This window comes from Luteimonas composti (assembly GCF_042678665.1).
GTDB classification, from domain to species: domain Bacteria; phylum Pseudomonadota; class Gammaproteobacteria; order Xanthomonadales; family Xanthomonadaceae; genus Luteimonas; species Luteimonas composti.
Map to the genome: position 1 here is coordinate 1 of NZ_JBHTKU010000005.1, position 57671 is coordinate 57671.

The 57671-nt window shown below is 70.6% G+C and carries 46 protein-coding genes and 2 tRNA genes (1 of these 48 running past the window's edge); 15 read left to right on the forward strand and 33 right to left on the reverse strand.

The features are described from left to right. Positions 1–930: 930 nt before the first annotated feature. The 5 genes from ACFQ2D_RS14735 to ACFQ2D_RS14755 form a co-directional block, all read right to left on the reverse strand. Positions 931–2175, reverse strand: a complete 1245-nt coding sequence (locus tag ACFQ2D_RS14735) for a PQQ-dependent sugar dehydrogenase (protein ID WP_280943503.1) — start codon at positions 2173–2175, stop codon at positions 931–933. Between the two features lie 63 nt (positions 2176–2238). Continuing rightward, positions 2239–3273: a hypothetical protein gene (locus ACFQ2D_RS14740; protein ID WP_280943502.1), complete on the reverse strand. Its 1035-nt coding sequence runs from the start codon at positions 3271–3273 to the stop codon at positions 2239–2241. A 4-nt stretch (positions 3274–3277) separates the two neighbouring features. Continuing rightward, on the reverse strand, positions 3278–4264 hold the full coding sequence (nadE, locus tag ACFQ2D_RS14745) for an NAD(+) synthase (protein ID WP_280943501.1): 987 nt from the start codon (positions 4262–4264) through the stop codon (positions 3278–3280). After that, positions 4261–5748 carry a class I adenylate-forming enzyme family protein gene (locus ACFQ2D_RS14750; RefSeq protein ID WP_280943500.1) on the reverse strand — a complete coding sequence of 496 codons (1488 nt, stop codon included), beginning with the start codon at positions 5746–5748 and terminating at the stop codon, positions 4261–4263. The genes nadE and ACFQ2D_RS14750 overlap by 4 nt, the downstream gene beginning before the upstream one ends. Positions 5749–5761: 13 nt before the next feature. Continuing rightward, positions 5762–6010 (reverse strand): acyl carrier protein, encoded by a 249-nt coding sequence (locus tag ACFQ2D_RS14755; protein ID WP_280943499.1) that lies wholly within the window; start codon positions 6008–6010, stop codon positions 5762–5764. Between the two features lie 168 nt (positions 6011–6178). Between ACFQ2D_RS14755 and ACFQ2D_RS14760 the strand changes: the two genes are divergently transcribed. Continuing rightward, on the forward strand, positions 6179–7492 hold the full coding sequence (locus tag ACFQ2D_RS14760; protein ID WP_280943498.1) for a PQQ-dependent sugar dehydrogenase: 1314 nt from the start codon (positions 6179–6181) through the stop codon (positions 7490–7492). Between the two features lie 445 nt (positions 7493–7937). Here ACFQ2D_RS14760 and asnB read toward each other — a convergent pair whose 3' ends face one another. Genes asnB through ACFQ2D_RS14775 form a run of 3 tightly spaced genes read right to left on the reverse strand, consistent with a single transcriptional unit; the run spans position 7938 to position 11329 of the window. Next, positions 7938–9875 (reverse strand): asparagine synthase (glutamine-hydrolyzing), encoded by a 1938-nt coding sequence (gene asnB / locus ACFQ2D_RS14765; RefSeq protein ID WP_280943497.1) that lies wholly within the window; start codon positions 9873–9875, stop codon positions 7938–7940. 44 nt (positions 9876–9919) lie between these two features. Continuing rightward, positions 9920–10531 carry a class I SAM-dependent methyltransferase gene (locus tag ACFQ2D_RS14770; RefSeq protein WP_280943496.1) on the reverse strand — a complete coding sequence of 204 codons (612 nt, stop codon included), beginning with the start codon at positions 10529–10531 and terminating at the stop codon, positions 9920–9922. Between the two features lie 15 nt (positions 10532–10546). After that, on the reverse strand, positions 10547–11329 hold the full coding sequence (locus ACFQ2D_RS14775; protein WP_280943495.1) for a J domain-containing protein: 783 nt from the start codon (positions 11327–11329) through the stop codon (positions 10547–10549). Between the two features lie 199 nt (positions 11330–11528). On the opposite strand from ACFQ2D_RS14775, the gene ACFQ2D_RS14780 reads away from it, so the two are divergent. Genes ACFQ2D_RS14780 through ACFQ2D_RS14830 form a run of 11 tightly spaced genes read left to right on the forward strand, consistent with a single transcriptional unit; the run spans position 11529 to position 23865 of the window. Then, entirely contained in the window at positions 11529–12620 is a 1092-nt protein-coding gene (locus ACFQ2D_RS14780; protein WP_280943494.1) for a polysaccharide deacetylase family protein, read from the forward strand. Next, positions 12620–13891 (forward strand): O-antigen ligase family protein, encoded by a 1272-nt coding sequence (locus ACFQ2D_RS14785; RefSeq protein WP_280943493.1) that lies wholly within the window; start codon positions 12620–12622, stop codon positions 13889–13891. Before ACFQ2D_RS14780 ends, ACFQ2D_RS14785 begins: the two co-directional genes overlap by 1 nt. After that, positions 13891–15447: an oligosaccharide flippase family protein gene (locus ACFQ2D_RS14790; RefSeq protein WP_280943492.1), complete on the forward strand. Its 1557-nt coding sequence runs from the start codon at positions 13891–13893 to the stop codon at positions 15445–15447. The genes ACFQ2D_RS14785 and ACFQ2D_RS14790 overlap by 1 nt, the downstream gene beginning before the upstream one ends. Beyond that, positions 15444–16799 (forward strand): phenylacetate--CoA ligase family protein, encoded by a 1356-nt coding sequence (locus ACFQ2D_RS14795; protein ID WP_280943491.1) that lies wholly within the window; start codon positions 15444–15446, stop codon positions 16797–16799. The genes ACFQ2D_RS14790 and ACFQ2D_RS14795 overlap by 4 nt, the downstream gene beginning before the upstream one ends. Beyond that, positions 16796–17905: a glycosyltransferase gene (locus ACFQ2D_RS14800; protein WP_280943490.1), complete on the forward strand. Its 1110-nt coding sequence runs from the start codon at positions 16796–16798 to the stop codon at positions 17903–17905. Before ACFQ2D_RS14795 ends, ACFQ2D_RS14800 begins: the two co-directional genes overlap by 4 nt. Next, the gene (locus tag ACFQ2D_RS14805; RefSeq protein WP_280943489.1) at positions 17902–19056 is read left to right on the forward strand and encodes a glycosyltransferase family 4 protein; all 1155 of its coding nucleotides are present in this window, start codon (positions 17902–17904) and stop codon (positions 19054–19056) included. Before ACFQ2D_RS14800 ends, ACFQ2D_RS14805 begins: the two co-directional genes overlap by 4 nt. Continuing rightward, positions 19053–19706, forward strand: a complete 654-nt coding sequence (locus ACFQ2D_RS14810; protein ID WP_280943488.1) for a polysaccharide deacetylase family protein — start codon at positions 19053–19055, stop codon at positions 19704–19706. The genes ACFQ2D_RS14805 and ACFQ2D_RS14810 overlap by 4 nt, the downstream gene beginning before the upstream one ends. Next, complete coding sequence (locus tag ACFQ2D_RS14815) at positions 19703–20875, forward strand: glycosyltransferase (RefSeq protein WP_280943487.1); 1173 nt, start codon at positions 19703–19705, stop codon at positions 20873–20875. Before ACFQ2D_RS14810 ends, ACFQ2D_RS14815 begins: the two co-directional genes overlap by 4 nt. Beyond that, the gene (locus tag ACFQ2D_RS14820) at positions 20872–22062 is read left to right on the forward strand and encodes a hypothetical protein (protein WP_280943486.1); all 1191 of its coding nucleotides are present in this window, start codon (positions 20872–20874) and stop codon (positions 22060–22062) included. Before ACFQ2D_RS14815 ends, ACFQ2D_RS14820 begins: the two co-directional genes overlap by 4 nt. Next, a complete protein-coding gene (locus ACFQ2D_RS14825; RefSeq protein WP_280943485.1) occupies positions 22059–22838 on the forward strand; it encodes a polysaccharide deacetylase family protein in 780 nt (259 codons plus the stop codon). The genes ACFQ2D_RS14820 and ACFQ2D_RS14825 overlap by 4 nt, the downstream gene beginning before the upstream one ends. A 25-nt stretch (positions 22839–22863) precedes the next feature. Beyond that, entirely contained in the window at positions 22864–23865 is a 1002-nt protein-coding gene (locus ACFQ2D_RS14830) for a glycosyltransferase family 2 protein (protein ID WP_280943484.1), read from the forward strand. 33 nt (positions 23866–23898) lie between these two features. Here the strand turns inward: ACFQ2D_RS14830 and ACFQ2D_RS14835 are convergent, their stop codons facing one another. The 3 genes from ACFQ2D_RS14835 to ACFQ2D_RS14845 all read right to left on the reverse strand — a co-directional run bounded on the left by ACFQ2D_RS14835 (position 23899) and on the right by ACFQ2D_RS14845 (position 28760). After that, positions 23899–25023 carry a glycosyltransferase family 2 protein gene (locus ACFQ2D_RS14835; protein ID WP_280943483.1) on the reverse strand — a complete coding sequence of 375 codons (1125 nt, stop codon included), beginning with the start codon at positions 25021–25023 and terminating at the stop codon, positions 23899–23901. A gap of 360 nt (positions 25024–25383) precedes the next feature. Further along, positions 25384–27219, reverse strand: coding sequence for an FG-GAP repeat domain-containing protein (locus ACFQ2D_RS14840; RefSeq protein ID WP_386795700.1), 1836 nt, complete (start codon positions 27217–27219; stop codon positions 25384–25386). Continuing rightward, positions 27201–28760: a hypothetical protein gene (locus tag ACFQ2D_RS14845; protein WP_386795701.1), complete on the reverse strand. Its 1560-nt coding sequence runs from the start codon at positions 28758–28760 to the stop codon at positions 27201–27203. Before ACFQ2D_RS14845 ends, ACFQ2D_RS14840 begins: the two co-directional genes overlap by 19 nt. 346 nt (positions 28761–29106) lie before the next feature. Here ACFQ2D_RS14845 and ACFQ2D_RS14850 point away from each other — a divergent pair, with 346 nt between their 5' ends. Then, a complete protein-coding gene (locus ACFQ2D_RS14850; protein ID WP_280943480.1) occupies positions 29107–30366 on the forward strand; it encodes a pyridoxal-dependent decarboxylase, exosortase A system-associated in 1260 nt (419 codons plus the stop codon). A gap of 12 nt (positions 30367–30378) precedes the next feature. Here the strand turns inward: ACFQ2D_RS14850 and ACFQ2D_RS14855 are convergent, their stop codons facing one another. After that, entirely contained in the window at positions 30379–31491 is a 1113-nt protein-coding gene (locus tag ACFQ2D_RS14855) for a glycosyltransferase family 4 protein (protein WP_280943479.1), read from the reverse strand. A 524-nt stretch (positions 31492–32015) separates the two neighbouring features. Between ACFQ2D_RS14855 and ACFQ2D_RS14860 the strand changes: the two genes are divergently transcribed. Next, a complete protein-coding gene (locus ACFQ2D_RS14860) occupies positions 32016–32717 on the forward strand; it encodes a class I SAM-dependent methyltransferase (protein ID WP_386795702.1) in 702 nt (233 codons plus the stop codon). Positions 32718–32732: 15 nt separating this feature from the next. Here the strand turns inward: ACFQ2D_RS14860 and ACFQ2D_RS14865 are convergent, their stop codons facing one another. The 15 genes from ACFQ2D_RS14865 to ACFQ2D_RS14935 all read right to left on the reverse strand — a co-directional run bounded on the left by ACFQ2D_RS14865 (position 32733) and on the right by ACFQ2D_RS14935 (position 51564). Next, positions 32733–34388, reverse strand: coding sequence for a hypothetical protein (locus tag ACFQ2D_RS14865; RefSeq protein ID WP_280943477.1), 1656 nt, complete (start codon positions 34386–34388; stop codon positions 32733–32735). A 247-nt stretch (positions 34389–34635) separates the two neighbouring features. Next, positions 34636–34712 (reverse strand) — tRNA-Arg (locus tag ACFQ2D_RS14870). 60 nt (positions 34713–34772) lie between these two features. Beyond that, a tRNA-Ser gene (locus ACFQ2D_RS14875) sits at positions 34773–34865 on the reverse strand. Positions 34866–34940: 75 nt separating this feature from the next. After that, the gene (csrA, locus tag ACFQ2D_RS14880) at positions 34941–35147 is read right to left on the reverse strand and encodes a carbon storage regulator CsrA (RefSeq protein ID WP_280943476.1); all 207 of its coding nucleotides are present in this window, start codon (positions 35145–35147) and stop codon (positions 34941–34943) included. A gap of 162 nt (positions 35148–35309) precedes the next feature. Continuing rightward, positions 35310–37961 carry an alanine--tRNA ligase gene (gene alaS / locus ACFQ2D_RS14885; RefSeq protein ID WP_280943475.1) on the reverse strand — a complete coding sequence of 884 codons (2652 nt, stop codon included), beginning with the start codon at positions 37959–37961 and terminating at the stop codon, positions 35310–35312. Positions 37962–38163: 202 nt separating this feature from the next. Further along, a complete protein-coding gene (gene recX, locus ACFQ2D_RS14890) occupies positions 38164–38652 on the reverse strand; it encodes a recombination regulator RecX (RefSeq protein WP_280943474.1) in 489 nt (162 codons plus the stop codon). 217 nt (positions 38653–38869) lie between these two features. Then, positions 38870–39910, reverse strand: a complete 1041-nt coding sequence (gene recA, locus ACFQ2D_RS14895; protein WP_280943512.1) for a recombinase RecA — start codon at positions 39908–39910, stop codon at positions 38870–38872. A 161-nt stretch (positions 39911–40071) separates the two neighbouring features. Further along, positions 40072–40713, reverse strand: a complete 642-nt coding sequence (lexA, locus tag ACFQ2D_RS14900) for a transcriptional repressor LexA (RefSeq protein ID WP_280943473.1) — start codon at positions 40711–40713, stop codon at positions 40072–40074. A gap of 53 nt (positions 40714–40766) precedes the next feature. Then, the gene (locus ACFQ2D_RS14905; RefSeq protein ID WP_280943511.1) at positions 40767–42446 is read right to left on the reverse strand and encodes an ABC1 kinase family protein; all 1680 of its coding nucleotides are present in this window, start codon (positions 42444–42446) and stop codon (positions 40767–40769) included. Between the two features lie 31 nt (positions 42447–42477). After that, on the reverse strand, positions 42478–42981 hold the full coding sequence (locus ACFQ2D_RS14910; RefSeq protein ID WP_280943472.1) for a CinA family protein: 504 nt from the start codon (positions 42979–42981) through the stop codon (positions 42478–42480). A 138-nt stretch (positions 42982–43119) separates the two neighbouring features. Continuing rightward, positions 43120–45336: a catalase/peroxidase HPI gene (gene katG, locus ACFQ2D_RS14915; RefSeq protein ID WP_280943471.1), complete on the reverse strand. Its 2217-nt coding sequence runs from the start codon at positions 45334–45336 to the stop codon at positions 43120–43122. A 139-nt stretch (positions 45337–45475) separates the two neighbouring features. Continuing rightward, entirely contained in the window at positions 45476–46681 is a 1206-nt protein-coding gene (locus ACFQ2D_RS14920) for a BaiN/RdsA family NAD(P)/FAD-dependent oxidoreductase (RefSeq protein WP_280943470.1), read from the reverse strand. Positions 46682–46774: 93 nt separating this feature from the next. Further along, positions 46775–47410 (reverse strand): DUF937 domain-containing protein, encoded by a 636-nt coding sequence (locus ACFQ2D_RS14925; RefSeq protein ID WP_280943469.1) that lies wholly within the window; start codon positions 47408–47410, stop codon positions 46775–46777. Between the two features lie 32 nt (positions 47411–47442). Further along, complete coding sequence (gene mutS / locus ACFQ2D_RS14930; RefSeq protein WP_280943468.1) at positions 47443–50049, reverse strand: DNA mismatch repair protein MutS; 2607 nt, start codon at positions 50047–50049, stop codon at positions 47443–47445. 63 nt (positions 50050–50112) lie between these two features. Beyond that, positions 50113–51564, reverse strand: coding sequence for a GGDEF domain-containing protein (locus ACFQ2D_RS14935; protein ID WP_280943467.1), 1452 nt, complete (start codon positions 51562–51564; stop codon positions 50113–50115). 330 nt (positions 51565–51894) lie between these two features. On the opposite strand from ACFQ2D_RS14935, the gene ACFQ2D_RS14940 reads away from it, so the two are divergent. Continuing rightward, a complete protein-coding gene (locus ACFQ2D_RS14940; RefSeq protein ID WP_280943466.1) occupies positions 51895–54552 on the forward strand; it encodes a TonB-dependent receptor in 2658 nt (885 codons plus the stop codon). A gap of 85 nt (positions 54553–54637) precedes the next feature. Here the strand turns inward: ACFQ2D_RS14940 and ACFQ2D_RS14945 are convergent, their stop codons facing one another. The 6 genes from ACFQ2D_RS14945 to ACFQ2D_RS14970 all read right to left on the reverse strand — a co-directional run. Next, the gene (locus ACFQ2D_RS14945; RefSeq protein ID WP_280943465.1) at positions 54638–55045 is read right to left on the reverse strand and encodes an RNA-binding S4 domain-containing protein; all 408 of its coding nucleotides are present in this window, start codon (positions 55043–55045) and stop codon (positions 54638–54640) included. 214 nt (positions 55046–55259) lie between these two features. Next, positions 55260–55667, reverse strand: a complete 408-nt coding sequence (gene rplS, locus ACFQ2D_RS14950; RefSeq protein ID WP_280943464.1) for a 50S ribosomal protein L19 — start codon at positions 55665–55667, stop codon at positions 55260–55262. A 134-nt stretch (positions 55668–55801) separates the two neighbouring features. Beyond that, the gene (trmD, locus tag ACFQ2D_RS14955) at positions 55802–56536 is read right to left on the reverse strand and encodes a tRNA (guanosine(37)-N1)-methyltransferase TrmD (RefSeq protein WP_280943463.1); all 735 of its coding nucleotides are present in this window, start codon (positions 56534–56536) and stop codon (positions 55802–55804) included. Between the two features lie 109 nt (positions 56537–56645). Next, a complete protein-coding gene (rimM, locus tag ACFQ2D_RS14960) occupies positions 56646–57158 on the reverse strand; it encodes a ribosome maturation factor RimM (protein ID WP_280943462.1) in 513 nt (170 codons plus the stop codon). A 37-nt stretch (positions 57159–57195) separates the two neighbouring features. After that, entirely contained in the window at positions 57196–57453 is a 258-nt protein-coding gene (gene rpsP / locus ACFQ2D_RS14965; RefSeq protein ID WP_280943461.1) for a 30S ribosomal protein S16, read from the reverse strand. 92 nt (positions 57454–57545) lie between these two features. Continuing rightward, on the reverse strand, positions 57546–57671 hold the end of the coding sequence (locus ACFQ2D_RS14970) for an aminotransferase class IV family protein (RefSeq protein WP_280943460.1). The gene runs 678 nt beyond the window's last position; only the last 126 of its 804 coding nucleotides appear in the window; its start codon lies off the right edge, out of view — the gene reads right to left on this strand; it ends in the stop codon at positions 57546–57548.

Below are 57671 nucleotides of genomic sequence, written 5' to 3' on the forward strand. Positions count from 1 at the left end.
GTTGCGTCGGCTGTCGATCCGGCTGGCAGGCAGCCAAGAATGGAGCGATCAATGCAAACCTGAGGCTTGCGGGAATCTTCATTGCGCCCCCTAACGCCTGAATTAAGCCGCGCCGCGAAGTGGCGTCGGCTTGAATGAATTGTTAGCCACGAGCCAGCATAGCTACACTTGCTATCACTATTGCAGTGTGAACGAGCAGGAAAAATAGTGAGCTCTTCGCCCCATAGGCTGGCGGCGAGTGCAGGTATTTCGGTACGAAGCTTTCCCCCCAATGTGCCCACTTATCGCAGTAGCACCCAGAGAACGATGCCATCTGCTCATCAGGAACATGCATCCAAAAATATCGCTCGTACGCGACGATGCGGCAGATGGCGCGCCTGTACTCCTTGCTCAGGTAGTTTGTAGTTACGAGACCTAGGATGCCAATGCAGAGTGCGAGCCCGTATAGCAGCAGGTTGTTTTTGCCATCCATGTTGTACTTACCGCCGAAAAGCGCTGCGCACACGGTAAGGAGAACTGTATTTGACCCGATTATCAAAGTCTCGTTGTGGCGGGCCCAGCTTTGAGTTTCCGCGTAGATTGTACGGATGAACTCCGCGCGTACAGGCGGTGATGCGAGAGCCAGACGCAGTTCCCGCGCTTTAGGCTCAACATGCATAGTCAATTCCCTCGTGGCTAACGCCTATTAGCCCCCGGATCAGGGGTGTAGCAAGGAGGATGTGGCTTCTTCTGCGTGCCGTCAATCTCGGAGTTCCTGCATAGAATCAGATACTTGGTTGGCGAGCCGGGGGCCCATGGGCTGGGGAAAAGCGTCTGTTTTGAGGCGATAACTGATATCAGCCAGGAAGTGAGGTGATATCCGGCGCTAGAAGTCGCCGCAGAGACAGCCTTCGTCCTGGCCCAACGACCGCTTTGGTCGAGATCCGCTCCTCACCTCACCCGGTAAACCCCACCACTCAAGTGGTTGACGAACCACAGCTCGTTCTCCTCGTCCTCACCGAACGACGCAATCGTCCCGTACCCAGGCGCCACCCCGCTGGTCAGCGAGGCCACTTCCAGCCTGCCGGTGCTCGACATCCGCCCCACCAGCAGCTCGCTGGAACACGAATCGGAAAACACGTACGCACCCTTGAGCGCGACGTTGCCGCCGCGATAGACGATGCCGCCGGTCACCGCGCAGCGGCCCTTTTCGCGGCCGGCGTACTCGAACACGGGACCGGCGGTGCCGGTGCGGGCCGGGCAGTCGGTGGCGCCGGTGGAGGGATAGTCGTGGCTGCCCTGGCAGCGTGGGTAGCCCAGGTCGCGCGGCATGCCGTCGCGCCACACGCTGACCTCCTCGCGGTCCTTGCCCACGTCGCCGATCCACACCGCGCCGTCGGCATCGACGCTGAAGCGCCAGGGGTTGCGCAGGCCGTGCAGCCAGATCTCGCCGCACTGGCCGCGCTGGCCGGCGAAGGGGTTGCCGTCCGGGATGGCATAGGCGGCGCGGCCGGTCTCGCCGCAGCGGTTCTTCGCGCCCCTGGCGCCGTCGCGCACGTCGATACGCAGGATCTTGCCGAGCAGGTTGTCGGTCGCCGTGGCGTGGGGATGGTCCTGCGGCTCGCCGGTGCCGGCGCCGATGCTCCAGTACAGCATGCCGTCCGGGCCGAAGCGGATGTCCCCGCCGTTGTGGTTGGCGACCAGGCCCTTCACCCGCATCAGCAGCTCGTCCTTGCCGCCGAAGCGGTTGGCGGACGGGTCACTGGCCTGCAGGCGGCGCAGCACCAGGCCATGGCGCTCGCCTTCGGCCGCGCCGCTGTAGGCGATGTACAGCCGGCCGTTCTCGCGGAACGCCGGGTCGAAGGCCAAGCCCAGCAGGCCCTGCTCGGTGTCGGCGGTGGTGACGTCGCGGCTGTAGTACGGCTCGGGCAGCAGCTTGCCGTCGCGGTCGAGCACGCGGATGCGGCCTTCGCGCTCGATCACGAACATGCGGCCGCTGCCGTCGCGCGGGCTGGCGATGGCAGTGGGCGAGGTCAGCCCGTCCTGCACCACCTGTTCGACATGGATGCCGGGCGCGCGCGCGGCGCTGCCCTGCCCCGCCAGCGCGACGGTTTCGCCCGCTTCGGGCGATGCCGCCGCCACGCCATCAGACGCCAGCAGCCAGGCCAGCGCCAGCGCACTCCACTTCCTGTCCATGCAGCCTCCTTCGCGGCCATGGAAGGGGCCGCCCCCGCCTCGCGCGCGCGGAAGGCGCGTGCGCTATTCGTCCTCGTCCGCGGCGGTGAGCCAGAGGTCGGCGGGCGCCACCGCCTCCAGGGTCTCGCCGCAGGGATGCCAGAACACCGGGCGCGGCTCGCGCGGCACGAAGCCGTTGCCCAGCAGCCCCTCGCCCGCCGCCGCCGCGCCCAGTTCGATCGAGACCGCGGTGTGGCCGCCATCGCGCGCGCAGCGCAGCAGGGTGGCCACTTCCGCCCGGGAGGGGCCGGCCACGCCGCGCGCAGCCCAGAAATCGTGCACGTACAGCACGCCCTCGCGCGACTCGCAGGCGAACCAGGCCAGCGGCGTGCCGTCGCGCCCGCGCACCAGCAGGTAGCGCACGTCCACCAGCGGCGACTGGTCGAAGCGCCAGCGCAGGAAGGTCAGGTCGCGGATCGACACCGGCCCGTCGCCGGCGCGATCGGGTGACCACAGCGACGACAGCGTCTCGTCGGCGTGCTCCAGCCACTCGCCGCGCGTGCCTGCGCTGCGCCCCGCCAGTCGCACCTGGTCGACCGCGTCGAGCAGCAGGCCTGCCGGCCAGGCCAGTGGCGCGGGCAGGCGTCGACGCACGTAGCCCACGTGCCGCACCACGCGCGCGTGGCGCACCAGCTTGCACAGCGGCACGTAGCCGACGCGCTTGAACACCGCGGCGGCCTTGGGATTGGGGAAGCCGTACATCAGCTCGAAGCGCTTCGCTCCGGCCTCCATCAGCGCCATCTGCAGCGACAGCGCCGGGAACAGCGAACGGTGCGCGGGCAGCACCGCCAGGTCCACCAGCACGCCGGCCTGCACCAGCTTGCCACCCAGCATCATCTGCCGCGGGCCGGCGGTGGCCACGCCCACCCAGGCGCCGCTTTCCTCGTGTCGCAGCAGCAGGGTGAGCGGCGCGCCGTAGGGGCATTCGCGGTAGAACCAGTCGTACTTGCGCGCCATGCGCGACTCGTCGCCGAGGTTGCCGCGCCACAGGCCGAGGATCAGCTCGCGATCGCGCTCCACGTCGGCGACATGGACGGTATAGGCCGGATTGGCAGCCATCGGCTCAGTGCCCGGGCAGTTCGGTCACCGGCTCGACCAGCACCGGCGGGCGATGCAGGTAGGCCGTGGTGCGGCGCTTGGCCTGGATGTCGTCGTACACCGCCTGCGCCTGCGCCTCGGATACGCCCAGCGCACCCGCAAGTTCGGACGCGGGCAGGCCGTGGTTGAGCGCCCACAGCGCCAGGTCCATCTGCGCGTACGGCAGCGCGAAGTAGAACTCGTCCTGGCCCTGCGCCAGCGAATAGGTGTCGGTGGTGGGCGTGGCCGAGGTCACGCGCTCGGGCACGCCGAGATGGCGCGCCATCGCATAGACCTGGCTCTTGTACAGGTGCGCGATCGGCTTGACGTCGGCCGAGCCGTCGCCGTTCTTGACGAAGAAACCCTGGTCGTACTCCAGCCGGTTGGGCGTGCCGGTCACCGCGTAGTTGAGGCGGTCGGCGTGGAAGTATTCCAGCGTCTTGCGGATGCGCTGCTTGAAGTTGGTGGCCGCGACGATGGTGAGGTAGGCCTCGAGCGGCAGGTCCTTCTCGTGGCGTTCGCCCGCCGGATCCTCGGCGACGATGCGGAAGCGGTTGATCAGCCCCTGCGCGCCGCCGGCGATGACGATCTTGAACTTCCAGCCCTCTCCATAGCCCGGCAGCACGGTGCGCACGGCGTTGTCGCGCGCCTCGTAGCAGCCGATGGCGGCCAGCGCCGGGGCGATGTCGTGGGTGTGCACGCGCACGCCCAGGTGCTCGGCCAGGATGTTGGCGCGCACCGCGCTGTCGTCGCTGGAATCGCGCTCGGGCAGGATCAGGCAGAACACGCGCTCCGGGCCCAGCGCGCGCACGGCCAGCGCGGCGCAGGTGGTGGAATCGATGCCGCCGGAGATCGCGACCACGAGGCCGCGGCGGTGCAGGTCGCGGGCGACGATCTGCCGCAGGCGCGCGGCGATCCGGTCGGCTTCGGCGGCGTAGTCGAGGTCAAGCACGGACGGATCGAGACGGCTCATGGGTTCCCCTGGGTCAATGCGGCGCGGCGGATCTTGCCCGACGCGGTCTTGGGCAGTTCGCTCACGAAGGCGACCTGCTTTGGAATCTTGTACGTTGCCAGGCGCTGGCGGCAATGCGCCTTGACCGCCATCTCGGTCGGCGCATCGTCGCCGGGCACGAGGAAGGCGGCCACGACCTGCCCGAGCAGGCCGTCATCGAGGCCGGCCACGGCCACCTCGCGCACGCCGGGCAGCTCGGCGATCACCTCTTCCACGTCCTGCGGATGCACGCGGTGGGCGCCGGTTTTGATCATGTCGCTGCGGCGCCCGGACAGCCACAGGAAGCCGTCGGCATCCAGCTGGCCCTCGTCGCCGGTGCGCAGCCAGCCGTCGACCAGGGTGGCGGCGGTGGCCTCGGGCGCCTGCCAGTAGCCGGCCATGACGTTGGGGCCGCGCGCCCAGACCTCGCCAGGTTTGCCGGTTGCCGCCGGGCTGCCGTCCTCGCGGCGCACCTGGATCTCGACATTGGCGATCGGCAGGCCGACCGAGCCGGCCTTGTCCTCGAACCGCTCGGGCGGCAGGCAGGTCAGGCGGGCGCTGGCCTCGGTCTGGCCGTACATCACGAACAGCCGCGCCTGCGGGAAGGCGGCGCGCACGCGCCGCGCCATCGCCGGCGCCATCGCGCCGCCGGCCTGGGTGAGGTAGCGCAGCGCCGACAGGTCGTGGCGGTCGAGCTGGCCGCGATCGAGCAACAGGGCGAAGGTGGACGGCACGCCCGAGAATCCCGTCGCACGCTCGCGAGCCAGCGCCTCGGTGATCAGGTGCGGGAAGACCAGGTTCTCCTCGAGCACGATGCGCGCGCCCACGGCCAGGTGGGTGTGCAGCACCGAGGCACCGTAGGCGTAGTAGAACGGCAGGGTGCTGACCGTGCTGTCGTCGGCGCGCAGGCCCAGCGAATCGAGGATCGAGGCGGTGTTGGCGGCCAGGTTGCGATGGCGCAGCGCCACGCCCTTGGGCGCGCCGGTGGTGCCGGAGGTGTAGAGGATGGCGGCCAAGGCGTCGGGATCGGGCTGCGACAGGTCCGCCGCCGCATCGCGCAGGCCATGGCCCTCGCCCGCGAGGCACTGCTGCGCCGCCAGCACCGGCACATCGGCCGCGGCTGCGGCACGCGCGGCGTCCTCGTTGCCGTCATGCACCAGCAGGCGGGCGCCGCTGTGCTGCAGCCAGGGCAGGAAGTCTCGTTCGCGCGCCTGGGCGTTGAGCGGCACCACCACGGCGCCGGCGCGCCAGCAGCCGTACCAGGCCACCACGGCCTCGATGCAGTTGGGCAGGATGAGGGCGACCCGGTCGCCGGGTGCGATGCCGCGCGCGCGCAGGCCGCGCGCGAAGTCCAGCGCCGCCGCGTGCAGGCCCCGGTAGTCCAGGCGGCGCCCCTCCTGCTGCAGCGCGGTGCGCTCGGGCATCGCCGCGGCGGTGCGTTCCAGCCGCGCGACCAGGGTCTCCATCGTGCAGGGTCCGTCAGGCCGCGAGCCGGACGTCGAGGTAGCGGTCGATCGATTCGAGGCTGTCGAAGTTGGCCGGGGTCATGTCCTCGGGCGGGACGTTGACCGGCCAGGTTTCCTCGATGAAGCCGATCAGTTCCAGGATCCCCGTGGAGTCGACGATGCCCTGCTTGATCAGCGACGTATCATCGGCGATGGCGGACTCGTCGTCGGTAAACAGGAAATTGCCGAGGATGAACTGCCTGATCTGCTGACGCCGGCTCATGTCGCTCCGATGCTCCCACGGTGGAAAATGATGGTGACCGATGACGCGCGCGCCCCGTGGCGCCCATTGAATCCGAGGACCGCGCTGTTCGCGGCGGGATGCCTCTCCATTGCCGCTGCGTTGTCGGCCTGTGGGTTAGAACGCGATCCGGACAGCGGGCAGGACATCGTGTCCACGCCGCGCAGCCTCGAAGGCGCGCAGCCGGAGGTGCTGGAAACCGAGTACGGCCGCCTGGCCGTGCGGGTTCTGGCCGAGGGTTTCGTCCATCCCTGGTCGCTGGCGTTCCTGCCCGACGGCACGATGCTGGTGACCGAACGGCCGGGACGGCTGCGCCGCATCGCGGCGGATGGCGCGATCTCGGAGCCGCTGGACGGCGTGCCGGACGTGTTCGTGCAGGGACAGAGCGGATTGCTGGACGTGGCGCCCTCGCCCACCTTCATCGAGGACCGCCTGGTCTACATCGCCTATGGCGAGCCGAACTGGCGCGGCAACAAGGCCGGCACCGCGGTGGCGCGCGGGCGGCTGGGCGCGCGCGGGCTGGAGCACGTGGAGGTGGTGTTCCGCCAGGAGCCGAAGCTGTCCAGCGGCACCCACGTCGGCGCGCGCATCGTGTTCGACGATGCCGGCATGCTGTACGTGGGCACCGGCGACAACCGCGACGCCGGCAAGGCGCAGCTGCTCGACCACCTGCAGGGCAAGCTGGTGCGCCTGCGTCCGGATGGCCGCGTGCCCGAGGACAATCCCTTCGTCGGCCAGGAAGGCGCGCGCCCGGAAATCTGGAGCTACGGCCACCGCAATATCCAGGGCATGGCCCTGCATCCGCTCACGCGCGTGCCGTGGACTCACGAGCATGGGCCGATGGGCGGCGACGAGATCAACCTGCCGCAGGCCGGGCGCAACTACGGCTGGCCGCTGGTCACGCACGGGCTGGACTACTCGGGGCAGCCGGTGCCCGGCGCGGTCGGCGACAGCGCCGAAGGCATGGAAGCGCCGCTCCACTACTGGCCGAAATCTCCGGCGGTGAGCGGCATGGCCTTCTACGACGGCGACGCCATCGCGCCGTGGCGCGGCAACCTGCTGGTCGGCGCGCTTGCGGGGCAGGCGCTGATCCGGCTGGAACTGGACGGGACGCGCGTGGTGCACGAGGAGCGGCTGCTGCAGGGACGCGATCGCATCCGCGACGTACGCGTCGGGCCGGATGGACTGGTCTACCTGCTGACCGACGGGAAGGACGGGAAGCTGTTGCGGCTGGAGCCGGCAGGAGGACATGGAAGGCAGTCGGAGACGGAGGCAACAACGGAGCCAGCATCGACGTCCGCAGCGCAGCCGACAACAGAGCAGCCACCGGCAGCGGCACCGGGGCCGGTAACAGAGCAGCCACCGGCAGCGGCAGCGGGGCCGGTAACAGAGCAGGCAACAACTCCAGCATCGGGGCCGGCAAGGGAGCCTGCCGGGACGCCCGTGGGAGAGCAGGCGCGGTAGAGGTTTATCGTCGCGGCTGCGTGTGGGGTGCGTGGCGCCGGAGCCGCCCCCCATCCCGGCCTTCCCCCGCAAGCGGGGGAAGGAGAAGAGCGACCGCCGGCCGGCGGGTGTCGATTCCTGCACGCTCGCAGAGAAGCAGAAGAGCGGCCGCCAGCGACCTTTCCCCCTCCCCCGCTCGCGGGGGAGGGCTGGGGTGGGGGCCACCGAAGCGACGCCCGAGACGCGCGACCGCCGCCCGCCCAAAGCAGCCCCACCTCACCCCGCTCCCGTCCCGTCCGCTCGCGATGGAAGCAGACAAGCGGCCGCCAGCAGCCTTCAGCCCCCCTCCCCCGCTCGCGGGGGAGGGCCGGGGTGGGGGCCACCGGAGCGACGCCCGAGACGACCGACTGCGTAACCGAAGCAGCCCCACTCACCCACCGACCGCCGCCCCCGCAGCGGCCCCACCTCACCCCGCCAGCGGCCGCTCCCGCAGCAGCAGCAGCGTCGACAGCAGCCCGACGAATGCCTGGTTGTCGGCGAAGCCGATCACCTTCCCCGCCCTGGCCTTGGCGAACAGCCGCGAGGCCGCGTCCACGTCGAACACGCCGCCGGCGCGCAGGTTCTCCGGCGAGAACAGCTCGGCCACGTAGTCCAGCGGCTTGCCGTCGACGAAGAAACTGGCGCTGTCCGGCGCGCGGTAGGGCTGCTTGGTGCGGTGCGCGATATCCGGCGGCAGCAGGTCCGCCAGCGCCATGCGCAGGATGTGCTTCTCGGTGAGGCCTCGGATCTTCCACGACGGCGGCAGCCGGTTGGCGAACTCGACCAGGGTGTGGTCCAGGTAGGGATAGCGGCCCTCGATCGAGGCGGCCATCGCCACCCGGTCGCCCTGCGCGGCCAGCAGGTAGCCCGCCAGCAGGGTCTTGGCCTCCACGTACTGGTCGCGCGCCAGTGGCGACCAGTCGCCGATGCCGGTGGGCAGGCCCGCCTCGACATGGGCCAGCGCGTCCCAGCGCGCGGCGTCGGCGCGCATTTCCGGTGCAAGGAAGGCGAACGCCCGCTGCGAGGTGGTCCAGCGCGGCACATGCGCGAACACCGCGCGGTCGAGGTGCTCGCGGCCCTGGCCGAAGAACGAGGCCGCGAACGCGGGATTGGCCGCCGGCGAATTCTCCAGGTAGCCGTACAGCCGCGACAGCAGCTTCGGGCGCAGGGTCGAATCCGGCTGCCTCGCCCAGAAGCGCCGCACCTTGGCTTCCTTGAACAGGTCGTAGCCACCGAACACTTCGTCGGCGCCCTCGCCCGTGAGCACCACGGTGTAGCCGTGCGCGCGCACCGAATCGGCCAGCAGCATCATCGGCACCGCCGCGGTGCGCAGCACCGGGGTCTCGGTGTGCGCGACCAGCCGGGGGAACGCCGCGCCGATGTCGGCCGGCGCGATGCGCAGGGTCGAATGGTCGGTGCCCAGGTGCCGCACCATCGCCATCTGGTGCGCGCTCTCGTCGAACTCGGCCTGGTCGAAGGCCACCGAGAACGTCCGCACCGGCGTGTCGGTGAAGCCGCGGATCAGCGCCACGATGCCGGACGAATCCAGCCCGCCGCTGAGGTAGGCGCCGACCGGCACGTCGGCGCGCAGCTGCAGGCGCACCGCGTCGATCAGGCGCTCGCGCAGTTCGCCGGCGGCCTGGTCGATGCTGCCGAAGCGCGTCGTGCGCGTCAGCGCCGCTTCGGGGAACGTCCAGTCCCAGTACTGCGTGAGCGCCTGCCGGCCATCGGCTTCGATGCTGAGCAGGTGCCCCGGCGGCAGGCTGTGCACGCCCTCGTACACGGTATCCGGATCCAGCGGGGCCCAGTAGCTGAAGGTCTGCAGCAGGCCGGGCAGCGCCAGCCGCGCACGCTCGGGCACCGCCGCGAACAAGGCCTTGGGTTCGGAGGCGAACCACAGCGCGTCGCGCGCCTGCGTCCAGTACAGCGGGCGGATCCCTGCGCGGTCGCGGGCCAGCACCAGCCGCCGGCGCGCGCCGTCCCACAGCGCGATCGCGAACTGGCCGTTGAGGCGCTCGACGAAGCGGTCGCCGTAGCGGTCGTACAGGTGCACGATCACTTCGGTATCCGAGCGCGTGTAGAACACGTGCCCCTGCGCCTCGAGTTCGGCGCGCAACTCGACGAAGTTGAAGATTTCGCCGTTGAACACCGTCCACACGCTGCGCGATGGATTGTGGATCGGCTGGTCGCCGGTGCTCAGGTCGATGATCGACAGGCGTGCATGCGCCAGGCCCACGCCCGGTTCGACATGGAAGCCATAGCCGTCCGGGCCGCGGTGCGCGAGCGCCCCGATCATCCGCTCCAGCAGCGGGCGCGCACCCGCCTGTTCGACGGGGTGGCCGAGGTAGCCGGCGAGTCCGCACATCGTTCAGGCCCGCCCGGATGCGGACGCGGCGTGCGCTGCGCCGCTCATTCCGGGTTGCGCCACCAGCACACCAGCCATGTTTCCCCCTGGTGCTGCATCCAGTCCTTCTGCAGGCCCTCGATCCGCTCCAGGTGCGGCCCCACCCGCACCAGCGCGGGCGCGAAGAAGGTCACCATGCAGGCGCGGCCGAGATGGCGCATGCGCTCGATCGTGGCCGGAATGTCCTTGATGTAGTAGAGCACCTCGCAGGCCAGCACCAGGTCGAAGCGGCCGCGCTGTTCGCCCCAGGGCTGCTGGTGGATGTCGGTGGCGGCGAACTGCGCGTCGGGCACGCGCACCCGCGCGCGCTCGATCGCGGTCGGGCTGACGTCGATGCCGTAGACCTCGTCGGCCAGCCTGCGCAGGGCCTGCGTCTGGTGGCCCTCGCCGCAGCCGACCTCCAGCAGCGAGCCGACATGGCCGAAGTGGCGTTCCACCAGCGCATTGGTGGCGGCGAAGCGCGCCTGCTCCAGGCCCGATTCCATGTTCCAGGGATCGCCCAGCTTGTAGGCCAGGTCGAGGCGTTCGTAGTTGTCCGCGCCGCCGACCCCGCGCATGGCGTACTTCATCCACGTGCGACGGATGGCCTTCCTGAGCTTGGCGTTGATGCGCTGCATGGATGGTCTGGTCTCTCAGTACTTCGAGGTCGTCGGCGGGCACGGGCGGGCGTCGGCGCGCGCGAGCACGGCGGCGGACTCTCCGGCCGGACGCGGGGGCGATGCGCGCAGGGGTTGCAGCGGCGAACTGTACCAGTCGATCACCTTCGAGCATTCGAAGCGCACCCACGATGGCCCGTACACCCAGTGGGTGCCGCCCAGCTCGCGGCTGCCCGGTTCGCCAAGCATCGCCACCACGTCGCGCGCCTCCATGCCCTGGCGCAGCGCAATGGCCGCAGCGCGCGCCGTTCCACGTTTGTTACCGGCAATCCCACTACCGAATCCGGCCGAGCCGTCGGTGCGCGACAGCCACCACACCAGCAGCGCCGCGAGCAGCAACATGCCATACACGACCATTCGCGACGACCGGCGCGGAGATGCTGCCTCCACCTCCTCCACGATCGGCAAAGCCGCGTCCATGCGCGGCGCGGCCGCGGCCGCTGGTTGCGCGCGGCGCTGCGACGTGGCGGGCGCGCCGGGCAGCCGGCCGTAATGGCGATGGAATTCCAGCGCCGCCGCGTAGCGCAGGTTCAGGGCCTTGAGCTCGTCCTCGCCCGAATCCCCGACGCGGTCCGGATGCAGGTCCGCCACCCGGCGCCGGTACGCCATGCGCAGTCCGTCGAGCGAGCAGTCAGGTTCGATGCCGAGCTCGCTGTACAGGGCGACGAAGTCGGTCTGGGCGGACATGGAGTCTTCGGGCAGGCGGTCGATTCGAGACAGCGTACGCGAAACGGCGCCTGTCCCGGCCAAGCGCGCCACGCCGCTCCGGGCGCGATGGCGGGTCGGCCGTCGACACCCTATGCTTGCGCGCAGGGGATGCAGAACGCCCGCGGGGATACCGGCGCACGCGCGCCCACGAAGGGCGCCGCCGGCGTCGCCTGCGCCACCAGGGGGAATCAGATGCACCGTTCGAGCCGGAAACGTCCGTCCGTGCGCGCCGTGCGGAGCCTGTCGACCGATGTCGCGTGATTCCGTTGTCGTCTACGGCCATCGATCGGCCGCCGGCAGCCGCCGGCACCGCCTGGCCCAGCGCGCCCATGCCTGGGGGATGCTGCCGATCATGCGCACCGTGCGCGGGCTGCTGCGCCGCGACCTGCGGGTGCTCGCCTACCACCGGGTGCGCGAGATCCCGGCGGATTTCGCTTTCGACTCCGCGCTTGTCAGCGCGACCCCGGAAGGCTTCCGCGCGCAGATGCGGCACGTGGGCGAACGCTTCCACCCGGTGACCTGTCGCGAGGTGGTGGACGCGCTCGACGGGGGCGCGGCGCTGCCGCGCAACGCGGTCCTGGTCACCTTCGACGACGGCTACGACGACAACCACGCCGTCGCCTTCCCGATCCTGCGCGACCTCGGCGTGCCCGCGACGTTCTTCGTGTCCACCGGCCACATCGACAGCGGCATGCCCTACGCCTACGACTGGCTGGCCCACCTGATCGTCACCATGGCCGGAACGCGCCTGCACATTCCCGAACTGGAGATCGACCTGCCCTTGCCCGCGGACCACGCGGCGCGCCAGGCGATCACCGGCATGGTGCTCGACCGGCTCAAGTACCTCGACGATGCGGGCCAGCAGGCGGTGATCGACGCGCTGCAGTCGCGCTGCGGCCGGCCGCGCAGGGCGGCGCATGCGGACTGCCGGCCCATGACCTGGGCGCAGCTGCGCGAAATGCGCGACGGCGGCATGGAAATCGGTGGCCATGGCGTGCACCACCGCATGCTCGCCAAGCTGCCCGACGAGGCGCTGGCCGCCGAGGTCGCCGAGTGCCAGGCGCGGTTGACCGCCGAACTGGGGACGCCGGCCATCGCCCTGTCCTATCCGGTCGGCGGACCCGACGCCTACGACGCGCGGGTGATCGAGGCGGTGCGCGCGCAGGGCTTCCGGGTGGCCTTCAGCTATGTCAGCGGGGTCAGCACGCCCGACCAGGACAACCGCTACCACCTGCTGCGGGTGCCGGTGGAAGCGGACGTGGACGAACGCTGGTTCCAGGGCATCGTCGCCGCGCCGGAAGTGTTCTCGCACGCCTCGACACTGCGGGTGTATCCATCGTGATGTTGTTCCTGCTTGTCTGGCTGGCGCTCGTACTGATCCGTCCCCAGGAATACCCCGCCCTCGCCGACATGGGCATCCCGATCCTGCCGATCGCGCTGCTGGGCGCGCTGGGCGCGTGGACGATCAGCCCGCAACGCAGGCCGTTCCGCCAGCCGACCTACCTGCTGCTGGTGGTGTTCATCGCGATCGGCATGTTCACCATGGTGGTCAACGGCTGGGCCGGCGGCGCGATCTCGCGCTTCATGCACTTCCTGCCCGCGCTGATCGCGCTGGTGCTCATCGCCCAGGCGGGTCACTCGCCGAAGAACCTGCTGCGGATGATGTGGGTGATCGCGCTGTGCGCGCTGGTGCTCACCATCCACGGCATCGAACAGGTGAAGCTGGGCCAGGGCTGGACCGGCATGCCGACCGTGCAGGACGGCCGTATCCAGTACGTGGGCATCTTCAGCGATCCCAACGACCTGGCGATGCTGTTCATCATGGCGATCCCGATGACCCTGCTGATGGGCCATCGCGGCGGCGCGATGGGCTTGCGCCGCCTGTTCTGGTGGTCGGTGGCGCTGGCGCTGCTGTATGGCGTGTACCTCACCGACTCGCGCGGTTCGTTCCTGGCGGTGATGACGATGGCCGGCATGTGGCTGTGGCTGCGCCGCGGCCTGGTCGTGGCCGGCACCCTCGGCGCGGCGGGCCTGGCGGTGCTGATGGCGCTGCCCACGCGCATGCAGGAACTCGACGCCGGCGAGGCGTCCGCCTACGGCCGCATCGAAACCTGGTACGACGGCATCCAGATGTTCCTGGCCAATCCCCTGTTCGGCGTGGGCGTGGGCAACTTCACCGAGCACACCTGGCTGACCGCGCACAACTCCTTCGTGCTGGTGCTGGCCGAGACCGGCATCGTCGGCTACACGGTCTGGCTGGCGATGGTCGGCTACTGCGCGCTGATGCCGGTGATGGTGCTGCGGCTGCCCAAACAGGTGGAGGACCCGGACCACCAGCCCGCATGGGACGAGGAGCGCCGGATGGCAATGACCCTGCTGATCGCGATGGTGGGATTCTTCTCCTGCGCGTTCTTCCTCAGCCGCAGTTACGTGATCCTGCTCTACATCCTGCTCGGCCTGGTGACCGGCTGGTACGGCGGCGCGCAGGAGCGCTGGGGCGGCCTGCCCGTGTTCAGCGTGCAGCGCGACTGGTTCAAGTGGTGCGTGGCGGCGGTCGCCAGCGCGATCGGGCTGTGGATCGTGGTCAAGGTCCTGTTCGTGATGGCCGGCTGATGAGTACCCGCGGCCAGGTCATCCGCAACACCCTGTTCTCCTCGGTGGGCATCTACACCGAGTACTTCCTGGGCATGCTGACCTCGATCATCATCGCGCGGCACCTGGGGCCCTCGCATTTCGGCGCCTACGGCCTGGTGATCTGGCTGGTGGCCACGGGCGTGGTGATCACCAACTCGGGCGTCGCCAGCGCGGTGATCAAGTTCATCGCCGAGCTGCGCGGCTCCGGCCGCGACGCGCAGATCCGCTCGCTGCTGGCCTGGGCGTGGCGGGTGCAGGCCGGTTTCCTGGCGGCGGTGCTGCTGGCCGGCACGATCCTGTTCGTGACCCACGGCCAGCGGCTGATGCCGGGGTTCAACCACACCCTGCTGCTGGTGATCCTGTTGGCCACGACCGCGCTGCGCGCCTCGTACATGCTCAACATCGGCATCGCCAAGGGCTACGAGAACTTCCGCGCCACCGCCGCGATCGCGGTGATCGTCTCGCCGCTCAACCTCGCGATGATCCTGGTGGTGTGGTGGCTGGACGGGCCGATGGAATGGTTCCTGGGCACGTTCACCGTGTCGAGCTTCATCTTCTGGTGGATCTCGCGCCGGCAGGTGGCGCCGCTGCTGCCGCCGGCCGAGGGACGCCAGCCGCTCGATGACGACATCCGCCGCCGCCTGCGCAGCTACACCGCGCTGGTGGCGGTCACGGTGGCGGTGAACTTCTTCACCGCCAGCGAGGTGGAGGTGCTGTTCCTGACCCTGTTCGACACCTCCGCCTCGGCCGGCTTCTTCAAGGTCGCCTACCAGCTCTCCAGCGGCGCCCTGCTGCTGGTGCCGGGCGTGTTCGGCGCGCTGCTGTTGCCGATGATGGCCAATGCCCTGGCGCAGGGACGCGAGGTGGCCAGCCGGCGGCTGGCGATGTCGACCACCTACCTGACCGCGCTGGCCGCGCCGCTGGTGGCCTTCGGCGTGCTGTTCGCCCCGGACATCATCGGCGTGCTGTACGGCGCGGAGTTCGCGCCGGCGGCTCTCGTGTTCGCGGGATGCCTGGCCGCGGGCGCGATCGCCACCATCTGCCAGGGCGCCTCGAGCTACCTGCTGGGCGCGGACCGGCAGCGCACCCTGCTGGTCGTGATCCTGGGCTGCGCCGTGGTCAAGCTGGCGCTGGATGTCGTGCTGATCAAGCGCATGGGCCTGGCCGGCGCGGTCGCCGCCTACGCCGCGGCCAGCTTCCTGACCAGCGCGCTGCTGATCGGCCTGGCACTGCACCACAGCGGCGCACGCCTGCAGTGGGGCCGCATCGCACGGGTGGCGCTGGCCGCGGGCCTGGCCGCGGCGGCGGCATGGCTCGCGCGCAGCCACCTGCCCGCGATCCCGCTGCTGGCCTTGGTCCTCGGCGGCATGCTGCTGTCCGCGGTCTACGCGGCGGGCACCCTGCTGCTGGGCTTCTGGAGCGCGGCCGACCTGCAGCATTTCCAGCAACTGCACGCGCGCATCGCGGGCGGGCGGCCGGCCGCCGTCGGCCGCCTCCTCGACTGGGCCGCGCGCCGCGCCGGAGCCGCCGCATGAGCCTGTACGAGACCGCCTTCCGGAATGCGCTCTACCCCGCCTACGAGCGCCTGCGTGGACGCGGCATGCTGCGGTACCTGGCCGAGTACGAGGCCAACCAGTGGCGCTCGCCCGAGGAGATCGCCGCGATCCAGTGGGCCAAGCTGCAGGCGCTGGTGGCGCACTGCTGGGAGCAGGTGCCGTTCTACCGCAGCCGCTGGGAGGCGATCGGCTTCGCGCCCGGCGACCTGAAGTCGATGGACGACTACGCACGGCTGCCGGTGCTGACCAAGGCGGATATCCGCGGCCGCTTCGAGGACCTCAAGGCGCGCTCGCTGCGCGACGGCCTGCTGTACAAGGCCACCGGCGGCTCCACCGGCGAGCCGCTGCGCTTCGGCTACACCCGCGAGAGCAACGACCGCCGCTCGGCCGTGATGTGGCGCGGCTACGGCTGGACCGGCGCGCGCATGGGCCGGCGCACCCTGTTCCTGTGGGGCGGCGCGGTGGGCGAACCGGGCCGGGTGGCGCAGACCAAGGAGCGGCTGTACCACGCGGCCTTCCACCGCCGCATGCTCAACAGCTTCCTGATGCGCGACGACAACATGGCCGCCTATGCCGACGCCATCGAGGCGTACCGGCCCGAGGTGGTCGTGGCCTATGTCGACCCGATTGTGCGTCTATCGGAATGGTTGCTCGCGCGGGGTCGCAGCATCCCGGGGGTGGTGTCGGTGCTGGGCGCCGCGGAGGCGCTGCACGACTTCCAGCGGCCGATCATCGAGGCCGCCTTCCCGGGCGCCAAGGCCTACAACACCTACGGGTGCCGCGAGTTCATGCTGATCGCCTGCGAAGCGGAGGACCGCGACGGGCTGCTGGTCAACGCCGACCATCTGGTGGTCGAGCTGGCCAATGCCACCCAGGCCGGAGACGGCAACGAGACCGGGGAACTCGCCATTACCGACCTGCACAACCTGGGCATGCCCTTCATCCGCTACGTCAACGGCGACGTCGCCAGCCGCAAGTCTCCCTGGCATGCCACGGGACGCCGCGGGCTGCCGCGCCTGAGCCGCATCGACGGCCGCCGCCTCGACGCCATCCGCACGCCCGACGGCCGCGTGCTGCCGGGCGAGTTCTTCCCGCACATGCTCAAGGACGTGCCGGGCGTGCGCCGCTTCCAGGTGGTGCAGGACAGCCTCGAGCGTTTCACCCTGAAGGTGGTGCCGGGCCCCGAGTTCGGCGCCGACCAGGAAGCCTACGTGCGCCGCGAACTGGCCAAGGTGCTGGGCAGCGACGCCAACCTGGACCTGCAGCGCGTCGACGACATCCCGCTGACCGCGAGCGGCAAGTTCCGCGTGACCGTGTCGAGGCTGCCGTGAGGATCAGCCACGTTGTCGAAAACCTCAATCGCGGCGGGCTGGAGCGGGTGGTCATCGACCTGGCCAAGGCCCAGGCCGCCGCGGGCCACGACTGCCAGGTGGTGTGCCTGTTCGAGGCCGGCGCGCTGGCGCACGAACTGACCTCGGCGGGAATCCCGGTGATCGCCTGCGAAAAGCGCCCCGGCGCCGACGTGCGGGCCCTGCTGCGCATGCGCCGCGCGCTGTCCGCGCAGCGCACCGAGGTGCTGCACAGCCACAACGGCATCCCGCACTACTACGCGACCGCCGCGGCGCTCGGCCTGGGCGTGCGCCGCGTGGTCAACACGCGCCACGGCATGGGCGACGTCACCCCGTCGAGCCGCCGCGAGTGGCTGTTCCGCGAATCGATGCGGCTGGCCGACCTGTCGGTGGCGGTGTCGGAGGCGGCCGGCCGGCGGCTGGCCGAGGCGGGACTGGTACCCGCGCACAAGCTGCGCGTGCTGCCCAACGGCATCCATCCCGAACCGTTCCGCGCACGCGACCCGCAGGCGCGCGCGCAGCTGGCGGCCAGCCTCGGCCTGCCGCCGGAGACGCAGCTGGTCGGCTTCGTCGGCCGACTGAACTGGGCCAAGGACCTGCCGACCATGGTCGCGGCGTTCGCGAAGGTCTGCGCGAAGCGCGACGACGCCGCCCTCGTGATCGCCGGCGAAGGCTCGGAGCGCGGCGCGATCGAATCGGCCATCGCCGGGGCGGGTCTCGGCGGGCGCGTGTACCTGCTCGGCGACCGCAGCGACGTGCCGCAGCTGCTGCCGGCGTTCTCGATCTTCGCCATGTCCTCGATCTCCGAGGGCTATTCGATCGCCCTGCTCGAGGCCTGCGCCAGCGCGCTGCCGATCGTGGCCACCGACGTGGGCGGCAACGCCGAGATCGTGCGCGACGGCGTCAACGGCCTGGTCGTGCCGGCCAGCGATCCGGATGCCTTCGCCGACGCGCTGGAGCGCCTGCTCGCCGACCCCGCGCGCGCGGCGTCCATGGGCCAGGCCGGCCGCGACTGGCTGCTGGGCCACGCGACCTTCGAAGTGATGTCCTCCCGCTACCTCGAGGCGTACGCGGGCACCACGGCATGAAGGTGCTGGCGCTGACCAACCTGTTCCCGACCGCCTGGGACCCGCTGCGCGCGAGCTTCAACCGCCAGCAGTTCGACCGGCTGGGCGCATACCACGACCTGGACGTGATGGTCGCGGTGGATTTCCGCGACCGCCGGCGCGGCCCGCGCGGCGACGCCCCGGCGCTGGCCCACGCGCGCGCCTCCGACTTCACCTTCTGGTATCCGCCGCGCATCGGCCGCAGCCTGCACGGCCTGGCCTGGTACGCCTCGCTGATGGCCCAGCGCGGCGCGCAGCTGCGGCGCGCCCGCTACGACCTGCTGCTCGCCAGCTGGGGCTATCCCGACGCCGTGGGCACCGCCCGCCTGGCGCGCCGCCTCGGCCTGCCCTACGTGGTCAAGGTGCACGGCAGCGACCTCAACGTTCAGGCCGAACAGCCGCTGCACCGGCCCCAGATCGCCGCCGCCCTGCGCGGCGCGCGCGCCGTGATCGCGGTCAGCGACGCGCTGGCCGGCAAGGCGCGCGCGCTCGGCGTGGCACCCGGCCGCGTGCACCTGCTCTACAACGGCGTGGACGGCGAACGCTTCCGCCCCGGCGACCGCGCCGCCGCGCGCCACGCGCTGGAGATCGCGGACGACGACCCGCTGGTGCTCTACGTCGGCAACCTCAAGCCGGCCAAGGGCTGCGTCGACCTGCTCGAAGCCTTTCCCGCCGTGCTCGCCCACCACCCGCGCGCGCGCCTGGCCTTCGTCGGCAGCGGCGCGGCCGGCGCCACCATCGCCCGTCGCGCGCAGCAGCTGGGCATCGCGGAGCGCGTGCTGCTGGCCGGCGCGCGCCCGCACGAGCAGCTGCCGCTGTGGATGCAGGCCGCCGACCTGCTCAGCCTGCCCAGCCACAACGAGGGCGTGCCCAACGTGGTGCTCGAGGCCATGGCCTGCGGCCTGCCGGTCGTGGCCACGCGGGTCGGCGGCATCCCCGAGGTCCTGCCGGAGCAGGCCGGCCTCCTGGTGCCGGCGCACGACCACGACGCCCTCGGCCACGCGCTGTCGGACGCGCTGCAGCGCGGCTGGTCGCGCGAGGCGATCCTCGCCCATGCGGCCGGCTTCCGCTGGGAGGACAATGTGCGCCACCTCGACCGCATCCTGCGCGACGCCGCGACCCCGTCCCCATGACCCGGCCCATCCAACCCCGTTCCCGCAAGGGCCGCCTGCTGGGCCTGCTGCCCGCGCGCTGGGTGACCACCCGCGTGCGCACCCGCGAGAAGGTCCTGTACCTGAGCTTCGACGACGGCCCGCATCCGGAATTCACCCCGCCGGTGCTCGACCTGCTCGCCGCCCATGGCGCGACCGCCACCTTCTTCCTGATCGGCGCGCGCATCGGCGAATACCCCGAACTCACGCGCCGGATCGTGGCCGAGGGCCATGCGCTGGGCAACCATTCCTGGAGCCATCCGCGCATGGTCGACCTGCCGCTGGAGGCGCAGCTGGAAGAGATCGCGCGCACCGACCAGGCACTGTCGGCCTACAGCGGACGCGGGCGCCATCCGTTCCGGCCGCCCTGCGGCGCGCTGCCGGCGAACCTGCTGCTGCACTTCGCCCGCACCGGTCGCACCATCGCCTTCTGGTCCTATGACAGCCACGACTACGAACTGCTGCTCGTGCCCGAACTGCTTCCGCAGATCGAGGCGGATCCGCCGCGCGCCGGGGACACGATCCTGATGCACGACGACACCGCCGCCACCGTCGAACTGCTGTCCCGGCTGCTGCCGCAATGGCGCGCGCAGGGATACGAGGTCCGCGCCATGCCGGAGGGCCTTGGATGAAGGTGCTCTACCACCACCGCACCCAGGGCAAGCGGGTCGAAGGGGTGCATATCCGCGGCGTGGCCAATGCGCTGCGCGAACTGGGCTGCGAGGTCCGCGTGGTCTCGTTCCCGGGCGCGGATCCGGAGCGGGAGCCGGTCGCCGCCACCACAGGCGAGGGCAAGGGCCGCCTGGCCACGCTGGTAAGCCGCCTGCCGGGCGTGCTGTTCGAGTTCGCCGAGCTCGGCTACAACCTGGTCACCTGGTGGCGCATCCGCGCGGAGATCCGCCGCAACCGGCCGGACTTCATCTATGAACGCTATTCGCTGTTCCTGTTCATGACGATCTGGATCGCCCGCAGCGAGGGCATCCCGATCATCCTGGAGATCAACGATTCGGCCGTGGTGCAGCGCCTGCGCCCGCTGTGGCTGAAGTCGCTGGCGCGGCGCATCGAAGCCTGGTGCATGACGCATGCGACCGGGATCGTGTTCATCTCGACCTACTTCCGCAACCTGCTGGCCGACCACTACGGCCGGCTGCCGCCGTCGGTGGTCTCGCCCAACGCGGTGGACGCGCGCTTCGACCCGACCCGCTGCGACCGCGACGCGCTGCGCCGCGCGCAGGGGCTGGAAGGTCGCGTGGTCTGCGGGCACATGGGCGTGTTCGCGCGCTGGCATGGCGTGCCGGGCTTCGTCGAGTCGATCATCGACCGCCTCGACGAGGCGCCCGGGCTCACGTTGCTCATCGTTGGCGACGGCGAGGACCTGCCGGCCGTGCGCCGCGAGGTCGAGGCACGGGGCCTCGGCGACCGCATCCGCCTGCCCGGCCGCGTGCCGCACCACGAGATCCCGCAGTGGGTGGCGTGCATGGACTATGCCTTCCTTCCCGATTCCAACGAATACGGCTCGCCGATGAAGCTGTTCGAGCTGATGGCCATGGGCGTGGCCGTCGTCGCCCCCGACTACGACCCGGTGGCCGAGGTGATCGAGTCCGGCCGCACCGGCTGGCTGTTCCCGCGCAAGGACGTGCGCGCCTGCGTGGACCAGGTGCTCGCCCTGTGCGGGCGCGAGGACGAACGCGAGCGCGTTGGCGCCGCAGCCCGCGCGTATATCGAGCGCGAGCGCCGCTGGCGCAACAACGCGCAGCAGCTGCTCTCGCTGCTGCCCGGCGCCCAGGGAGCCACGGCATGAGCGCGCTCGCCTGGCTCGGCGTGCTGCTGCTGGCGGGCGTGGCGGGCGCCGCGCTGGTGGTGTGGCGCTTCGTCCGCGCGCGCAATATGCAGATCTGGCTGCCGGCCTGGCTGCGCCGTGGCGCGCGACCGGCGCATGGCGGACCGACCCACGTGATGTTCTGCTTCGTCGACCACTACGAGCCGATGCACGGGCGCCCGGACCTGGAAACGCAGCGCGCGCGCGTGGACCGCTGGTGCCGCGACTACCGCGCGCTGGCCGACCGGCACCGCGATGCCGACGGCCGCAAGCCGCAGCACGGCTTCTTCTACCCCGAGGAGGAGTACCTCGAGGAGCACCTGGCCAAGCTCGAGGCCCTGTGCCGCGACGGCTACGGCGAACTCGAAGTGCACCTGCACCACGACAACGACACCGAGGCCAACTTCCGCGCGTCCATCAGCGGCTTCAAGCAACTGCTGCACGAACGCCACGGCGCCCTGCCCCGCCATCCCGGAACCGGCGAGGTGATGTTCGGCTTCATCCATGGCAACTGGTGCCTGGACAACTCGCGTCCGGACGGGCGCTGGTGCGGCCTGGACAACGAGCTGATCCTGCTGCGCGAGCTGGGCTGCTACGCCGACTTCACCATGCCCTCGGCGCCGAGCGACACCCAGACCAGCACGGTCAACTCGATCTACTACGCCACCGACGATCCGCTCAGGCCCAAGTCGCATGACCGCGGCGTCCCGGTGCGCGTGGGCGGCACGCCCAGCGGCGACCTGCTGCTGGTGCAGGGCCCGGTGGGCCTGAACTGGCGCGACCGCCGCCACGGCTTCGTGCCGCGCGTGGAGAACGCCGACATCCGCGCCAACTACCCGCCCACGCCGGGCCGCGTCGACGGCTGGGTCGAGGCCGGCATCCATGTCGAAGGCCGCCCCGAATGGATCTTCATCAAGATCCATACCCACGGCGCGCCGGAGAAGGAGGCCGACGTGGTGCTCGGCCCCGATGTGGACGCGATGTTCAGCCACCTCGAACGCAAGTACAACGACGGCGAACGCTACGTGCTGCACTACGTCAACGCGCGCGAGGTCTACAACATCGTCAAGGCGGCCGAAGCCGGCCACGGCGGCGATCCCAACGATTATCGCGACTTCATCCTGCCGCCGCCGCCGAATCGCGTCGCGCCCGCGGCCCCCGCGGCATGAACGTGGCCAGTCTGATGTACCACGATGTCGTGGACGTGGGCGCCGACGATGCGAGTGGCTTCCCGGGACCGTCCGCAGCCTCGTACAAGCTGCACTGGCCGGAGTACGAGGCGCAGCTGGCACGGTTATCGGCCACGGGACTGCGCTTTCCGCGCGTGGACGCGGCCGATGCCTTCGCCGCCGACGCCTGCCTGCTCACCTTCGACGACGGCGGCGCCAGCGCCGTGGCCGCCGCCCGCGCGCTCGACACCCTGGGCATGCGCGGGCATTTCCTGGTGACCGGCGCGCGCGTGGACAGTCCCGGCTTCTGCAGCGCCGCCGACCTGCGCGCGCTCGCCGCGGCGGGGCACGTCGTCGGCAGCCATTCGCAGACCCATCCGGCCGACATCTCGCGCCTGCCCGCCGCGCAGCTGGCCGCGGAATGGCGCGACAGCGTGGCGCGCCTGTCCGGCGTGCTCGGCACGCAGGTCGACGTCGCGTCGATCCCCGGCGGCTTCTATTCGCCGGCGGTGGCGGCGTCCGCCTTCGACAGCGGTATCCGTTACCTGTTCACGTCGGAGCCCACCACCCGCGTGGTCCGCCGCGGGGAGGCCTGGCTGATCGGGCGCTACGCGCTGCAGCGCGGAATGGGCCCGGACGCGGCGGCCGCCTTCGCGCAGGGCACCGGCATCGCGCGACAGCGGCAATGGCTGCTGTGGAACCTGAAGAAACCGGCCAAGCGCTGGGCCGGCCCCGCATACCGATGGCTCAGGCGACGCAGCTTCGGCGGCAGCTGAGCCGATCGCCACACCAGGAAGCACGATGGATCCGGTTGTCACGATCATCATCACGCCCCGCGACCGCTACACGGGGCTCGACGAATGCGTCGAGGCGGTCTACCGCCATACGCCGCAGCCGTTCCGGCTGTGGATCATGGACCTGGACTATCCCGAAGCGGTGATCGCGCCGGTGCGTCGCCAGCTCGAGGGACGTGCCGAAGTGCGCTTCTTCGAGCTGGGCCTGCGCACGCCGATGGATGCGCTGCGCGAGGCGCAGCCGCTGGTCGACACCCCGGCCGTGGTGCTGCTGGACAACGACTCGCGCGTCACCGAGGGCTGGCTGGCGCCGCTGCTCTCGGCGCTGGGCGACGGACACGCCGTGGTCACGCCGCTGATCCTCGAGCGCGAGGGCGTGGACCGCGGCGCGCCGCTGCGCAACCACCTGTACACCGGCGAGATCCGCGTGGTCGACGTGGAGGGCACGCCCTACCTGATCGAGCACAAGCACCTGCGCCGCACCGAAGTACCCGACATCCCGACCGAACGCGCCCTCACCGGCACCTTCGAGCTGCACTGCGTGCTGTTCGACGGCGAGCTGTTCAAGCGTATCGAACTGCCTTCGATGGTGATCCGCGAGCACCTGGACATCTCGCTGCAGGTCGCCGCGATGGGCCGCACCATGGTGGTCGAGCCGCGGTCGGTGATCCATTTCGACAACCTCGGCACGCGCATGGCGCTGTCGGACATGCGCTTCTTCTTCTTCCGCTGGGGTCCGAAGCTGACCGGTCCGTCCTCGCGGCTGTTCGAGCGGCGCTGGGGCTACCGGTTCTATTCCGAGCAGTCGATGTACAACTGGGTGGTGCGGCGCAAGGCCTTCCTGGTGTCGCGCTGGCTCGGCGCGCCGATCGGCATCGCCAACCGCGCCACCCAGGTGGCGAAGAAGCTGTTCTGCCGCGACTGGGATCCGCTGCCGGATCCGGATGGCGCATCGCGTCCGTTGCTGGCCGGCGGCGTGCCGCCCCAGCTCAGCCACGAGCTGCGCTGATTCCCCGCGCCGGTCGAAGCCCGGCGCGTCCGCTCACCACAGGTGCAGGCGGCGGTTGCCGAGCCAGGTGAACAGCGCCTGCGCGGCGAACAGGTTCATGTGCGCGAACGCCGCGGCGATGCGTACCGGCAACAGCCGCGCCAGCGGCGGTGCCGCCGCGGCCAGCGCCACCAGCAGCACGAACGCGGCCAGTCCCGCCGCCGCCAGCAGGTAGAACCAGTGCTGCCACGCCAGCGCCAGGCTGGCGCCGGCAAGCAGCAGCAGCAGCCACGGCGACAGCAGCCTCAGCAGCTTGTGGCTGACGAAGCGCAGCCACGCCGGATTGAGCCCGGGCACCAGCAGCCACGGCGCCAGCGCCACCAGCTGGAAGTTGCCGGCCAGCGTGCGCAGCTTGCGTCCGCGCTCCTGGGCGCTGCTGCTCGAAGGCCGGTCCCAGGCCACCGCGCCGGATTCCAGCACCACGCGATGGCCCGCGCGCAGGACCTGCATCGGCACGTACACGTCGTCGAGCACGGTGCCCGCGGGCACCTCCGGGAACAGCGCGCGACGCACTGCGTACAGCGCACCGCTCACGCCGATCGCCGACCCGCTGGCGCTTTCGGCCAGGCGGATCGCCTTCTCGTAGCGCCAGTAGGCGTCGACGCTGGCGGCGAAGCCGGTATCCGGATCCTCGAAGCGCAGTTCGCCGGCCGCCACGCCCACGGCGGGATCGTCCAGGCAGGCGACGAGGCGACGCAGCGCGTCGGGTTCGAGGCGTTGGCGCACGTCCATCATCAGCAGCAGCTCGCCGCGGGCCGCGGCGACGCCGTCGTTGAGGCACGAAGCCTTGCCGCGGCGCTGCGTATGCGCGATCACCGTGACCGGCCGCCCGCGATGCGCGCGCGCGATCTCTTCAGAGGCGTCGCCGCAGCCGTCGCAGACCACGACGATGTCGAGCAGGTGCGGCGGGTAGTCGAGCGCGGCCAGGTTGTCGAGCTTGGACGCGAGCTCGACTGCGCCGTTGTAGACCGCCATCACCGCGGTCACCGTCGGCAGGCCCTCGCCGCGCCGGACCGGCCGGGGACGGATACGCGCCTGCGCCATCACCAGCAGTGGATAGCCCGCATAGGTGTAGGCCAGCAAGCCTGCGGCCACCCAGAACACGACGATGGCGAACATGGACCTCCGCGGCGACGCCGCACCGGATTGACGGGAATACCGCACGCGGCGGGCTGCAGGCCGATGCACCGCGCGTCGGCGGTGCCCGGGCGGCCGGTCAGCAAGCCCGGCGGATCGGCGGACGCGAAATCCCGGCCCCCTGCCCCAGTGCTAACGCAGGCCTGCGGGGTTTCCGGCCACGCCCCTGGATTGCGCGTGGGCGCCTGGCAACGGTGTGCAGCTGCGAGACAGGCCGTGTCGACCAGCTGGACACCAGCGCCGTGGGGTGCGTCGCTATGCACGTGAGTCCCGGGCACGCATCGCCGGGACCGAAGGGTCGGGCCGGTGCGCGGCTGGACGGCGTCCGTTCGTGGCCGTGCGTTACCTCAGTTCGGCGAACGTGGTGCGCAACCAGCCCTGGAAGCGGCGCCACAGCACCAGCGCCGCCGGGGTGATCCGCAACTGCCGCGGCTGCGACGAGGTGGCGATGGGGGCCGGCGCAGCCGCGGAAGCAGCCGGCTGCGGGCCTGCGGACACGACGCGCGCCGGTGCCGGCGCGGTCGCCGCCTGTCCGGACGCGCTGGCGGGCGTCGCGGCCAGCGGCGCTGCGCCGTTGCGACGCAGCGTCGCGCCACCGCCACCGGAGGATGAGCAGTTCGAAGGCGCAGTCAGCGGCCAGCCGCTGCCCGGGCGCCAGTTGTCGATCTTGCAGCCGTTGCGGTAGACGATGATCTCCTGGTTGCTGGCGACGTTGGCGAAGCGATGCGTCGGCCCGCCGTTGGGGAAGCGCACCTCCAGGTCCACGGTCGCGTTGTTGCCCAGGCCGGTATGCAGGTGGGTCTGCGGATGCTGCTCGCCGACCAGCACCGGCATGTGCGCGATCAGCTGGCTGGTGCCGGGGCGGTACCAGCGCACGCTCGCGCCCACGCCGTCGCTGTTGCCCGAGGTGCCGCGCACGCGCACCTTCATCCAGCGGTTGCCGTCGGTGTTGGTGGTGTTGCGCCACAGGCCGAGGTTGGTCTGGAACTGGGTCTTGACGATGTCCAGCCGGCCGTCGTTGTCGAAATCGGCCACGTCCGCGCGGGGCTTGCCGCCCTGCCACCCGCCTGCCCCGGTGCCCGAGGCCGGGCCGAAGTTGGTGGAGGTGGACGCGGTGAACGTCATGTTGCCGTTGTTGCGGTAGATCCGCACCGAATCGCCCACGCCGGCGGCCATCAGGTCCTGCCAGCCGTCGTTGTCGAAGTCGGCGGCGATGATGTTGCCGTAGTCGCTGACGGGGATGTTCGCTAGTCCCGACGCAGCCGAAACATCGGCGAAACCGCCCGAACCATTATTGCGGTAAAGCGAGCCGCGGCTGCTGGAGCTGAACTGCTCGCCATCCAAATAGAACAGGTCGAGATCGCCGTCGTTGTCGAAGTCTGCCAGCAGCATCTGCATGTTCCGGCCGGGAGCGAAAGCAGCCACTGCCACCCAAGTCAGCGTGCCACGATCGTTGCGCCAGTAGCCGCCACGCCCGGGCTGGACGATGTCCGGCCAGCCATCCCCTGTCACGTCCCCCACCACCTGGTAGGCGCTTGCGCCCGAGGCCGGACGCAGTTGCTGCCCGGACATGCTCGACACCTGCCGGGTATCGGTCACCAGTTCCAGGTTGCCGCTGCCGGTGATGTCGCCGAAGGCGCAGTAGCCCTCGCAGCCGTTCTCCTTGGCCGCGAAGCGCGGGATGCGCGCGCCATTGCTCGACCCGTTGCGGTAGCGCCCGCTCATCTGGCCGCCATGCCGGCCCCAGAAATCCTGCTTGCCGTCGCCGTTGAAATCCAGTCGCGTGACCCAGCCCGAGATGTAGGGCGAGCCGCTGATGAAGTGGTTGGTCTGGCTGCTCGGCACGTGCTGGAAGGTGCCGCTGCCGTCGCAGCGGTTGTTCCACAGGCGCGAGGTCGCGCCCAGGTCGCTGTGCGAGACCACGAAGGCATCGGGACAGCCGTCGCTGTTGAAGTCCACGAACAGCGCGTCGAAGCGGTACTGCGAGTCGGGGATGGAATCCACGCGCTGCGAGGCTTCGTTGACGAAGCTCAGCGGGCCCGCCGCCTTCACGGTCGCGGCCGCGGCGGACATGCGCGGCGCGCTCGCTGCGCCCTGGTCAGCGAAGCAGGCGCCTGCACAGGCGCACATGAGGGCCAGCGCCAGGGCGCGGGGACGGGTCATTGCGCGAGAAGCCATGTGAACTCCGGGTTCCGGTTTTGCCAGTTGAATGCGCGCGGTGTGTGCGAAACCGCCGCGCATTCGCGATTGAGGTATTTGGCGAGCCGCTCGGCGCGCCGCGAGAAGGTCTCCCGCCATTCCGGATCCGTGTCGAAGTGGCGCGCGGCGGCGACCACCATCAGCAGTTCCGGGTTGTGGGCGTCCGAGCCCCAGCCTTCGCTGTCCTGGATTCCGACGATCCGCTCGCGCGGCGCCAGGCCCGATGAGAAGTACCAGCCGATCGTGCCGCCTGCGTTGCAGGTCGATCGCCAGTTGCCGGCGAGATCGTCGGGCACGAAGCCGTGCTGTTCGATGTAGCGGCCGAAGTCGCGCAGCATCACCGGGATGCGTTCATCGCCGGTGACCAGCCAGGCGCGCCACAGTCCGCCCACCAGGTTGGCGCTCATCCACGGCGAGGCGCCGCGCACGTCGGTGGCCGCGTCGTAGTCGGCACCTTCGTGCGCCTGCCACGAGTGGGTCCAGGCACCGGTCGCCGCCTCGCCGCCGGGCGGCGACTGCTGGTGGTCGTGCAGCCAGCCCACGATGTCGAGGATCCGCCTGCGCGTCTGCGACGAGCCTGTGAGCTCGAAGGACGAGACCAGGTGCTCGAGTCCCAACCCCACCTGGCGCTCGGTCCAGGCCTGGCCGCCGCCGGTGTAGGGACCCATCGGCGTGCTCCAGCCACCCTTGAACTGGTTGTCCGCCATGTGCGCGACGGTGGTCGCGTCCAGGCGGGTGTCGTCGCCGGCCAGCGCCGTGAGCAGCAGGTGCGGGGTCACGTAGCTGTACTTGGGATCACAGGCGTTGACCCCGTCGAACTCCCATCCGCCGGTGCAGTCCGGCCAGCCGCCGCCGTTGCCGCCGCGCTTGATCTTCGACAGGTAGAAGGTGGCGGAGTTGTAGAACTCGGCGAAGCGGTCCGGACGGCCGCTGCGCACGTACTGCAGGCCGATCACCGAGGCGCGATCGAACAGGAAGGCGTGCGCGCCGACGTACGGGGCATCCTCGGCCCAGGCCCACTGCGCGTCGATATAGCGGTCGTAGGCGCGGCTGCGGTCGTGCACCAGCTGCGGGCCGGCGATGCCCGAGCGCACCAGCCACGCCGGATCCAGCGTGGCCAGCACGCGCGGCACTGGCGCGTCGAGCTTGCCGGGGCGCGTGCCCTCGTCGACCGGACGCTCGTCCATCGACCGGGTGCGCGGCCGGGAAATGTCGAAGCGGTAGCTGGCGCGCGGATCGGCTTCGAACTGGACCTTGACCGCGCGGATGCTGTCGTCCTTCCAGTGCCAGCGCAGCGTGGGCCGGACGAAGGCCGGCACCTCGTTGCCATCGCCGTCGAGCACGCGCACCAGACCGGCGTCGCCCAGCTCCCCTTCGGGAAACGGGACGCCCAGCGTGACCAGTTCGCGTGACTCGACCTTTCCGTTGGGCGTCAGGGTGATGGCGGTGGGCGCCGGCGCCGGCACGTCGACGGCGGGAAGATCCCGGGTGTCCGCGGCGGCGGCGTTGGCGGCAGCCACCCCGGCGGCGGGGACGGTATCCGAACAACTGGCGAGTGCCGGCACGACGCAAAGCGTCAGCGACTGCAGCAAAGGCAGTACTCGGCGGCGAACGGCGTCAATCGCAGGCATCGAAGGGGTCTCCGGCGGGGCGTGGTCAGCACCCTGTCGTCCAGCCACGGGCCGAGGCCCGTTTTGGCCGGCTGGAGTATAGGGTTGCGTTTCCGGCCCCCTGTGGCGGCTGACAACTCTGGGCAGCGCGTCACAAGCTGTGGTCGGCGAACCAGACAGCGTGCCGCACGCCGGCGGCGGCCTGGCCACTCCGGAATCGGCGTATCCTATTGCAAATCAATAGCTTGTTGAAGACATGACGGAAGCGGACCTGCAGGCGCCAAAAACGGCAAAAAGTGACGCAGGTCCGGCGGCGCGCTGGCCACGCTCGGGCGGCGGGGAACTGCTGGTCTCCGGCAGGCCGCTGTCGCAGGTGGTCGACGAGGTGGGCGGCACGCCCTGCTACCTCTACGACCGCACGCGCCTGGCCGAGCGCGCACAGGCGCTGCGGCAGGCATTTCCGCGCGAGGTGCTGCTGCACTACGCGATCAAGGCCAATCCGATGCCGGCGCTGGTCGGGTGCATGCGCGCCCATGTCGACGGGTTCGACGTCGCGTCCGCGGGCGAACTGCGGGTCGCGCTCGATGCGGGCATGGCGCGCGAACACGTGAGCTTCGCCGGGCCAGGCAAGCGCGAGGCCGAGCTCGGGCAGGCGCAGGCCGCGGGCATCCTGGTCAACCTCGAATCGTTCCGCGAGATCGACATCCTCGCGCGCGCGTCCGACCGCAATGGCGTGGCCGCGCGCGTCGCGATCCGGGTCAACCTGCCGTTCGAGCTCAAGGCGTCGGGCATGAAGATGAGCGGCGGGGCCAAGCAGTTCGGCGTCGATGCCGACCAGGTGCCCGACATGCTCGAGCGCATCGCGGCGGCGGGGCTGGCGTTCGAGGGCTTCCACTGCTTCGCCGGCTCGCAGAACCTGCGCGCCGACGCCATCGTCGAAGCGCAGCAGCAGAGCTACGAACTGGCCAGGACCTGGCTGGACCGGTTCCCTGCGCCGCTGCGCTGGCTCAACCTCGGCGGCGGCTTCGGCATTCCCTACAGCGATCGCGACCAGCCGCTGGATCTCGCACCCATTGCCGACTCGCTGCACGGCCTTGCCGCGCGCGCCGCGTCGGACTTCGGCCCGCAGGCGCGCCTGGTGGTGGAACTGGGACGCTACCTCGTCGGCGAGGCCGGCCTGTACGTGTGCCGCGTGCTCGACCGCAAGCTGTCGCGCGGCAAGGTGTTCCTGGTCACCGACGGCGGCATGCACCAGCACCTGGCCGCGTCCGGCAATTTCGGCCAGGTGATGCGACGCAACTACCCGATCGCGGTCAACGGCAGGGGCGCCGGGACCGAAAAGGCGACGGTTGTCGGGCCGCTGTGCACGCCGCTGGACCTGCTGGGCGACGACGTCGAACTCGCCCACGCCGCGCCGGACGACCTGGTGGTGGTGTTCCAGTCGGGCGCCTATGGGCGGACGGCCAGTCCGCGCGATTTCCTCGGCCACCCCGACGTGGCCGAGGCCCTCGTCTGAGCCGGGCGCGGCCTAGCCGAGCAGGCGGCGGTAGACCGCGAGGTACTCGCCGGCGTAACGCTGGCGGCTGAACTGGTGGCGCGCGTGCTCGATCGCCTGGCGCGCCAGTTCGCCGCGGTAGGCGTTGCTCGCGCTGAGCTGCTGCAGCGCGTCGGCGAGCGCGTCGACCTCGGGCACGGGCGCCAGGCGCCCGGTCTGGCGGTCGAGCACGACTTCGGGAATTCCGCCGACGCGCGCGGCCACCACCGGCACGCCGCAGGCCTGCGCCTCGGCGAGCACCAGGCCGAAGGCTTCTTCGCGCGCACCGTGCAGCAGCACGTCGAAACCGGGAAACCAGTGTTCGGGGTCTGGCTGGAAGCCGACGAAGTGGATCCGGTCGCCCAGTTCGCCGTTGGCCAGCGCGCGCATCTTCGCTTCCTGCGCCGCATCGCCCCGCCCCAGGACCAGCAACCGCGCATCGCGCGCCGGGTGGCGGCGCAGGAAATCCTGGAATGCGCTGATCGCCAGGTCCACGCCTTTTTCCGGGCCGAAGTGGCCGACGGTACCGACCACGAGGGTGTCGTCGGCCGCGCCGATCAGCGCGCGGGTCCTGGCGCGCATCGCGGGGTCGGGCCGGAAGCGCTCCAGGTCGATGCCGAGCGGTATGCACGACACCTTCGCGCCGGGCACATAGTTGTGCTCGACGTAGTGTCGCAGCCGCTCCCGCGAGGCGGTCACCACCGCGCCGACACGCAGCCCCACCACCGCGTTGCGCAGCCGGTCGCGGAAACGCGCCGTTTCCAGGTCGCGCGTGCGATGGAAGCTCATCAGGATCGCAGGCCCGCCGCGCGGCATCGCCAGCGCGGCCATCGCCTCGCTGGCGGCGTCGTGCGCATGCACCACGTCGATCGCGTGCTCGCGGCAGTACTCGCGCAGCCGACGCAGCGCCAAGCGGTCGAACAGGCCATGCCGGCCGAGGTTGATCGTGCCCTGGAACAGGGCGTGGTCGCTGGCGTCGGAACCGAAGTCGTCCAGGCAGCCCAGGTGGCTGACCACGCCCAGCTCGCGCAGGCCCTGCGCCAACGCGCCGATCGCCTCGCGACGGCCGCCGTGGCTGTAGGAGAGGGTCAGGTGCAGCACCTTCATCGGTGCGCCGCCTTCGCCGGGCAGGCGTGCCGCCCCCGACCGCGCGCGGCCTGCGCGGGTGCCCGCGCGGCGCAGGCCCGGGCGCCATGCCACCCGGGCAAGCGGAGGGCCAGCGCCTGCCGCCGAAGCCACCGGCCCGGCCGCCTGCGCCACCGACCAGGCCTCACGCCCGGTCGAGCCCATCGACGATCGTCCTTGCTTGACCCGGGAGCGGGCCATGGGTGGTGGAGGCAGCAACGCTCATTCGGAATCCGGTTCAGTGGAATGACGCCGTAAGCGTGCGGCCGAAGACAGCGACAGGCTGGCGAACAGAAACTGAAACGGCGGATGGCAGCACGATCGGCCATGCGCGCCTGAATGCCGCAGCGATCCGGTTCCGACGCGGCGCGTGCGATGAGCGCTCGGCGACCACGACGGACTGGCCGAATCTGGCTGCTTAAGCCGTATCAGCACGCAGACTCCAGCCCTGCCGGCGCGGTCCTTCGCCGCGCACTCGCCACAACGAATCGAACCCGATGGATGCAGTGATCGAACCCGTCCGCGCCAGCAGCGACATTCCCAGCCACTTCTACCGGGACGCGCCGCAGGACGCCCACCAGCGCCGGCGGCATCGCGCCGTGCTCGCGCTGTTGCGCGATCTCCCTCCCGGGCGCGTGCTCGACTACGGTTTCGGCTGGGGCGACATCGCCTGGGCGGCCTCGAAGACGCATCCCGACATCCACGCCGTGGACGTCGAACAGCGCCGCGTCGACTTCGCGCGCCAGCAGTACGCGCCGATCCCATTCGACCGCTGCCGGCCCGACGGCGTCGACTTCGAGGACGCCAGCTTCGACATCGTGCTCTCGATCGTGGTCCTGCCCTTCGTGCCGGACGACGAGGCCTACGTGGCCGAACTGCGGCGCGTGCTGCGCCCGGGCGGCCATCTGGTCGTGGCCACCAAGACCTCCCAGTTCCTGCCGCGCATGTGGCGGCGGCTGAGCGGCCAGCGCGAGCGCGACCGCCATCCGACGCCCGGCATCCGCCACCACGATGCGTCCGACGCCGCGGCGCTGCTGCAGCGCCACGGCTTCAGCATCCTGCGGCGCGAAGCCTTTTACGACCCGCCGTTCGAGGCGCGTCGCAACATCGTCGACATGGTCAATGGGGTGTTCGAGGTCGCGGGCAGCGCGCTGGGCCTGGTCGAGACCGCGCCCTACCCGCTGTTCCTTGCGCGTCGCGAGGGCTGACGCGCGCAGACCGCCTTACTGGCGCGACGTCGCCGTTCCGAACGGATCGCTGGACAGCCAGCGCATCCAGCGCTGCCATAGCGCCACCACCGGCGGAGTGATCCGCACGTGGCGCAGCTCGCTGGCGGATCGCTGTGGGGAAGTGGGCGTGGGTGCGGCGGCCTGCTGGTCCCGTGTCGAACTCCGCGGCGCGGCGGCCGGCTGACGTTGCTGAGGCGCCGGTGCCGGTGCGCTGGACGCACCCGACGCACCTGCCGGCGCCAGCGGCTGCGCACCATTGCGACGACGGGTGGCGCCGCCAGCCCCGCCGGGGGCTTCCAGCGCACCGATATCGATCCGCGCGCCCGGCACGCGCGCGACCTGGCCGCCGATCGCCAGCTTGGCCCGCAGCGGCGGGTCGAACTGCGGCAGCGCCAGCGGCGACGGGAACGGGAAGGCGGACGGCGACGGCGGCTGCGGATTGCCCGCGGACACCAGCGGGCTGTTCGCCGTCGGACGCAGCTGCAGCTGGCCGACGTTGGCGAAGCCCGGATCGCTGCCGCGCACGGTGCCGGTCAGCTCGCCCGGCACCAGCGCCGCGGAGGACTGTATCCAGTTGTTGGAACCGGCCACCTTGCGCCCGCTGGTCCACGGCTCGCGGCTGGTCGGCGCGCAGTAGGGCGTCTCGACCTCATTGGCCTCATGGACGCGCAGCACGTTCAGTTCCGACGGAGCGCTGGTCTTGTAGATGACGTTGTTGTGCATCTCGATCGACTCCTGGCCCAGCTGCACCAGGACGGCATTGGCGATGCCCGCACGATTGAAGATGATGGTGTTGTTGACCATGCGCAGGCGGCCCTGGTTGCGCCCGTTGAGGTCGCCGCCGGTCCGGATCGCGTTGCGCCACGAAGAGGTGTGCACGATGACGTTGCCGACCAGGTCGACGTCTTCGCGCCGCAGGTTCGGCGTCCAGCCCGACTGCTGGGTCTCGCAGTCCGGCCCGATCAGCTCGAGTTCCTGGTAGGCCGAGTTCTCGAACCAGTTGTAGTAGATCAGCGCGCGCTCGTGGCGGTTCTTCAGCAGGCTGCCGCCGTTGCCGTCGTGCACGTAGTTGTAGCGCATCAGGAACACCGATCCCGGGTACGCCACCTGGTCGGACTGCATGTAGATCGGATGGCGGTGGGTGCCGGCGCCCGCGTTGTAGATCTCGCTGTACTCGAGCGTGAACGATCCGGAATTGTTGTCCGCGCCGAGGATGCCGTGCGAGGGGCAGTCACGCACGATGGTGTCGCGCACGGTCACGTCGTGCGCTTCGCTGAAGATGCACGACGAGGTTCCGCCGCGCACGTCGAAGCCCTCGAAGACCACATGGTTGGACTGCTGGAACTTGATCGTGTGCGAGCCGCCGCTCAGCACCGGGCGGGTGGAGCCGGTGGAGCGGTTCCAGCGGAAGGTCACCGGGTTGCCGGGGGCGCCACGGTCGGCGCTGCGCACGACGATGTTGCCGTTGTAGGTGGTCCCGCCATCGACCAGCACCACGTCGCCCGGCTCCAGGTCGACGTTGTCGACCAGGGCGGAGAGCTGGGTGTACTGGCGACCGGAGGGGCCGACGGTATAGGTCGCGGCGAACGCGAACGAGGGCAGTGCCAGCACGGCACAGGCGAGGGCGGCGCGACACAGGGGACGAGGCATGCGGCAAGACTCCGAGTGGAACGGGACCCCCTGTCCCGGGCCACGGCTGCGGCCCACGGTCGCGCATCTTACCCCCCGCCCATGGGCGCCTTCCCTTCCCGCCCATGAATGCACGGCGCACCAGGGTGAACCGGGAAGTGCCGCACGGCGGCGGCGGAACGGCGTCCCGCGGAAAACGTGGCGTCGGGGTCGAGACTCCGATATCCGACGCGGAGGCACAAAAAAACCGGCCATTGGCCGGTTGATTTGGCGCGCCCGGAAGGATTCGAACCTCCGACCCCCAAGTTCGTAGCCTGGTGCTCTATCCAGCTGAGCTACGGGCGCGTCGTGCAGAAGCGGAATTATGAAGAGATGAACGACGCGCGTCAATCATCCCGTTGCAACTGGCGGAGACTGAGGGATTCGAACCCTCGATGGAGCTTTTGACCCCATACTCCCTTAGCAGGGGAGCCCCTTCGGCCTCTCGGGCAAGTCTCCGGGTGTACCGCGTGCGACAGCGCGCTGCGCACGACAGGCCGGGAAGGATACCGGAGTCGCGGCCGCCGCGGCAAATCAATTGCCGTCGGTTTCGGACTCGCGTGCGGATTCGGGCTCGTCGCCGCGACGGATGCGCTGGTAGATCTCTTCGCGATGGACGGCCACGTCCTTCGGCGCGGTGATGCCGATGCGCACCTGGTTGCCCTTCACCCCGAGCACGGTGACGGTGACCGAGTCGCCGATCATCAGGGTCTCGCCGACGCGGCGGGTCAGAATCAACATCTTGGAAATCTCCGTAGGCCGGTGGCCTGTGCTGCCGAAACGCCCCCGGCCCCGGCGCGCGCGCCTGCTGCCAACACACGTTTCAAACTGAAATAAACGAGAAGCATGTCCGGACCGGGACGCCCGGTCAACCGACAGAGGTCATGGAGCAAATACTCGGTATCAGCCGGCACTCAGCTTCGCCGCGACCCAGCCGGGAACGTCGGTCAGCGCCGCGACCAGGTCCGGGCCATCGGCACCTCCGCCCTGCGCCATGTCCGGGCGACCGCCGCCCTTGCCTCCGGTACGACCGGCAACGAAGCCGACGAGTTCCCCGGCCTTGATCCGGCCGGCCGCCGCGCCGGACACGCCGGCGACCAGCGCCGCCCTGCCTTCGCTCGCGCCGGCCAGCACGATCGCGGCATCGCCGAGTTGCTGGCGCAGCCGGTCCAGGGCATCGCGCAGTGCCTTCGCGTCCAGGCCGTCGACGCGCGCGGCCAGCACCCTGATGCCGTGCACCTCGACCGCCTGCGCGCCGAGGTCGGCGGTCGCGCCGCTGGCGGCCTTGGCCTTGTAGGCCTCGACCTCGCGCTCGAGCTTCTTCTGGCGGTCGAGCAGGCCACGCAGCTTGTCGGCGACCTCTGCGGTGGTACCGCCGAGCAGGCCGGCGGCCTCGCGCAGGCGGCCCTCCTCGCCCAGCACGTGGTCGAGCGCGGCCTGGCCGGTCAGTGCCTCGACCCGGCGCACGCCGGCGGACACGCCACCCTCGGACACCAGCTTGAACAGGCCGATCTCGCCGGTGCGGCCGACATGGGTGCCACCGCACAGTTCGATCGAATCGCCCATCTTCACCACGCGCACGCGCTCGCCGTACTTCTCGCCGAACAGCGCGATGGCGCCGGCGTCGATCGCCTCCTGCATGCCCATCTCGTCGACGACCACGGCATGGTTGGCGCGGACCTCGACGTTGACCCGGCGCTCGATTTCCGCCAGTTCCTCGCCGCCGATCGGCTGGAAGTGCGAGAAGTCGAAGCGCAGGCGGTCGGGCGCGACCAGCGAACCCTTCTGCGCCACGTGCGTGCCCAGCAGCCCGCGCAGCGCGCCGTGCAGCAGGTGGGTGGCGCTGTGGTTGAGCACGATGCTGCCGCGGCGCTGCCCGTCAACCGTGCCGGCCAGGGTGTCGCCGACGCGCAGGATCCCCGACTGCAGCCGTCCGGTGTGCCCGAAAAACTGCCCGGCGAGCTTCTGCGTGTCGGACACGGCGAAACGCGTCTCGACGCCGTGCAGCTCGCCGGTATCGCCGACCTGGCCGCCGGACTCGCCGTAGAACGGCGTCGCATCGAGGATGACGATGGCCTCGTCGCCGGCCTCGACGGCGTCGACCGGGCGCCCGTCCTTGAGCAGGGCCAGCACCGCCAGGCCGTCGGCCTCGAGACGGTCGTAGCCCACGAACCGGGTCGGCTGCAGCTGCGCGACCAGGTCGGCCGGAAGCTGCACGCCACCGCCGAACTTGCCGGCCGCACGCGCGGTCTCGCGCTGCCGCTCCATCGCCGCGTCGAAGCCGGCGATGTCCACGGTCAGGCCGCGCTCGCGCGCGATGTCCTGGGTGAGGTCGAGCGGGAAGCCATAGGTGTCGTACAGGCGGAACGCATCGGCGCCCGGGATGCAGCCGTCCGACTTCGCCGCCACCTCGTCGAAGATCTTCATGCCCGCGTCGAGCGTCTCGGCGAAACGCTCTTCCTCGGCCAGCAGCGCCTTCTCCACCAGTTCGCGCTTGGCGGGCAGCTCCGGATACGCCTCGCCCATCAGCGTGGCGAGCGTGCCGACGAGACGGTGGAAGAACGGGCCGCGCGTGCCCAGCATCCAGCCATGGCGCAGCGCGCGGCGGATGATCCGGCGCAGCACGTAGCCGCGGCCCTCGTTGGACGGCAGCACGCCGTCGACGATCAGGAAGGAACAGGCGCGGATGTGGTCGGCGATCACGCGCAGCGACTTGTTCTCCAGGTCCGGCGTGCCGGTGAGTTCGGCCGCCTTGCGGATCAGCGCCTGGAACAGGTCGATCTCGTAATTGCTGTGCACGTGCTGCAGCACGGCAGCGAGGCGCTCCAGGCCCATGCCGGTGTCGACGCAGGGCGCGGGCAGCGGCACGAGCGTGCCGTCGGCCTGCTTGTCGAACTGCATGAACACCAGGTTCCAGATCTCGATGTAGCGGTCGCCGTCCTCGTCGGGCGAGCCCGGCGGGCCGCCGAAGTGCTCCGGACCATGGTCGTAGAAGATCTCGGTGCACGGGCCGCAGGGGCCGGTATCGGCCATCTGCCAGAAATTGTCCGAGGCGTAGGGCGCGCCCTTGTTGTCGCCGATGCGGACGATGCGCTCGGCCGGCACGCCGATCATCTCGTGCCACAGCGCGTAGGCCTCGTCGTCGGTGTGGTAGACGGTGACCAGCAGCCGCTCGGCCGGCAGCTTCCACACCTGGGTCAACAGCTCCCAGGCCCAGGCGATCGCTTCCTTCTTGAAGTAGTCGCCAAACGACCAGTTGCCCAGCATCTCGAAGAAGGTGTGGTGGCGCGCCGTGTAGCCCACCGAATCCAGGTCGTTGTGCTTGCCGCCGGCGCGCAGGCAGCGTTGCACGTCGGCCGCGCGCGGGTTGGCGCGCTTCTCCGCGCCCAGGAACACGTCCTTGAACTGGACCATGCCCGAGTTGGTGAACAGCAGGGTCGGGTCGTTGGCGGGCACCAGCGGCGCCGAGGGCACGATTTCGTGGCCCTTGCCGCGGAAGAAGTCGAGGAAGTCGCTGCGGATGCGCGCGGTCGTATAGGGGCTGGACGTGGTCATGGCGTACTTGGGGACGGGCGGGCGGCCTGGCCCGTCCGCGACACCCCGAGAGAGGCACATGGCCAGAGCAGACACACCCAGCGAAGCCGCCAGATTAGCAAACCGGCCGGTTCAAGTCGCCGCTGCACGGGCCTCGCGCCCGGCAATGCCCGCCCTCCCCTTCCCGCCGGCAGGCGCTCCGATGCCCTCCGCGGCCTGTGGGTCAGCCGTCCGGATCGTCCGGGTCGAAGCGGGTGGCCGCCCGGATGCGGCCGCCGTCGAAACCGCGCCGCATCAGCAGCTCTGCGGCCTTGCGACGCTGGTTCGGATCGCGCGGGCCGGACTCGCCGAACCGCCTGCGCACCAGGTCGCGGGCGACCTCGTCCCAGTCGCCCTCGAAGCCGGCCATGGCGGCCTCCACCGCCTCGCGGTCGAGCCCGTGCATGCCGAGTTCGGCGCGGATGTGGAGCGGCCCGTAACCGCTGCCCGCGCGGCTGCGCACCAGCGATTCGGCGAAGCGGGCGTCGTCCTGCCAGCCCGCCTCGGCCAGGCGCTCGACGGCGGCGCGGGCGTCCTCGGCTTCGACGCCGCGCGCGGTGAGCTTGCGGGTGAGCTCGCGGCGCGAATGCTCGCGCCGGGTCAGCAGGCCCAGGGCGCGCTGGGTGGCGGTCGGCGGCTGCCGTGGTCGGCGCGGACGCGGCGCGTCGCTCATGCCGGTCGTGCCCCGGGGCATCGCCCGCACGCCACCGGGACGGCGCCCCGCAGCTTCCGGCTGCGAAGGGGCGCCCCGATCGCGCCGGACCCGCCCGTCTCGTCCGCCATGCCCATGCGCCCTCCTCTGCCAGGCCGCCCAACAGGATCAGCCCTCCCGTCGCCGGAGAGGGCTGGATGGAGAAGGCCGTCCCTGGCCGCGAAGATCATCCGGGAGGTCAGGCGTCCGCGCCGGCCTTGTCGTCTTCCTCGTCGCGCTTGGCATCGGCGGGCTGGAACTTCTCGCGCAGCTCGGCCTCGAGCTTCTTCGCCACCTCGGGATTCTCCTTGAGGTAGTTGCGCGCGTTCTCCTTGCCCTGGCCGATGCGCTCGCTGCCGTAGCTGTACCAGGCGCCGGCCTTGTCGACCAGCTTGGCGTCCACGCCCATGTCGATCAGTTCGCCCTCGCGGCTGATGCCCTCGCCGTACAGGATCTCGGTGATGACCTGCTTGAACGGAGGCGCCATCTTGTTCTTGACCACCTTGATGCGGGTCTGGTTGCCGATGATCTCGTCGCCCTTCTTGATCGCGCCGATGCGGCGGATGTCCAGGCGCACCGACGCGTAGAACTTGAGCGCGTTGCCGCCGGTGGTGGTTTCCGGGCTCTGGCCCGGCATCATCACGCCGATCTTCATGCGCAGCTGGTTGATGAAGATCACCATGCAGTTGCTGCGCTTGATGTTGCCGGTCAGCTTGCGCAGCGCCTGGCTCATCAGGCGCGCCTGCAGGCCCGGCAGCTGGTCGCCCATCTCGCCCTCGATCTCGGCCTTGGGCGTCAGCGCGGCGACCGAGTCGACCACCACCACGTCGACCGCGTTGGAGCGCACCAGCATGTCGGCGATCTCCAGCGCCTGCTCGCCGGTGTCGGGCTGCGAGACCAGCAGGTCGTCGATGTTCACCCCCAGCTTCTGCGCGTAGGTCGGGTCGAGCGCATGCTCGGCGTCGATGAACGCGGCGGTGCCGCCGGCCTTCTGGCATTCGGCGATGGTCTGCAGGGTGAGCGTGGTCTTGCCCGAGGACTCGGGGCCGTAGATCTCGACCACCCGCCCCTTGGGCAGGCCACCGATGCCCAGCGCCATGTCCAGCATCAGCGAACCGGTCCCGACCACCTCGGCCGGCTCGACGCTGCCATCGCCCATCCGCATCACCGAGCCCTTGCCGAACTGCTTCTCGATCTGGCTCAGGGCCGCGGAAAGGGCGCGCTTCTTGTTCTCGTCCATCGTGGTGGTCCTTGTCATGTTGAATTCGTGTTGGGTGCATCCTTGCAGGCGCCCATCGCAAAAGCTGCGACGCCGGCGCCGGGATCGACGCTAGCCGCGCGACCGGTGCAGCGGATGCCGGGATTCGCCCCTGGCGGATGTGGGAAAACTCCCCGCCCGGATCACCGGTTCGGCCTCACCAGCCCGCAGTAGAGGCCCTCGATGGCGAAGTCCTGGCCGGGCTGCACCTCGATCGGCGCGTAGTCGGGGTTGCGCGGCAGCAGGCGGATGCGGTCCTTGCCGATCTTCAGCAGCTTGACCGTGATCGCATCGTCCACCCGCGCCACCACGATCTGCCCGCTGCGCGCATCGCGGGTGCGGTGCACGCCGATCAGGTCGCCCTCGAAGATGCCCTCGTCGATCATCGAATCGCCCTTGACCTTGAGCAGGTAGTCAGGCGCCGGCGAGAACAGGGCGCGATCCATCAGCACCATCTGCTCGCTGCCGATGTCGGCACCGATCGGCAGGCCCGCCGCGACCTGGCCCAGGACCGGCAGGTGCAGGGCATCGTCGCTGGCGACCGGCGGCGCATCGGCCTGCCCGGACTGCGACGCCGGGACCAGCACCCGGATGCCGCGGGCGCGGCCGGGCACGCGGCCGATGGCGCCGGCCGCCTCCAGCGCCTCGAGGTGGTACTGCGCCGCGCGCACGCTGCTGAAACCGAAGGCGCGGGCGATCTCGGTCTGCGACGGCGGCACGCCCTCGGCCTCGATCCGCTCCGCGATCATCGCGAGGATGCCCTGCTGGGTGTCGGTGAGCTTCATGGTTAGTAGTAATACTACTAAACCCAGGGCCAGGCAATTACCCGAGCCACGTCCTAGCGGCCGCCACGCCAGGTCGAGAACAGGATGTAGAGGCCGCCCAGCGCCGCCCCCACGAAACCCACGACCCCAAGCACCCGCAGCCCGGTGCTCGACACCCCGCCCGCGCTGTTGAGCACGATCGAGGAGCCCACGATCAGGGCGGCGGTCACGACGCCGAAGGTCAGGCGGCTCACCGCGCGGTCGATCTGGTCGCCGAATCCCTTGAGCGAATCGACGTCGACATGAACGCGCAGCTTGCCGCGGCGGGCGGCGCGCAGCAGCCTGTGCAGGTCCTGCGGCATGTCGCGCGCCAGGTCGAGCAGGCCGGACAGCGCGCGTCGCCCGCGCCGGGCCAGCACCGAAGGCGCGTAGCGCCGCAGCATCGCCCGCTCCAGGAAGGGGCGCGCGGCGCTGGCCATGTCGAAGTCCGGATCGAGCTGGCGACCCATGCCCTCCAGGGTGAGGAAGGTCTTGACCATCAGCGCCAGGTCCGGCGGCAGGGTCAGTCCGTGGCCGCGCAGGATCGCCGCCACGTCGCCCAGCATCCGGCCCATGCGCAGGTCCTTGAGCGGCACCCCGCGGTACTGGTCGACGAACCGGTCCACCGATTCCTGCAGGCCGCCCTCGTCGATGTCGGGGTTGTCGCCGGTCCAGTCCACCAGCACTTCGGACACGGCGGACGCATCCTGCGCGACCAGCCCGTGCAGCAGCCGCACGATCTCGAAGCGGCGCTGTTCGGACACGTGGCCGACCATGCCGAAGTCGATCACCCCGATCGCCCCGCCCGGCATGTAGAAGATGTTGCCCGGGTGCGGATCGGCGTGGAAGAAGCCATCCTCGAGCACCATCTTCAGCACCAGCCCGGCGCCGGTGCGGGCCAGCGCGCGGCGGTCGAGACCGAGGGCATCCACCGCGGCCAGGTCGCGCCCCGGCACGCCCTCCAGCATTTCCTGCACGTTGAGGCGCTCGCAGGTCCACTGCCAGTAGACCTTGGGCACCACGATGTCGTCGCGGCCTTCGAAGTTGCGCGCGATGCGCTCGGCGCTGCGGCACTCGGCCGCGAAATCGAGCTCGCGCCGCAGCGAAGCGGCGAACTCGCGCAGGGTGGCGGCCGGATGGAAGCGGCGCAGCTCGGGCATCTGCTTCTCGACGATCGTGGCCAGGTGCGCGAGCAGGCGCAGGTCGGCCTCGACCAGGTCGCGGATCCCCGGGCGCCGCACCTTGAGCACCACCGGCGTGCCGTCGGCCAGGGTCGCGCGATGCGCCTGCGCCAGCGAGGCGGCCGCCATCGGCGCGTGTTCGAGGCTGGCGAACACGTGGTCGGGGTCGGCGCCCAGGTCCTCGGCCAGCTGCGGGCGGATGCGTTCGAAGTCGACCGGCGGCACCGCGTTCTGCAGTTCCGACAGTTCCTCGACCCAGCGCGGCGGCAGCATGTCCACGCGCGTGGCCAGCACCTGGCCGAGCTTGACGAAGGTCGGCCCCAGGTCCTGCAGCGCGGCGCGCACGCGTTCGGGGACTTCGAGCTGCAGCAGGCCCTCCTCCACCGCCTGCCAGTGCACCAGCCGCCCCGCGCGTTCGAGCGCGCCGGCCAGGCCGAAGCGGCGCACCAGGTCGCCGAAGCCGTAGCGCACCAGCACGCGGGCGATGTCCTGCAGGCGCCCGAGGTCACGGACGGTGCCGAGCGTCTCCCACATCACCGGCCCCGCAGCGGACGCATGGTCCTGCTCACGCCAGCGCGCCATCAATGCCGCGCAACGCGGCTGCAACCGTCTGCCTGCGCACCGCGTCGCGATCGCCGTCGAACTGGAACAGCTCCGCCCGCGCATATCCGCCGCGCCGCTTCCAGGCGATCCACACCGTGCCGACCGGCTTGTCGGCGCTGCCGCCGCCGGGACCGGCGATGCCGGTCACGGCCACCGCGACCGAGGCGCCCGAATGCACCAGCGCGCCCGACACCATCTCGATGGCGGTCTCGCGGCTGACGGCGCCGTGCACTTCCAGCGTCTGCGGCGACACGCCCAGCAGCGCCTGCTTGGCCTCGTAGCTGTACGCGGCCATGCCGCAGTCGAACCACTCCGAGGAGCCGGCGATATCGGTCATCACCTTGGCGATCCAGCCGCCGGTACAACTCTCGGCAGTCACCAGCATGTGGTGGCCTTCGCGCAAGCGCGCACCGACACTGGTGGCGAGCTGGCGCAGGTCGTCGTCGGATACGGCGGAATCGGGCATCGGCGGGCGCGGTGGTCGTCGGCCTGTCTTTTTACTCCAAACCGCGGATGGCCGCAGGCCGGACGGGGCGGTCGCGGTCACCCGCCGCATGGCAAAGGCCCCGCTTGCGCGGGGCCTTTGCGTCCAGGCCGACCCGGCTCAGGCCTTGAGGTCGAAGCGGTCGAGCTCCATCACCTTGACCCAGGCGGCGACGAAGTCCTTGACGAACTTCTCCCCGCCGTCGGCCTGCGCATACACCTCGGCCAGCGCGCGCAGCACCGAGTTCGACGCGAACACCAGGTCGACACGGCTGCCGCTGTACTTCTTCGCGCCGGTCTTGCGGTCGCGGCCCTCGAACAGGTTCTCGCCCGCCGGCTTCCATTCGGTCGCCATGTCCAGCAGGTTGGCGAAGAAGTCGGTCGTCAGCGAGCCCGGCCTGTCGGTGAGCACGCCCAGGTCGCTGCCGTCCCAGTTGGCGCCCAGCACGCGCAGGCCGCCGACCAGTGCGGTCATCTCCGGGGCGGTCAGGGTCAGCAGCTGGGCCTTGTCGACCAGCAGGTGCTCGGCCGGCACCGCCGAACGCGACTTGACGTAATTGCGGAAGCCGTCGGCGAAGGGTTCGAGATCGGCGAAGGACTCGACATCGGTCTGGTCCTGCTCCGCGTCGACGCGGCCCGGGGTGAACGGCACTTCGATGGCGAAGCCCGCGGCGGTCGCGGCCTGCTCGATGCCCACGCCGCCGGCGAGCACGACAAGGTCGGCGAGCGACAGCCGGCAGTCGCGCTGGATCTCCTCCAGCTTCGGCAGCACCTGCACCGCGCGCTGGTTGACCTGCCAGCCGCGCTGCGGATCCAGGCGCAGGCGCGCGCCGTTTGCGCCGCCGCGCTTGTCCCCGCCGCGGAAGGTCGAGGCCGAAGCCCAGGCCGCCGAGACCAGGTCGCCGACGGTGAGGCCCGAGGCCGCGATCTTGGCCTTGGCCTCGGCAATGTCGGCCGGGGTGGGCTTGTGCAGCGGACGCGGCAGCGGATCCTGCCAGATCAGATCCTCGTTCGGTACTTCCGGGCCGATGTAGCGTGCCTTCGGCCCCATGTCGCGGTGGGTGAGCTTGAACCAGGCGCGCGCATAGGCGGTGGCGAACGCCTGCGGATCGTCGCGGAAGCGGCGCGAGATCTCCCCGTAGATCGGATCGAAGCGCAGCGACAGGTCGGTGGTGAGCATCGTCGGCCGGCGCTTGGGCGCATCCGGCGTCGGGCCCGGGATGAAGGGCTCGGTGTCCTTCGCCACCCACTGGTGGGCACCGGCCGGCGACTTCGTCAGCTCCCACTCGAAGTCGAACAGGAACTTGAAGAAGTCGTTGCCCCACTGCGCGGGCGTGCTGGTCCAGGTGACTTCCAGGCCCGAGGTGATGGTGTCGGCGCCCTTGCCGCTGCCGAAGCTGTTCGCCCAGCCCAGGCCGCCCAGCTCCAGGTCGGCCGCTTCCGGATCTGCCCCGACGTGGTCGGAAGGGGCTGCGCCGTGGGTCTTGCCGATGGTGTGGCCGCCGGCGATGAGCGCGACGGTCTCCTCGTCGTCCATCGCCATGCGCTTGAAGGTCTCGCGGATGTCGTGCGCGGCGAGCAACGGGTCGGGGTTGCCGTCCGGGCCTTCCGGGTTCACGTAGATCAGGCCCATCTGCACCGCGGCCAGCGGGTTCTCGAGGTCGCGGGTGTGGACCTTGCCGTCGGCATCGTCCTCCGACACCAGCACGCTGTCCTCGCGCGGCTTGGGCACGCCTTCGGATCCGCGCGAGTAGCGTTCGTCGCCGCCAAGCCAGGTGGTCTCGCGACCCCAGTACACGTCCTGGTCGGGTTCCCACACGTCCTCGCGGCCGCCGGAGAAGCCGTAGGTGCGAAAGCCCGTGGATTCCAGCGCCACGTTGCCGGCCAGGATCATCAGGTCGGCCCAGGAAATCTTCTGGCCGTACTTCTGCTTGATCGGCCACAGCAGGCGGCGCGCCTTGTCGAGGTTGACGTTGTCCGGCCAGGAATTGAGCGGCGCGAAGCGCTGCTGGCCGCGTCCGGCGCCGCCGCGCCCGTCGCCGCTGCGGTAGGTGCCGGCGCTATGCCAGGCCATGCGGATCATCAGGCCGGCGTAGTTGCCGAAATCGGCCGGCCACCAGTCCTGCGAGGTGGTCATCAGCTGCAGCAGGTCCTTCTTCAGCGCCGCGTAGTCGAGCTTCTTGAACTCTTCGCGGTAATTGAACGACTTGCCCAGCGGATTGGACCGCTCGGAATGCTGGCTGAGCAGGTCCAGGCGCAGCTGGTTGGGCCACCAGTCGCGGTTGGTGGTGCCGCCGCCGGCGGCGGAATGGAACGGGCACTTGGATTCGGACGACATCGCTGGTTTCTCCCCGGCAGTTGGTGGCGAGCGCCCAAGGTAGCGACCCGCCAGCGGTTGAGGAAATCGAATGATGCGAACAGCGCGATAGGGCCTACCTATCGATTTCCGGATGGATGCCTTGCGTCAATCGCAGCGATCAGCACGCGCCGCCGGCCGCCCGCCCGGAGGCCCAGGCCCACTGGAAGTTGTAGCCGCCCAGCCAGCCGGTCACGTCCACCACCTCGCCGATGAAGAACAGGCCGGGCACCTGGCGCGACATCATCGTGCTCGACGACAGGCCGTCGGTATCCACCCCGCCCAGCGTCACCTCGGCCGTACGATACCCCTCGGTGCCGCTGGCGGTGATCCGCCAGTCGGCCAGCTGGGTCGCAACCTGCTGCAGCTGCGACGGGCCGTACTGCTTCATCGGCCGGCTCGGCAGCCAGACCTCGCACAGGCGCTGGGCGAAGCGGCGCGGCAGCACGTCGGCCAGCACGTTGCGCAGTTCGGTGCCGGCGCGCTCGCGCTGCTGCGCCTGCAGCCAGGCCAGGGCGTCCCGCCCGGGCAGCAGGTCGAGCCGCAGCGCATCGCCGGGCTGCCAGTAGGACGAGATCTGCAGGATGGCCGGGCCGCTGAGGCCGCGATGGGTGACCAGCAGGCGGTTGCGGAAGCTGGCGCCGTTGCAGCTCGCTTCCACCTCGAACGACAGCCCGGACAGGTCCTGCAGCCGCTCCAGCGGCTTGCCGCTCAGCGTCAGCGGTACCAGGCCCGCGCGCGTGGCCAGCACGGCATGGCCGAACTGGCGCGCGATCTCGTAACCGAAGCCGGTGGCGCCCATGCTGGGAATGGACAGGCCGCCGGTGGCGACCACCAGCGATTCGCATTCCACCGTGCCCAGCGTGGTGCGCAGGCGGAAGTGGCGCTCGCCGGGGCGTTCGATGCGCTCGACCGTGCAGTGCGTGCGCACCTGCGCGTCCACCGCTGCGGCCTCGTCGAGCAGCATGCGCACGATCAGCTTCGATGACTCGTCGCAGAACAGCTGGCCCAGTTCCTTCTCGTGCCATGCGATGCGGTGCGCATCGACCATGGCGATGAAGTCCGACGGCGTGTAGCGCGCCAGCGCCGACTTGCAGAAATGCGGATTGGCGCTGATGTAGTTGGCTGGCGAGGTGCCGGTATTGGTGAAGTTGCAGCGGCCGCCGCCGGACATCAGGATCTTCTTGCCGACCTTGTTGGCGTGGTCGAGCACCAGCACGCGGCGGCCGCGCGCACCGGCGGCAATGGCGCACATCAGCCCGGCCGCGCCGGCGCCGATCACGACGACGTCGGTCTCGATCCTCTCGCGGCGAACGTCCGAACTCATGCGCCGCGCGCCGTCCGGGCCCGCCTGCGCGGCGCCATAACGGAAACGGCGGGCAGAGCCCGCCGCGTCTTCCGGCCGGTCACGGATCGCGGTTCAGCGCTTGCCGCCAAGCAGGCCGCCGCCGATCTTCAGCAGGTCGCCCACCCCGAACTGGCCATCGCCATCCTGGTCGAGCACCGCGCCGAGCAGTCCGCCGCCGATGCCACCCTGCTGGCGCACCTGGCGCTGCTCCTCGCCCAGGATCGCGCCGAGCTGCTGCGCGCTCGCGTCGCCCTGCGCCAGCTGGCCCTCGCCCTTGTCCTGGAACAGCTGCCGCGCCAGGAAGGCGAGCACGATGGGGGCGAGAATCTTCATCAGCTGGCCCGCCTTGCCGCTGTCCAGGCCGGTGGCCTGGGCCAGTCCGGCCTCGGCGCGCGGCAGCTGGCCACCGAGCACGTGTCCGAGGATGCCGGCGCCGTTGGTCTGGCGCGACTGCGCGCCGCCCAGCACCGCGCCTAGCAGGCCGCCCAGGTCGCCGGCGCCGGCGAAGTCCTGCTGCAACGCGCCGAACAGCGCCTGCGCGCCCTGCGGCTGGCTGGCGTTGCGGCCCAGCGCGCCGAGCAGCAGCGGCAGCGCCGCACTCACCGCGCCCGCCGTCTGCGCCTGGCCGGCGCCGAGTTGCTGCGCGATCCGCTGAAGCGGCGCGCCCTGCAGCTGCTGGAACAACTGGTCGGTGAGGGAACTGGACATGGCAGGCTCCAAGGCGCGTCGCGCGGGAAAAACTACTGTAGCGCCTTGAGCCGGTATAGCGCCTCCAGCGCCTGCTTCGGGGTCAGTTCGTCCGGGTCGATCGAGGCCAGCGCCTCCAGCGCCGCGGAGGAAGGCGCGAACAGGCCGAACTGCTGCGGCTGGTCGATCCGCTCGGCCGACATCGGCGCATTCCCGGCCGCGTCGTGGCCGCGCTGCTCGAGTTCGGCCAGGCGCACGCGCGCGTCGCGGATCACCGCCTTCGGCAGGCCGGCCAGCGCCGCCACCTGCAGCCCGAAACTGCGGTTGGCCGGGCCGTCCTTGACCGCGTGCATGAACACCAGGGTCTCGTTGCCGCGGCCGTCGTGGTGCTCCACCGCGTCCAGGTGCACGTTGGCGATGCCGCTGCCGGGCGTCGCCAGCGCGGTCAGTTCGAAATAGTGGGTGGCGAACAGCGTGTAGCTTCGGTTGACCGCCGCCAGGTGGCGCGCGCAGGCCTCGGCCAGGGCGAGGCCGTCGTAGGTCGAGGTGCCGCGGCCGATCTCATCCATCAGCACCAGCGACTGCGCCGTGGCGTGGTGCAGGATGTAGCTGGTCTCGGCCATCTCGACCATGAAGGTCGACTGGCCGCGGGCCAGGTCGTCGCCGGCGCCGATCCGGGTGAGGATGCGGTCGATCGGCCCGATCTCCGCGCGTGCGGCCGGCACGAAGCTGCCGATATGGGCCAGAAGCACGATCAGTGCGTTCTGCCGCATGTAGGTGCTCTTGCCGCCCATGTTGGGGCCGGTGATCACCAGCATGCGGCGGCCGTTGCCGTCGTCGTCGCACTCGAGCATCAGGTCGTTGGGCTCGAACGGATCGTCGCGCACCGCCTCCACCACCGGATGGCGGCCGCGCTCGATGCACAGTCCGGGCTCGGACCGCAGCAGCGGGCGCGACCAGTCCAGCGCCTGCGCGCGTTCGGCGAACGCGGCCAGCACGTCCAGCTCGCTGAGCGCCGCGGCGCAAGCGCGCAGCGGCTCCAGCCGGGCGTCGAGCGCGTCGAGCAGCTGCTCGTACAGCAGGCGCTCCCGCGCCAACGCGCGCTCGCGCGCCGACAGCACCTTGTCCTCGAAGGCCTTGAGCTCCTCGGTGATGTAGCGCTCGGCGTTGGTCAGGGTCTGGCGACGGCTGTAGTGCGGCGGCGCCCTGCCCGCCTGCGCCTTGCTGACCTCGATGTAATAGCCGTGCACGCGGTTGTAACCCACCTTGAGGGTGGGAATGCCGGTGGCCTCCTTCTCGCGCGCCTCCAGGTCGACCAGGAACTGGTCGGCGTTCTGGCTCAGCATGCGCAGCTCGTCGAGTTCGGCGTCGTAGCCTTCTGCGAACACGCCGCCGTCGCGCGCCAGCACCGGCGGCTGTTCGACCAGCGCCTGCTGCAGCAGGCTCGCCTCGGCCGCGTGCTCGCCGAGCTGCTTCGACAGTTCCTGCAGGCGGGGCGCGTCGAGCGGCGCCAGCAGTTCGCGCAGCGCTGGCAGCATGGCCAGGCCGTCGCGCAGGGTGGACAGGTCGCGCGGACGCGCCGAGCGCAGCGCGATGCGCGAGAGGATGCGTTCGAGGTCGCCCATCGCGCGGAAGCGCTCGCGCAGCGCGTCCTCGCAGCGGTGGTCGATCAGGGTCGCGACCGCGTCGTGGCGCAGGCGCACCGTGTCCTGCCCGCGCAGCGGGCGGTGCAGCCAGCGGCGCAGCAGGCGACCGCCCATCGGCGAGACGGTGCTGTCGAGCACGCCCAGCAGGGTGTGGCGCGTATCGCCATCGACGCGGGTGTCGAGTTCGAGGTGGCGGCGCGTGGCGGCGTTCATCGCGATCGCGCCGTCGCCGCTCTCGACCGCGATCGAGGTCAGGTGCGGCAGGCGCTGCTTCTGGGTTTCCTCCACGTAGCCCAGCAGCGCGCCTGCCGCGGCGATCGCCAGTGGCCGGTCCTCGATGCCGAAACCGGTGAGGTCGTGCAGGCCGAAGAAGCGCAGCAGCTGGCGGCGGCCGGAGTCGGCGTCGAACAGCCACGGCGGCCGGCGCCGCAATCCCGTGCGCTCATGCAGCGCGGCCGGCCAGCCCTCCTCGTCCGGCAGCAGCAGCTCGGCCGGGTCCAGCCGCGCCAGTTCGGCCTCGAGCTGGTCCTCGTTCGCCACCTCGTTGACCAGGAAGCGGCCGGCCGACAGGTCCGCCCAGGCCAGGCCGAAGCCGCCCTTGCCGCGCACCAGGGCCAGCAGCAGCGTGTCGCGGCGCTCGTTGAGCAGGGCCTCGTCGGTGACGGTGCCGGGGGTGACGATGCGCACCACCTTGCGCTCGACCAGGCCCTTGCTGGCCGCCGGATCGCCGATCTGCTCGCAGATCGCCACCGATTCGCCCAGCGCCACCAGCCGCGCCAGGTAGCCTTCGGCCGAATGGTGCGGCACGCCGGCCATCGGGATCGGCGCGCCGCCGGAGCTGCCGCGCTGGGTCAGGGTGATGTCCAGCAGCCGCGCGGCCTTGCGCGCGTCGTCGTGGAACAGTTCGTAGAAATCCCCCATCCGGAAGAACAGCAGCACGTCCGGATGCTCCGCCTTCGCGGCGAAGTACTGCTTCATCAGGGGGGTGTGTTCGGGGGACTTGTCCAGCTTCATTCGATCCGGAACGGGACGCGCGACGGCGCGCCGGCCCCGGATTGTAGCCGCCGCGCGCCGGCCTCAGTAGCGCAGCACGCGCGCGCCGGGCGGATCGGGCATGTCGCTGCCGGCCAGGACCACGCGGTCGCGCCCGCCGCGCTTGGCCTGGTACATCGCGGCGTCGGCGCGCGCCAGCACCCGCTCGTAGTCCGGATGCCCGTCCTGCATGGCCACGCCCAGGCTGGCGGTGACCGGCAGGCGCAGGCTGTCGCCCAGCGCCACCGGCGAGGCGGCGATCGCGCGACGCAGTCCTTCGGCGATGCCCAGCGCCTCGACTTCGTCGACCGACCCCAGGACCACCACGAACTCCTCGCCGCCGTAGCGGAACAGGTAGTCGCTGCCGCGGGTGTTCTCCATCAGCAGGCTGGCCACGTGCTGCAGCGCGCGGTCGCCGGCGGCATGGCCGTGGGTGTCGTTGATCGACTTGAAGTGGTCGAGGTCGATCATCAACACCGCGAACTGGCGTCCGGTATTGGCCTGCAGCGAGATCTCGCGGCGCAGGATGGTCGGCAGGAAGCGGCGGTTGAGCAGCCGGGTCAGCGCGTCGCGCCCCGATTCCAGGTCGCCGATGCCGTCGAACATGATCGAGACCAGGCTGCGGATCTGGTCGGCCAGCGCGCGCAGCTGGTCGAGCAGCAGGCGGCGCTCGCCCGCGTTGGCGGCGGTGGGCAGGCGCTCGCGCAGGGCGGCATCGATGCGCTCTGAGATGGCGCTGACCTCGCGCGTCTCGGCGGTATCGCCGAAGCTCGCCATGCCCTTGTGCAGGAACCACAGGCCGAACTCCGAACGCGAGATCAGCAGCGGCTGCGGCGGACCGGGCTGTTCGGCGGTCAGCGCATAGAGCAGCGAATTCTCCCAGGCCAGCAGCAGGGCACGCTGGCGTTCGCGCTCGGTGCCGATGTTCTGGATCAGGGAAAACAGGCGGAACGAACCGTCCAGCGCCCCCACCACCTCGCGCGAGCGGGCGTAGGCCCGGGTCATGGTTTCCATCGCGATATCGACCAGGCCGTCGACCGCCAGCACGACCTCCAGCGCGGCCGCGTCGTCGCCGGCGCGGGCGCGGATGCCCGCGTGCAGATCGTCCTTGAGCATGCGTGCGCCGCGGCCGACCAGGTCGACGGGGATGCCGATGCGGGCGTGGACGTGGCCCACGTGCTCCTGCAGCGCATACAGGTTGGCGATCTCGCCGGTGGTCGCAGCCAGCAGCGCCTTGAGCCAGCGCTGCAGCGAGGGCTTGAGCCGTTCGCGCACCTGGTTGACGTCGAGGAACCGCGCCGCGCGCGGGTCCTCCAGCATGGCGCCGTAGAAGTGGTCCGCCACCGCCGGGCCGCCCTGCTCGCAGACCTCGGCCAGCATCGCCCGCATCGGGTCGGTCAGCGCTCCGACCCGGCGCCGCCAGTCCGCCATCAGGCGGGTGTCGGCCGGCGGCGCCTTGTCGGCGCTCGTGCCGGTCTGGGGGGCAGGCCTGTTCACCGGTCCATTGTATCGGGTGCCCTGCAGCGCGGCCGGGGCCAGCGGGGGCTTGTGCCGCCGGACTGGCGTGACCGTACCCGCGCTCCGGCAGGCGGCGGGGGCCCGGACCGGATGGCCCGGGGGAATCCGTACGCGAGGGCATGGCGGGCTTCCCAATTTCGGAACTTATGTTAGGTTTTCGTTCGCTCCAGGTTCTCCGGGCGCCGGTCAGTCCCCCACGCGGGCCGGTCGCCCGAGGTCCGTCCCCGGGCTTCCCGGGCGGACGTGCATCGTTGTCGCAGCACTGCTTCGCGTCACCGCATTGCCATTCAACCAATTTGGGGGAGTCTCATGGCATCTGGCCATCCGCAGCGCAATCCACTCGCCATCGCCCTGTTTGCGGCGATCGTCTCCATGGCCGTTCCGGCAGCGGCGCAGGACCCCGCGCCCAGCGACGAGACCCGGACGCTGTCCACGCTCGTCGTGACGGCGCAGAAGCGCGAGGAAGCGCTGCAGGACGTGCCGATCTCGGTCACCGCGCTGGACGAGCAGTTGCTGCAGGACGCCAGCGTGCGCGACATCAAGGACATGCAGATCCTGGTGCCCGGGCTGACCGTCACCAGCACCCAGAACGAGGCCATCACCACCGCCCGCATCCGCGGGATCGGCACGGTCGGCGACAACGTGGGCCTTGAATCCTCGGTGGGCGTGGTGATCGACGGCGTCTACCGGCCGCGCAACAGCGTCGGCTTCGGCGACCTCGGCCAGCTCGAGCGCATCGAGGTGCTCAAGGGCCCGCAGGGCACCGTGTTCGGCAAGAACACCTCGGCCGGCGTGATCAACGTGGTTACCCGCCGCCCGAGCTACACGCAGGGCGCCGAGGCGGAGATCACCGCGGGCAACTACGGCGCACTGGGCGTGTCGGGCAGCTACAACGACAGCTTCAGCGACCAGGCCGCCTTCAGCATCTATGCCGCCAAGCGCAAGCGCGACGGCTGGATGGACGTGGTCACGGGCAACGGCCCGCGCACCGAGGACGAGGACTACGACCAGAATTTCCATACCGTCCGCGCCAAACTTCTGTTCGAACCATCCGAGAGCCTAGACATCCTGCTCTCGGGCGACTTCACCAGCCGGGAGGAGAACTGCTGCACGGCGGTGCAGACCACGGTCGGCGGCACCGCCGCGATCCTCAACGCGCTCGCCGGCGGCCAGGCCGTGGCCCGGCCCGGCGACGATCCCTTCGACCGAGTCGCCTACAGCAACCGTCCCACCAGCCAGGACATCAAGGACAAGGGCGTTTCGGCCGAGGTGAACTGGGACCTGGGCGGCTTCGGCGGCGCCACCCTGACCTCGATCACCGCTTCGCGAGAGTGGCAGGCCATCAACGGCCTGGATTACGACTTCAGCACCGCGGACCTGATCTACCGGAACGGCGACGAGGACGAATCGTTTACCGGGTTCAAGACCTTCAGCCAGGAACTGCGCCTGACCGGCGCCACCGACCGCGTCGACTGGATGGTCGGCCTGTTCTATTCGGACGAGGATCTGGACCGCAACGAGAGCTACCGCATCGGCCAGCACTACGAACCCTATGTCTCGACGCTGGTGTACCAGCTGGTCGGCCAGAGCCTGGCCGCGGCCGGGGTTCCGCTCGACAACCCGCTGAACCTGCCGGCCGCCGCGTTCCTGTCGCAGGTCGGCGGTACGCCGTACGGCACCGGCTTCACCGGGCTGGGCGCGCTCGACCGCTACCAGCAGAACGCGAAGAGCCTGGCGCTGTTCACCAACAACACCTGGCACGCCACCGACGCGCTCGATGTCACCCTGGGCCTGCGCTACACCCGCGAGGACAAGGAACTCACTTCCAACTACAGCAATCCCAACGGCAGCCTGGCCTGTACCGGTGCGCTCACCGACCTCAACCCGCTCAACCCGGCGCGCTACGCGCGCCTTCGCGCGGCGCTGTCCTCGCGCAGTTCCGCCTTTGCCGGCCTGCCCGGCCCGGTGCAGGATGCGATCATGGGCTCGGCGGGGCCGCAGATCGCGGGCTACATGTGCCTGCCCTGGGCCAACGCGCTGCACAACGCGCCCAGCCGCGACACGTTCCAGGAGAGCGAGGAGAAGGAGTGGTCGGGCACGCTCAAGGCGGCCTACCGCTGGAACGAGAACCTGATGACCTACGCCTCGGCCGCGCGCGGCTACAAGGGCGGCGGCTTCAACCTCGACCGCGTGCAGTCGGCGGACGGCAACTCGGCCAGCGGCGCGGGCATCACCCCGGTGCTGGACACCTCGTTCCCGGCCGAGTTCGTCGACAGCTACGAGCTGGGCGCCAAGACCACCTGGGCCGGCGGCTCGCTGCTGCTCAACGCCACGGCGTTCCACCAGGAGTACGAGGACTTCCAGCTCAACAGCTTCCTCGGCACCAGCTTCGTGGTGCGCTCGATCCCGAAGGTGACCTCCAAGGGCGTGGATGCCGAGGTGCTTTGGCAGCCGCAGTCGGTGCCGGGGCTGATGCTGCAGGGCGGCCTGATGTATGCCGACACCAAGTTCGGCGACGACATCCCCGGCGTCGATTTCGAACAGCGCACGCCGCTTAGCACGTCGGGTGCGCTGTACAAGCTCCCGGGCTCCACCATGCCGTTCGCACCGGAGTGGTCGGGCTCGATGGCGGTGACCTACGAGTGGGATTTCGGCAGCTCGCTGCTCGGCCGCTTCAACATCGGCGCCAAGTACATGGGCGACTACAACACCGGTTCGGACCTGGACGTCGAGAAGCACCAGTCTTCGTACACGGTGGTGAATGCCCGCCTCGGCATCGGCCGCAGCGACAACCGCTGGATGGTCGAGCTGTGGAGCACCAACCTCACCGACACCGAGTACGTGCAGGTGGGCTTCGACGCACCGCTGCAGGGCCTGTTCCCCGACCCGGGCAATCCGCTCAACACCTTCAACGCCTTCCCGGCCGCGCCGCGGATGTACGGCGTGACGCTGCGCGTGCGCTACTGACCTCGGAGGCTGGCCCTGGGGCCCGCGCATCGCACGATGCGCGGGCTTCTCTTTACCCGCCGGACCGCTTCCGCGCGCTCGCGGCTCAGCTCGCGTCGATATCGCCCAGCGCGCGGATCAGGCGGCGTGCGCGCTTGTCCGGGCGCGTTTCCGGCGCGCGATAGCCGGTGCGCTCGGCACGGGCCAGTTCGCGCGCCGCCTCGCGCCGCGCGCGCGATGCATCCGACTCGGCATACAGCGCCTGCGCGACCGGTGCCGGACCACGGCTGTCGGACAGGCCGCGCACCTCGACCTCGAACACCTCGCCGCTGCGCTCGATCCGCAGCGCATCGCCCATTCGCACGGCCCGCGCGGGCTTGGCGCGCTGGCCGCCGACCTCGACCTTGCCGGTCTCGACCGCCTGCTTGGCCAGCGCGCGCGTGCGGAAGAAGCGCGCGGCCCACAGCCAGAGGTCCAGGCGGACGGGCTGGGCGGCGACGGGTTGATCGTGCATGGGCAATCGGGCGCGACGGGAACGGCCGCGGATTCTAGTGCGCATCCCGTCGGCGCGATGTGGGGCCAGCCGGGCCGCGGGCGGCACGGGGGCGGGTCCCGGCGCGGGCGTGGGGTCCTCCGCCGGCCCGATCCCCGGGCCAATGCAGGTCAGGCCGGAAACGCGAACGGCCGCCCCGGGGGCGGCCGCTGCGGTGTCGCGCGGGAAGCCTGCCTTACTCGGCGGCAGCGGCCGCCGCGGCCTTGGCCTTGGCGTGCGCGGACAGGTCTTCCTTGATGCGCGCCTTCTTGCCTTCCAGGCCACGCAGGTAGTACAGCTTGCCGGCGCGGACCTTGCCGCGGCGCTTCACTTCAACCGAGTCGATGGTGGCGCTGTGGGTCTGGAACACGCGCTCCACGCCGTAGCCGTGGGAGATCTTGCGCACGGTGAACGAGGAGTTGAGGCCGGCGTTCTTCTTGCCGATGACCACGCCTTCGTAGGCCTGGACGCGCTCGCGGTTGCCTTCCTTCACCTTCACGTTGACGACGACGGTGTCGCCGGGGCCGAAGTCGGGCAGCTGGCGCTGCGCCTGTTCGGACTCGAACTGCTGCAGCAGGGTGTTCAGGGACGGCTTGGTGGTCATGGCGGGATCTCGATGGAGCCTGTTGGAGTCGTTGTAGGCGTGGTGCACGTGGACGCACGCTCTTGGCTTGGCAGCCCGCTCTGGCGGGTCAGCCGCGCATTATAGCGGCATTGGCGGGCGCGGGGCCAGCCCGGTCAATCATCCGGCTGGGCGTCCAGCCAGCGGCGCTCCTCGGGGCCCAGGCCGGCCGCCGCCAGCAGGTCCGGCCGGCGCTCGCGGGTGCGGAGCAGCGACTGGCGCCGGCGCCAGCGCGCGATTTCGGCGTGGTTGCCCGACAGCAGCACCTCGGGCACGGCCCCGAGCGCGTGCTCGACCGGCCGGGTGTAGTGCGGGCAGTCGAGCAGGCCGTCGGCCTCGAAGCTGTCCTGGGCGGCCGAATCGGCGTCGTTCAGCACCCCGTCCTGGAGCCGGGCCACCGCGTCGATGACCACGGCCGCGGCCAGTTCGCCGCCGGACAGGACGTAGTCGCCGATCGACAGTTCCTCGTCGACCTCGCCCGCCACCAGCCGCTCGTCGACGCCCTCGTAGCGCCCGCACAGCAGCAGCAGGCGCTCGCGCCCGGCCAGTTCGCGCACGATCGACTGGGTCAGCGGCCGGCCCTGCGGACTGAGGTAGATCAGCCGGGCCGGTGCCGGATCGGCCGCGCGCGCGGCGCGGATCGCCGCGCGCAGCGGGTCGATCATCATCACCATGCCCGGGCCGCCGCCGAAGGGGCGATCGTCGACCCGGCGGTAGTTGCCCTCGGCGTAGTCGCGCGGATTCCAGCCGTGGATCGACAGCAGGCCCCGCTCCTGCGCGCGCCCGACCACGCCGAAGCCGGCGCACTGGGCGACGAATTCGGGGAACAGGCTGATCAGGTCGATGCGCATGGGGCGGTCCGTGATCCGTGATTGGTGATCCGTGATTGGAGAAGCGGGCGCTTTCGGTCTTTCGAATCACCAATCACCAATCACCAATCACCAATCACTAAATCACACCTCAGAACTCCGCATCCCAGTCCACCGTCACGACGCCCGCATCGAAATCCACCGAGACGATGTAGTCGGGCTGGACGAAGGGGATCATGCGCTCGCGCTCGCCGCGCGCCACCAGCACGTCGTTGGCGCCGGTGGAGAACAGGTGCGAGACCACGCCGAAATCGACGCCGTCGGTGTTCACCACGCGCAGGCCTTCCAGGTCGACCCAGTAGTACTCGCCCGGCGCCGGCGGCGGCAGGGCTTCGCGCGGCACGTACAGCTCCGCCCCGCGCAGCGCTTCGGCCGCGTCGCGGTCCTCGACGCCGGGCAGGCGCATGACGATGCCCTTGCCGGTGGCGCGACCGCGCGCGCCCTCGACCTCGCGCTCGACGCCCTGCGTGGTACGCAGGGTGAGCGGGAGGTAGCGGAAGATCGCCTCGGGCGGATTGCTGAAGGACTCGAGCTTCAGTTCGCCACGCACGCCGAACGCGCCGTGGATCCTGCCCATGAGGATGCGGCGCGCCAGCGTATTCATTTCCGGGGATGGGCCGCGCGGTGCGCGGCCCGCGCCATCAGGCGGCCGGGGCGGCCTTGGCGGCTTCGCGGTACAGGTTGCGGACCTTGTCGGTCAGCTGCGCACCCTGCTTCACCCAGTGGTCGACACGGGCGGTGTCCAGCACCACGCGCTGCTCGGCGCCCTGCGCCACGGGGTTGTAATAGCCCACGCGCTCGATGTTGCGGCCGTCGCGCGCGCTGCGCGAGTCGGTGACGATGATGTGGTAGAAGGGGCGCTTCTTCGCGCCGCCGCGGGTGAGGCGGATCTTGACCATGGTGCGTTCTCGGTGTTGCCCAGTCGCCAGGATGGCGAGGTAAGCCGGCAATTCTAGCCCATGGGGCCGCGCCACGGAACCCCGGACCCCACTCAGCCGGCCAGCGGCCGCCAGGGCTGGCTGCGCAGGGCCGCGTCGAGCGCCTCCATCAGCGCCGGATCCGGTCGCAGCGTGATGTCGTCGATGCCGCCGATCGGCCAGATTCCCGTGGCGTTGGC

Bases quoted from the DNA above. Each gene is read 5' to 3' on its own strand.
- rplS (WP_280943464.1), bottom strand. From the start codon at position 55,667: ATGACCACCAAGCCGTCCCTGAACACCCTGCTGCAGCAGTTCGAGTCC.
- ACFQ2D_RS14780 (WP_280943494.1), top strand. From the start codon at position 11,529: ATGTCGCGTGATTCCGTTGTCGTCTACGGCCATCGATCGGCCGCCGGC.
- ACFQ2D_RS14770 (WP_280943496.1), bottom strand. From the start codon at position 10,531: ATGCAGCGCATCAACGCCAAGCTCAGGAAGGCCATCCGTCGCACGTGG.
- lexA (WP_280943473.1), bottom strand. From the start codon at position 40,713: ATGAAGCTCACCGACACCCAGCAGGGCATCCTCGCGATGATCGCGGAG.
- ACFQ2D_RS14790 (WP_280943492.1), top strand. From the start codon at position 13,891: ATGAGTACCCGCGGCCAGGTCATCCGCAACACCCTGTTCTCCTCGGTG.
- ACFQ2D_RS14840 (WP_386795700.1), bottom strand. From the start codon at position 27,219: ATGGCTTCTCGCGCAATGACCCGTCCCCGCGCCCTGGCGCTGGCCCTC.
- ACFQ2D_RS14820 (WP_280943486.1), top strand. From the start codon at position 20,872: ATGAGCGCGCTCGCCTGGCTCGGCGTGCTGCTGCTGGCGGGCGTGGCG.
- alaS (WP_280943475.1), bottom strand. From the start codon at position 37,961: ATGACCACGTCCAGCCCCTATACGACCGCGCGCATCCGCAGCGACTTC.
- katG (WP_280943471.1), bottom strand. From the start codon at position 45,336: ATGTCGTCCGAATCCAAGTGCCCGTTCCATTCCGCCGCCGGCGGCGGC.
- ACFQ2D_RS14735 (WP_280943503.1), bottom strand. From the start codon at position 2,175: ATGGACAGGAAGTGGAGTGCGCTGGCGCTGGCCTGGCTGCTGGCGTCT.
- ACFQ2D_RS14750 (WP_280943500.1), bottom strand. From the start codon at position 5,748: ATGGAGACCCTGGTCGCGCGGCTGGAACGCACCGCCGCGGCGATGCCC.
- ACFQ2D_RS14740 (WP_280943502.1), bottom strand. From the start codon at position 3,273: ATGGCTGCCAATCCGGCCTATACCGTCCATGTCGCCGACGTGGAGCGC.
- ACFQ2D_RS14835 (WP_280943483.1), bottom strand. From the start codon at position 25,023: ATGTTCGCCATCGTCGTGTTCTGGGTGGCCGCAGGCTTGCTGGCCTAC.
- ACFQ2D_RS14920 (WP_280943470.1), bottom strand. From the start codon at position 46,681: ATGAGTTCGGACGTTCGCCGCGAGAGGATCGAGACCGACGTCGTCGTG.
- ACFQ2D_RS14940 (WP_280943466.1), top strand. From the start codon at position 51,895: ATGGCATCTGGCCATCCGCAGCGCAATCCACTCGCCATCGCCCTGTTT.
- ACFQ2D_RS14855 (WP_280943479.1), bottom strand. From the start codon at position 31,491: ATGAAGGTGCTGCACCTGACCCTCTCCTACAGCCACGGCGGCCGTCGC.
- mutS (WP_280943468.1), bottom strand. From the start codon at position 50,049: ATGAAGCTGGACAAGTCCCCCGAACACACCCCCCTGATGAAGCAGTAC.
- ACFQ2D_RS14865 (WP_280943477.1), bottom strand. From the start codon at position 34,388: ATGCCTCGTCCCCTGTGTCGCGCCGCCCTCGCCTGTGCCGTGCTGGCA.
- ACFQ2D_RS14755 (WP_280943499.1), bottom strand. From the start codon at position 6,010: ATGAGCCGGCGTCAGCAGATCAGGCAGTTCATCCTCGGCAATTTCCTG.
- ACFQ2D_RS14910 (WP_280943472.1), bottom strand. From the start codon at position 42,981: ATGCCCGATTCCGCCGTATCCGACGACGACCTGCGCCAGCTCGCCACC.
- ACFQ2D_RS14785 (WP_280943493.1), top strand. From the start codon at position 12,620: ATGTTGTTCCTGCTTGTCTGGCTGGCGCTCGTACTGATCCGTCCCCAG.
- ACFQ2D_RS14810 (WP_280943488.1), top strand. From the start codon at position 19,053: ATGACCCGGCCCATCCAACCCCGTTCCCGCAAGGGCCGCCTGCTGGGC.
- rpsP (WP_280943461.1), bottom strand. From the start codon at position 57,453: ATGGTCAAGATCCGCCTCACCCGCGGCGGCGCGAAGAAGCGCCCCTTC.
- ACFQ2D_RS14850 (WP_280943480.1), top strand. From the start codon at position 29,107: ATGACGGAAGCGGACCTGCAGGCGCCAAAAACGGCAAAAAGTGACGCA.
- ACFQ2D_RS14795 (WP_280943491.1), top strand. From the start codon at position 15,444: ATGAGCCTGTACGAGACCGCCTTCCGGAATGCGCTCTACCCCGCCTAC.
- ACFQ2D_RS14905 (WP_280943511.1), bottom strand. From the start codon at position 42,446: ATGTGGGAGACGCTCGGCACCGTCCGTGACCTCGGGCGCCTGCAGGAC.
- ACFQ2D_RS14815 (WP_280943487.1), top strand. From the start codon at position 19,703: ATGAAGGTGCTCTACCACCACCGCACCCAGGGCAAGCGGGTCGAAGGG.
- ACFQ2D_RS14805 (WP_280943489.1), top strand. From the start codon at position 17,902: ATGAAGGTGCTGGCGCTGACCAACCTGTTCCCGACCGCCTGGGACCCG.
- rimM (WP_280943462.1), bottom strand. From the start codon at position 57,158: ATGAATACGCTGGCGCGCCGCATCCTCATGGGCAGGATCCACGGCGCG.
- nadE (WP_280943501.1), bottom strand. From the start codon at position 4,264: ATGAGCCGTCTCGATCCGTCCGTGCTTGACCTCGACTACGCCGCCGAA.
- asnB (WP_280943497.1), bottom strand. From the start codon at position 9,875: ATGTGCGGACTCGCCGGCTACCTCGGCCACCCCGTCGAACAGGCGGGT.
- ACFQ2D_RS14945 (WP_280943465.1), bottom strand. From the start codon at position 55,045: ATGCACGATCAACCCGTCGCCGCCCAGCCCGTCCGCCTGGACCTCTGG.
- recX (WP_280943474.1), bottom strand. From the start codon at position 38,652: ATGAGCGACGCGCCGCGTCCGCGCCGACCACGGCAGCCGCCGACCGCC.
- ACFQ2D_RS14830 (WP_280943484.1), top strand. From the start codon at position 22,864: ATGGATCCGGTTGTCACGATCATCATCACGCCCCGCGACCGCTACACG.
- recA (WP_280943512.1), bottom strand. From the start codon at position 39,910: ATGGACGAGAACAAGAAGCGCGCCCTTTCCGCGGCCCTGAGCCAGATC.
- trmD (WP_280943463.1), bottom strand. From the start codon at position 56,536: ATGCGCATCGACCTGATCAGCCTGTTCCCCGAATTCGTCGCCCAGTGC.
- ACFQ2D_RS14925 (WP_280943469.1), bottom strand. From the start codon at position 47,410: ATGTCCAGTTCCCTCACCGACCAGTTGTTCCAGCAGCTGCAGGGCGCG.
- ACFQ2D_RS14825 (WP_280943485.1), top strand. From the start codon at position 22,059: ATGAACGTGGCCAGTCTGATGTACCACGATGTCGTGGACGTGGGCGCC.
- csrA (WP_280943476.1), bottom strand. From the start codon at position 35,147: ATGTTGATTCTGACCCGCCGCGTCGGCGAGACCCTGATGATCGGCGAC.